Raw genomic sequence first — 55,392 nt, 5'->3', positions numbered from 1 at the left:
GTGGTCTGAAGTCGCAGATCTCGCCGAGCGGCCGGACGGGCCAAGGCGTGTTCGCGTTGCCTAGAGACACAGCAAGCTCCGGATGCTCTTGAGAGCCTGTGCAGCCTCAGCATCGAGTTCGCCAAGCTCGTCAAGAATAGTAGCGGGGCTGCGGTGCGTTTCCTGTTCGCCTCCGGACGGATTTCTCACCGTGAGGTCGAAGGTGGACTTGTCGAGGGTCTTTGTGTCGAGAACCCAGCTCTTCGCCGACTCGGCCTTCGTCTTCTCCAGGCGAAGGAAATCCACCAAATCGTCGTCATTGAGCGGGTTGGTCTTTCCAAGGTTCCGTCCCGCATCGAGCTGGTAGAACCAGATCTTTCGGGTCGGGGCACCTTTCTCGAAGAACAGAACGACCGTCTTAACTCCGGCGCCCTGAAAGGTTCCGGCGGGACAGTCGAGCACCGTATGCAAGTTGCACGTCTCCAACAGAAGTTTGCGGAGACCGACGGATGCGTTGTCGTTCCCGGATAGGAACGTGTTCTTGATGACGATGCCTGCTCTTCCGCCCGCCTTCAGCATCTTGATGAAGTGCTGAAGGAACAGGAACGCGGTCTCGCCTGAGCGAATCGCGAAGTTCTGCTGGACCTCCTTGCGCTCCTTACCGCCAAACGGCGGGTTCGCAAGGATCACGTCTACGCGGTCCTTCTCTTGGATGTCCGCCAAGTTCTCGGCGAGCGTATTCGTGTGCAGGATATTGGGCGCCTCGATGCCGTGCAGGATCATGTTCATGATCCCGATGACGTACGCGAGCGACTTCTTCTCCTTCCCGAAGAAGGTTTTCTCCTGAAGGGTCTTCAGGTCTTTCGTCGTGAGGCCTGGCTTTCCCTTCAAGTAGTCGAACGCCTCGCAAAGGAACCCCGCTGAGCCGCACGCCGGGTCGTAGATGCGCTCGCCGACCTTCGGCGCGACCACCTGGACCATCGCTCGGATGAGCGGCCGGGGCGTGTAGTACTCACCGCCGTTTCGGCCGGCGTTCCCCATGCGCTTGATCTTCTCCTCGTAGAGCATCGAGAGCTCGTGCTTCTCGGTCTGTGACCGGAAGCGCAGCTCGTCGATCTGATCGATGATCTCGCGGAGGTTGTAGCCGCTGCCGATCTTGTTGCGGATCTCCCCGAAGATCTCCCCGATCTTGTACTCGACCGTGTTCGGCCCCGACGCCTTCTGCTTGAAGCCGTGCAGGTACGGGAAGAGCTTCAGGTTCACGAAGTCGCGCAGATCGTCGCCGGTCTTCGCCTTGTTGTGGTCGATCTTGCCGTCCCGGTCTTTCGGCGCCGCCCACTCGCTCCAGCGGTACGGCTTGTCGAGGATGTAGCTGTACCGCTTGCCCTCCAGTTCCGCGACGGTGGCCCTCTCCTGCTCCAGTTCGTCCAGGTACTTCAGGAAGAGGAGCCAGGACGTCTGCTCCGTGTAGTCGAGCTCGGTGGTGCAGCCCGCCTCTTTCCAGAGAACGTCGTCGATGTTCTTGAAGGCCTGCTCGAACATGATGTCCCTTGCACGTTGAGAAGACGTTGCGGTTCCGGCAGGTGTTCGGCCGGAGGCGAGATCGGTTCATCGTACTCGACCACCGGGCGGGATCCACGCGCCCAGTGTTGACGAGCATCATGCGGCGCAGTGTCCGCGCCCCATCGCATACTGGCGCACGAGGTCACCGAGACCGTCATGCCCACTTACCTTCCGATCCCCCTCACCTACTGGCCGCGTACCGAGCAGGACCTCGCCACCGTCGGCGAGCGACTTGGAGGAAGCGCATCGCTCGCATCGCCACCGCCAAGGTCGTGCGGCATGTGAAGGGTGAGCCCGCGCCACGGGCCGTCCCTGAGTTCATCGAGTGGTGGTTGGAGTTCCCGGGGGAGTTCATCGTGCCGGGCGCGCCCCCGCCACCCGCGCCCCCTGACGACTGTACCCGCGAACTGCTCATGAAGGCGGCGAAGATCGCCGCCGGCGCCTGGGCGAAGGAGATCAAGACAGCGAAGGGGTGGGAGTCGGAACCGGCCCCTCTGCTCGCCCCTGCCGGCTCCACGCCGCCGCTCCCGTTCGTGCCCGCCTGGAAGGCCAAGGGGGCGAAGTGAACCGCCGCGTCGCCGCCTACGCCCGGTACTCGACGTCGGCGCAGAAGGCCACGTCCATCGAGGACCAGCTCCGGAACGTCCGCAAGCTCGTCGAGGCGGAGGGCGACGCGCTCCCGGACGAACTCGTGTTCGTGGACGAGGCGGTCTCGGGCGCCACCGAGGCCGGGCGCGACGGCTTCCGCCGGGTGCGCGAAACGATCTTCTGCCGCCCGCCCCCCGTATCCGCTCTGGTCGTAAACGACCTGTCGCGGTTGGGCCGCAACATGGCCGAGGCCCTCACGTTCCAGGAGGACTGCGACTACTACGGGATCGAGCTCATCACCGTGGACGGGCTGCGGAGCTCGAATCCGACCGCCAACCTCGGCTTCAAGCTGAAGAGCCTGATCGACGACGTCTACATCCAGGACCTCCGCCACAAGACGCTGCGCGGGCTTGAGGGCCAGGTCCACAGAGGCATGAGCGCAGGCGGCCGCACGTTCGGCTACCGCTCGGTGGCGGTGCCGGATGTCGCGGGCCGGGTCGACTCCAGCGGAAATCCGCTCATCGCCGGCAAGAAGCTCGTCATCTACGAGCCGGAGGCGGAGGTGGTCCGCCGCGCGTACCAGCTCCGACTCGACGGCCGCTCGCTCTCCGAGATCGTGGAGACGCTGGTGAAGGACAAGGCCCTTGCCCCAAATCCCGGGAAAAGGAAGGGGCGCCCGCGAGGATGGCGCCTCTCGTCGCTCCAGTACCTGTTGAAGAACCGCATCTACCGGGCGAGCTCATCTACAAGAAGGATCGGTACGTGAAGAACCGGCAGACCGGAAAGCGCGTCGCCAGGCGGCGGCCGGAGAGCGAGTGGATCGTGACACCGCGCCCCGACCTCGCCATCGTTCCGCGCGACGTGTTCGACCGCGTGCAGGCTCTATCTGCCGCGCGAGGCTCTAAGCTGAAGCGCGGCAGCGGCGGCCGGTACAAGGGCACCGAGCCGGGCCGCGTCTACTCGCCATACCTCCTGAGCGGCCTCCTGAAGTGCGGCATCTGCGGCGCGGCGATGGTTGTCTACGGCGGCAAGGTGAACCCGAACTCCGGCCGCGTATACCGGGGCTACCAGTGTCCGAGCCGGAAGCGGCGCGGGTCGAGCACCTGCACCAACACCACGACGATCTCACAGGAGAAGATCGAGACGGCGGTGATAGACGAGCTGAAGAAGAAGATCCTCTCGCCCGAGAACGTCACGTTCTACGAGTCCCAATTCCGGCAGGCGTTCTCGGAGGCGCGGGATCAGGACCTAGCGCCTCAGGCTAAGGAGATCGAGCGCCAGCTCGGCGAGGCCAAGAAGGCGGTGGAGAACCTCGTCGCCTACCTCAAGACGCAGGGCCACTCCGAGGCGGTCGCCCGCGAGCTGACGCAGGCGGAGGCGCGGGTCCGGGAGCTGGAGGCCGAGCTGGCGGGCCTCGCGCCCTGGGGCGGTGGGTGTTCCCGCCGCCGGGAAAGGCCATCCGGGACGGTCTGCTGCGGCTCTAGGCCACGCTCTACGCAGACCCGGTCGCCGCCCGCGAGATGCTCAGGGCGTCATCGGGGAGCTCACGCTCACGCCGAGGTCCAACGGCGTCGCCGTCGCCGGCACCCTCGCCCCCGCCGCCAACAGTGCTGGTGGGGCCCAGAAAGAAGAGAGCCGGTCACCCTGTTACGAGGTGACCGGCTCCATCTTCTTGCCGAACCTCTTGATCCCCTTGGGATCAGGTGGTCCGTCCGTGGTTGCGGGGGCAGGATTTGAACCTGCGACCTTCGGGTTATGAGCCCGACGAGCTACCTGGCTGCTCCACCCCGCGTCAGGTGGGAAAGTGTCGAAGCGAGGCGGGTTTCTACAGTCCGGGCCGGTTCCGGTCAAGACCTTTTCGCACCGCGCCGAAACGCGCCTGCGCGACGGCTCGGCGGCGGTCCTGGCGGCGGCCTCACCCTCCCCCGCGGCGCAGCAGCGCGCCGGGCACGAGGAACAGCGCGGCGAGCGCCACCATGGTCGCGCCGGTGGGGATCTCCCAGATCCACGACAGCACGTACCCGCCGCCTGCGGCCAGGATGCCGAGGCCGGCGGCGACGGCGAACGCGGGGCGGAACCCGACCTTGAGCAGCAGCGCCGCCGCGGCGGGCAGCGTCAGGAACGCGAACACGGGCAGCGCGCCGAGCGCCCGCGCGGTGACGGGGATGGCGAGCCCGATGGTCAGGAACAGCACGGCGTCCCAGAGCTTCACCTTCAACCCGAGCGCCTGGGCCGTCTCGGGGTCGAACGAGGCGAACGCGAGCTCCTTCGCGAACACGAGGTGCACGGCGGTACAGACGGCGGCCACCAGCACGATCACGGCCAGGTCGCTGGCGGGCACGGCCACGGCGTTGCCGAACACCATGCCGCCGAGGTCGTGCGCGGCGTGCACGAGCTGGCTCACCCCGAGCACGACCAGCGCGGACGCGGTCACCCAGGCGGCGCCGACGGTGGCCTCTGCGGGCAGCCGGCGGGGACGGAGCGCGCCGAGCACGAGGGCGCCGGCCACCGAGAACAGGATCGCCACGGCGAGCTGCTCGGTGGCGTGCTCGGTCTCGATGTGCACCCGCTCCTCGACGAGCAGCGTGAGCACGAGGCCGAGCGTGGACACCTGCGTCAGCGCGGCCGACACGAACACGGTGCGCCGGAGCACGACGTACACGCCGAGCGCGCCGAGCAGCGCGCCGGCAACCATCGACGCGGCGAGGGGCACCTCCCAGATCTCGCGCGCCGACAGGAACGTCTCGAGCGCGCTCACCGCCGCACCCCGCCGTTGATGGGGTACACGAGGCGCCGCCCGTCCAGCTCGCGCACCGCGACGGGCCGGCCATACAGCGCCCCGAGCCCCTCTGGCCGCAGCATCTCCTCCACCGGCCCGACGCGGAACAGCGTCTGGTCCTTGTCCACGAACGCGAGCGCGCGCGCGTAGTTCGCCACGGCCTCGAGCCGGTGCGACACCATCACGATCGCGATCCGCACGCCCTGGTGCAGATCGCGGAGCAGGTCCATGGTCGCGAGCTCGGCGGCGGGGTCCATGCCGTTGGTGGGCTCGTCCACCACCAGCAGCGTGGGCTCCGCGGCGAGCGCCCGCGCGATGAGCGTGCGCTGCCGCTGCCCGCCGGACAGCTCGCCGTAGGCGCTGCCGGCGAGCGCCTCGATGCCGACGAGCCCGAGCGCGGCCCGCACCGCCTCGTGGTCGGCGGGGCCGGGGCGGCGCCCGGGGCCGAGCGCGGGGACCCGGCCCATCAGCACCACCTCTCCCGCGGTGAACGGCCACACGGCATCGACGTGGTCGCGCTGGGGCACGTAGCCGACGCGCACGCCGGGCCGCAGCGTGCGCCGCCCGGCGAGCAGCGGCAGCGCGCCGAGCAGCGAGCGCACCAGCGTGGTCTTGCCGCCGCCGTTCGGGCCGACCACGGCCAGGAAGTCCCCGGCCTCGACCGCGAGGTCCACGCGCTCGAGGATGGCGCGACGGCCGTACCCGACGGTTGCGCCCTCGAGCGCGACGAGCGGGCCGGGGCTCAACGGAGCGCCCCCGCGACGCGCTCGACGAGCTCCTGGATCCACTGCTCGTAAGTCTTCACCCCGGGCTCGCCGCCCACGTCCCCGGGCACGCGCACCACCTTCGCGCCGGCGTGGCGCGCCACCACCTCGGCGGACTTCGTGTCGTAGTAGTTCTCCACCACGATCGCCTTCACCTGCTCGCGCTGCGCCCGTTGCACCAGCTCGGCGAGGTAGGCGGGCGGCGCGGGCACGCCGGGGCGCGGCTCGATCTCGCCGGCCGACACGATCCCGCTCCAGTCGAGGAAGTACGTGAGCGTGCGGTGCTGCGAGAAGATCTTCCGCCCCTTCACCGGCGCGAGCGCGGCCTGCCAGCGCGTCATGTCGGTCTGGAGCTTCGTCCGGAACGCGCCGAGCGCGCCCTGGTAGGCGGCGGCGCCGCCGGGATCGAGCTCGCCCAGCTTCGCGGCGATGGCGGTCGCGACCTGGAGCGCGCGGCGCGGGTCGGTGAGGAAGTGCGGGTTGCCGGCGGGGTGGAGGTCGCCGCGGCTGCGGTCCACCGGGCCGGTGGGCACGTCGAGGACCTGCACGGCCGAGGCGGCGGTGAGCCGGTGCGCGCCGCCTGGCTGGATGGCGCCGTTGCGCGACTGGTTCACGAGCGGCGGCAGCCAGCCGATCTCGAGGTCGAGCCCGACGTCCACGAGCAGGTCGGCGTTGCGGAGCTTCACCGCGAGCATCGGGTTCGCGTCCACGTAGTGCGGATCCTGCGACCCGCGCGAGAGGCTCTCCACCGACGCGCGGCCGGCGGAGACCTCGCGGACGAGCGCGGCGAGCCCCTCGGTGGTGGTGACGACGCGGGGGCCGGCGAGCGCGAGCGAGGGGACGAGGGCCAGGAGGACGGCGACGGGGCGGAAGGTCATGGCGATCTCCTCCTAGAACGGATGGGCGCCGTGCGCCCCGATGCCGAACTCGACGTGGAGCAGCGCCTCGAGGCCTCCTCCGCCGCCGGGGAGCCGATCCCAGCCGACCTGCAGACGCAGCCGCTGGAACTCCGACGGGAACCAGGTCACGAGGCCGCTGGCGCGCTGCTCGGTGCCGCTGGGCGCCTCGCCGGCGGACGGCGCGCGCTCGTAGCGGACGCCGTACCCCCACCACGCGCTCTGACGCCAGAACGCCTGCGTCCACCAGCCGGTCTCGGTGTCCCCGCCGTTCGCGTCGGCGGCGGCCCCGCGGAACTTCCGGGCGTAGACCTCGCCCTGCACCGCGAGGTAGGCGCGCCCGGCGGGCGGGCGGATGCGCAGGTACGCGTCGGCGCCGCCGAGGTCGCGGAACGCGCCGCCGGTGCCCTCCCCGCGGCGCGCCGCGGACAGGCCGAGGCCGAGCGTCGCCGTCTCGCCGAGCGGCAGGTAGTTGAGCAGCCGCGCCACGCCGGTCAGCTCCGAGGGCGCGTCCTCCACGAGCGTGGTGTTCTGCTCGGCGAGGCGCAGCTCCGAGAACCAGGGCAGCGGCGCGAGCCAGGCGACCTCCACGCCCGGTCCGCCCAGCGACTCCTCGCCGAGGAGCCGCTCCCGCGCGAGCGGCGCGTCCACGAACTCCCAGGCGTGCGGGTGCTGCAGGTTGAGCCGGCCGAACGGGCTGTAGATGCGGCCGGCGCGGACCTGAAGCCCGGCCGGGAGCGTGAGCGTGGTGACGTAGGCCTCCTCCACGCCGGCCCCGGCCTCGGTGAAGGACAGGAACACGTCGGCGCGGACGTAGGGATCGACCACCGCCTGCAGCCCGAGCTCGAGCTCCTCGAACGCGAACGCCGGCTTCTCGGCGGGGCTGAACGGGCCGCCGCGCGGCGAGCGCTTCTCGACGTCGTAGCCGTCGTACGCGAGCGAGGCCGAGCCGATGGCGCTCACGTCGGGCAGGAGCAGGAGCCGCGCGTACGGGCTCCCGCCGGTGGACGTCGCGGCCGCGCCGGACGGCGCCGGGACCGCCGGCTGCGGCGCGGGGGCGGGCGCGGGAGCGGCGCCCAGCTCCTTCGCGATCTCGGCCTCGAGCTGCTTGGGATCCTGCTGCGCGGGGGGACTGGACGGCGGCGAGGTCGCGCCGGACGACTGCGCGGATCCGGCGGCGGGAACGGCGGACACGGCGAGCACGCTCGCCACGATCAGTGAACGCATGAGACACCTCGGCGCGCGCCCGGCGCGCCATGTTACGCGGAATGGATCGAGCGCGCGCCACGAGGCGCGTGCCCATTGCGAAGCCGGCGGGGGCTACGCGTTCCGCGGAGGTGACTGCCCCGGGACGGCGCCGAGCGGGGCGCCCAGCACGGGTGCGAGGCCGCGCGCAGGCTCGACCACGTCCTCGAGGACGGGGCGCGGCGCGACGTCCGGGGTCTCGTCGTGCGCGACGTCGGCGCTCCGCACGGCGCACACCGCGCAGTGGTCGGCGCCGTGCGGCCCGGGCGCGTGCACGTGGTGCCCCCCGGCCGCGAAGACCAGGAACAGCGCCAGACCGGCGGCGAGGAGCGCGCGCATCCGGCTCCGAACTTGGTCGCCCGCTCCGGGCCTGTCAACCGAAAGTGCCAGCGCCCCGGTGGCGGCGCGCGGCGGGGGCTCACGGTCCGAGCGCACCCGACGCGCGCAAGGCCGCGATCTCCGGGGGCGAGAACCCGGCCTCGGCCAGCACCGCCTCCCCGTGCTCGCCCAGCCGGGGCGCGGGCCGGCGCGGCGCGGCCTCGCCGCGCAGCCGCACCGGCGACGCCACCGCGGGGAGCGCCCTGCCCTCCCACGGCGTGTCCACCTCGAGGAACGCGCCGCGCGCGGCGAGCTGCGGATCGGCGCGCGGCTCGTCGCCCTCCAGCACCGGCGCCACGCACGCGTCGTGCGCCGCGGCGAACGCGGCCCACTCGTCGCGCGTGCGCGCCGCGAAGATCGCCGCGAGCTCGGCGCGCGCCCCGGCGCCGCCCTCGTCCCACTGCCGCGAGGCCAGCTCCGGCCGGCCCACCGCCTCGCAGAACGCGGCGAAGAACCGGGGCTCGAGCGCGGCGAGCGCGACGAAGCGGTCGTCGCGGGTGCGGTACACGCCGTAGCAGGCGGCGCCGCCGTCGAGGAGCTCGCGGCCGCGCGCGAGCGGCGCGCCGCGGGCCCACGCCATCCCGAGCGGCATGGCGAGCAGCGCCAGCGCGCCCTCGGTCATCGACACGTCCACGTGGGCGCCCTCGCCGGTGGAGGCGCGCCGCACCAGCGCCGCCAGGATGCCGGCCACCGCCGGCCAGGCGCCGCCGGCCACGTCGGCGACCTGGACGCCCAGGGGTCGCGGCGCGTCGGGCGGGCCGTTCGCGGCGAGCACGCCGGAGACCGCGCAGTAGTCGAGGTCGTGGCCGGCGCGACCGGCGTACGGGCCGTCCTGCCCGTAGCCGGAGATCGAGCAGAGCACGAGCCGGGGGGCGCGAGCGCGCAGCGCCTCGTAGCCGACGCCCAGCCGGTCGAGCACGCCGGGCCGGAAGGACTCGACGACGGCGTCGGCGCGCGCGGCGAGCCGCAGGAACGCCTCGACGCCCTCGGCCCTGTGGAGGTCGATCGCGAGCGAGCGCTTGTTGCGGTTGAGCGCGTGGAACGCGCCGGACTGCTCGCCCGCGAGCGGCGGCATCCAGCGCAGCCAGTCGCCGCCCTGCGGGTCCTCCACCTTGACGACGTCGGCGCCGAGGTCCGCGAGCACCAGCGTCGCGTACGGCCCGGGCAGGAGCCGGGTGAGGTCGAGGATGCGGACGCCGGCGAGCGGGAGCGCCACGCCCGTGGCCCAGGATCAGACCAGGATCTGCTGCAGCTTCATGGCGAGGCCCATGTCGCCCTGGATCTTCAGCTTCCCGGACATGAACGCCATCTGCGGGTTGAGCTTGCCGTTCACGATGTTCAGGAAGTCCTGCTCGGTCGCGGCGACCGTGCACTTCGGGCTGGCGGGCGCGCCCTCGCTCACCTTCCCGCCCGGCGCGGTGCAGTCCACGCCCCAGGTGCCGCCGCCGGGACCGCTGATGTTGAACTGGTACACCGCCGCGATCCGGGTGACGACGTCCGGCTTCGCCTGGAGCTTCGCCGGGATGTGCTGCTCGAAGACTTCCTTCACGGTGGACACTGCCATGTCGGACCCTCGGAGCCGCTCGGCGGCCGCTGATTCCAGAATCAAGCCTGGGGAGAGCGCAACGTATTGGGCGGATCCGGGAGTGTCAAGCCGGCCCGGCCGCCGCTACGCGCGCCCGTGCGTCTGCACCGCGTCGTTCACCGCGGCGGTGAGCGCGTCGGGGTCCACCGGCTTGATGAGCACCGCGTCCACGTCGCGGCCGCGCGCCCGCGCGATGTCGTCGCGCTCCGCCCAGCCGGTGACGATGACCACCGGGACGGTGGGCGCGATGGCCTTCGCCGCCCGGGCCATCTCCAGCCCGCCCATGCCGGGCATCCCGACGTCGGTGACCACCACGTCGATGGAGTGCTCGGACAGGGTCTTCAGCCCCTCCTGCCCGCTCGCGGCGGACAGGACCAGGCACCCGGAGGCGGTGAGCACCTCCGCCATCAGCTCCCGGTTGTCGTCGTCGTCCTCGACGAGGAGGACCCGTACCCCGCTCTGCTCCATGATCCCCTCGCCGGGCGGCCGCGCGACCTGGCACCCCGGGGTCAGTTAAGCACTCGTCGCCTCGGGGCGCGACCGCCTCGTGGGGGCGACGGCTACTCGGCGTAGAAGGAGTCGAGCAGGGCCCGGTACTGCTGCGTGACGACCTTGCGCTTCACCTTCAGCGTCGGCGTCAGCTCGCCGGTCGCCTGGGTGAAGTCGCGGGGGAGGATCTCGAACTTCTTGATGGTGGCGTAGCTCGCCTGCCGGGCGTTCAGCGCGTCGATGGTCTGCTGGATGCGCGCCCGCAGCCGGGGATCGCGGTGCAGCCCCTCGCCCGCGGGCAGGCCGTGGTCGCCGGCCCACTTGCGCGCGTTCTCCTCGTTGAGCGTGATGAGCGCCGAGAGGAACTTGCGCTTGTCGCCGTGCACCATCACCTGCGAGACGAGCGGGTCGGTCTTCAGCTCGTTCTCCAGGTTCTGCGGCGCGACGTTCTTCCCGCCCGCGGTGACGATGATGTCCTTCTTGCGATCGGTGATCTTGAGGCAGCCGGCCTCGTCCACGAACCCGATGTCGCCGGTGGCGAGCCAGCCGTCCTTCAGCACCTCCGCGGTGGCGGCGGGGTTGTTGTAGTACTCCTTCATCACGCACGGCCCGCGCACCAGGATCTCGCCGTCCTCGGCGATGCGCACCTCCGTGCCGGGGACCGGCGGGCCCACCGTTCCGATGCGGTTCGCGCCGGGGCGGTTCACGAACGTGCCGGCGGAGGTCTCGGTGAGGCCGTAGCCCTCCAGGATCACGAAGCCGAGCTGGTCGAAGAAGTGCGCGATCTTCGGCGAGAGCGGCGCGCCGCCCGAGACGAACAGGCGCATCCGCCCGCCGAAGCGCTCGGAGAGCGTCGCGGAGAGCTTCGGGAACACCAGCTTCCGGCCGATGGTGAGCCCGAGCGAGGAGTAGTCCTTCCCCTGCTCCTTCGCGGCGGCGTACTTCTCGAACTCCTGCAGGGCGAGCTTGAACAGCTTGCCCTTCAGGCCGGGCGTGGCGAGCCCCTTCGAGATCACGGTGTTGTACGCCTTCTCGAAGATGCGCGGCACCGACGGCATCACGGTGGGCCGGACCTCGCCGGCGTTGTCCACGATCTTCTCGAGCGACTCGACGAACGCGCCGGTGGCGCCGGTGCTGAACCAGACCGCCTCGATCACCTTCGCGAACGAGTGGGCCATGGGCAGGAACATCAGGATGAGGTCGTCGGGGCGGACGACCTTCAGGCCCTCGACCGCGAGCGCCTCGTAGACCCAGTTGCCGTGCGTGAGCACGACGCCCTTGGGATTCCCGGTGGTGCCGGAGGTGTAGATGAAGCTGGCCGGGTCGTCGCGCCCGATGCGCGCGAGCCTCGCCGCGTGCGCGTCCGGGTTCGAGGCGCGCCAGGCGACCCCGGCCCGCTCCACGTCGGCGAGCGTCCGCTCGAACGCGTCGGCCGCCGGGCCCTGCGCGCGCACCAGCCCCTCCAGCGCCGGCAGCTTGGCCCGCACCTCGCGGATCTTCGCGACCTGCGCCGCGGAGTCGCAGAACACGAACCGCGCGCCGGAGTCGGCGAGGATGTACTGGCACTCGGCCGGCGTGTTCGACTGGTAGATCGTGACGGTGATCCCGCCGGCGCCGAGGATGCCCAGGTCGGCCAGGATCCACTCGAGGTTCGTGTCGCCGATGATGGCGACGCGGTCGCCGGCGCGGAGCCCCAGCGCGGCGAGGCCGTCGGCCACGTCGCGCGCGCGGCGGGCCATCTCGGCCCAGCTCACGTCGCGCCAGGCGCCCGCGGACTTGAACTTCACCGCGGTGGCGTCGCCGCGCCGGCGCGCCTGCGACTCGAACAGAGAGACGAGGTTCTGGGCGTCGGACGCCCCCTTCCTGAGCTCCGCCTCGGCGATCATCGCGTCCTCGCTTTCACTTGCGTTCCAGCATGCCCCGCGCGACCTGCTGCCACCGCCGCTCCTCGGGGGGGTCATAACGGCCCGGCTCCGACGCCAGCGCCTTCTCGAGCTGCTCCGTCGCCTCGCGCTTGTGCCCTTCCTTCCGGTAGAGGTCGGCCAGGTACACGCGCGCCCGCACGTTCTCCGGGTTCTGCGCCAGCGCCGCCTGGAGCGAGCGCTCGCTCTTCCTCGCGTCGTACTTGGGCCAGGGGAGCTTGAACCAGAAGCGCCCCCACGCCGTCTGGATCGAGCCGTGCTGGAACGCGGGGTCGATCTTCTCGGCGTGCGAGAGGCGGTCCTTGAACTTGCCCTCGATGCCCTGGGTCAGCGCCTTGAGGACGCCGATGCCGAGCGAGTAGTTGCCCATGCCGGCGGCGGCGAAGTGCCAGCCCTCGACGCGCGCCGGGTTCGCGCGGATGGCGCGCTCGCCGTACTCCCAGCCCTGCTTCCCGAGCCGGCTCTTCTCCGAGTCCTTCAGCGCCGGGTCGTCGGAGAGCCAGAAGTAGAGCCGCGCGAGGCGCCACAGCACCTCGTAGTCGTCGGGCGCGCGCCGCCCCGCCTCCTCGAGCGTGGTCCGGACCTCGTCGAGCGCGCCGGGCTCGTCGCGCCGCGCGTACGCGGCGTCGGAGCGCTCCAGCAGGTCGCCCACGGCTGCCCCCTGGGGAGCAGCCGTGGCGGCCAGGGCGGCGGCGGCGAGCAGGGCGCAGAGCATCCCGGAAGCATGCCGAGATGCGTCCCTCTTGGCTGCGCCCCTGGAGAGGTTCACGCTTCGTCACGACGCGCGCCGCCGTCCGCCCGGAGGCGGGGGCGGCGGGCGCGCGTGACGGAGCGTGGGGCGGCCCGTCACCCCGGACGGGGCGTGGGTCAGTACGAGTTCGCCTGGAGGTCGCCGCAGATGCAGGTGCCCGGCGCGGTGGGCGTGGGCTGCGTGAACGGCGCCGCAGGGTTGCCGCTCTCGCCCGCGTAGCAGGTCCACGCGTCGACGTCGCCGTTCGGCTTTCCGCCGAGCGCGCCGTAGCAGTCCGCGCGCGTCTGGCAGCCGCCCGCGGGGAGCCGGCCGAGGTAGTCCGCCGAGTAGGTCTCGCCGGGGTTCGCCTCGCAGTTCCGCGTGTCGTGGTTGATGTAGATGTTGCGCGTCGCGGCGGACGGCTTGCGCTGGTCGGCGGTGATCTGGTCGCGCGTGGCCGTGAACCACCAGTCGTAGCCCGCGGCGGCCGCCTCGGCGGCCGTCAGGGTCGAGGGCGCCGGCCCGCGGCAGGTCTTGCGCGTCTCGCCCTTCTGGTTGGCGATGCGCAGCAGCACGATGTCGCTGCCGGCCGGATCGGTGGGGAGCAGCAGGCCGGAGGGCGGCTTCACGATCTCGGCGATGCGGTCGAGGATCTGCGCGAAGTTCGGATCGCAGATCGATCCGGCCACCACGTCCGCGCCCTTGGCGCGGAGCTGCTGCGACGCCTGCAGCAGGCGCGAGCCGGGGGCCTGGCCGCCGCACACGTTGTTCGTGCAGGTCAGGTCGGTGCCGGTGCACGCGTAGTCGCAGCAGATGCCGGGGGCGCAGGACGCGTCCTGGCAGACGCTCTGCGACGTGGAGACGATGAAGCCGGCGCCGACCGGGCGGCCCAGGCCGGTGAGGTAGTCCACGATCTGCGCGACCGCGAACTGCTTGGGCGTGGGCGAGGACGCGTCGGCCACGCAGGAGTCGGAGCCCGGGCCGCCGGTCAGCACCACGCCGCCGGAGGGATCCTGCGGCGACGAGCAGTCGTCCTCGTCGCCCACGAAGACCGTCACGAGCTTGGAGTTGTCGTGCAGCCAGGACGCGGGCGCGGCGGCCACCACGTTCCCGCTCGCGTCGCGGCGGTCCACCTGGCCCCCGGAGACCGCCCGCTCCACCGCGAGGCGACCCGCCTCGAGCGCCTGCTCCTGGCCGGAGCCGCAGGTGCCCGCGATGACGTTGCCCTGCCAGGTGCCGGTGCGGTTGTTGGCGAACCAGTCCTTGAGCTGGGTCGCGGTGTAGCCCTGGCGGTTGCAGACCTTGCTGCCGTCGCTGCACGCGGGCAGGGCCGGATCGCGGATCGCGAGGCCGCTGCCGTCGAGCTGCGGGTACAGCTCCTTGTCGAAGTGGAGCACGCGGGGGCTGTCGCCCAGGCCCACGAAGGCACCGTGCGGATAGTACCCGCCGTCGGACGCGAGGCCGGGCGAGCAGCGCCCGTCGAAGCGGTAGTGGGTCTCGACCTTGCCGCAGCTGCTGCCCAGGGCGGAGCACCCGATGGGATCGACGGCGGGCGCCACCGCGTCGGCGCCGCAGCAGTAGCCCTCGCCGAGGAGCCCGGTGCAGGTGGTCTTGCAGGTCGTGCCGGCGATCCCGGCGCAGGCCGCGTCGCTGCTGCACGCCCGCGGCCCCTTCATCGGCCCGGTGGGCACGCCGCTCGGCGCCTCGCAGCACACCTGCTGGCCCGCGGCGCCGGGGCAATCGTTCCGGCAGGTCACGCCGGAGAGCGGCCCGTTGTAGAACACCGACGTGGTGGTGACCGCCACGTGGAAGTCGATGGGCTCGAGGCCCGCCGCGCGCCGGGACGTGTTCGTCTGGTCCAGGTTCTGGATGAACGCGGCGAAGTTCTGCGCGAGCTTCTCCTGCTCGCCCGCCATCGAGCCGGAGTCGTCCACCACGAACAGCACGTCCGCGGTCGAGATGCTCGAGAGCGTCACGCGCTCCGAGCCCGGCTGGATCAGGCAGTGGCCGACAGGGTTGAAGTTGTAGTCCTGGCACCCCGCCGCGAGCAGCAGCAGCGGAAGCACCGCGAGGACCCGGGACGCTCGCGCCATCGTTTGGCCTCCAGTTCGCGCGCGATGATAGCCGCGATCGTCCCTTGAGCAAACGACGCAGCAATCCCACGTTCACCGACCGTCGGCGGCACGCAGGAGCGCCCACCTGCGCCCACCACGGCGCGCGGCGGCGGTCATTCCCACTCGATGGTGGCGGGCGGCTTGGAGGAGATGTCGTAGACCACGCGGTTGATGCCGCGGACCTCGTTGATGATGCGCGACGACATCCGGGCCAGCAGCTCGTACGGGAGCCGCGCCCAGTCGCCGGTCATGCCGTCGGTGGACTCCACCGCGCGGATCGCGCAGGTGGACTCGTAGGTGCGCTCGTCGCCCATGACGCCGACGCTGCGGACCGGCAGGAGCACCGCGAACCCCTGCCAGAGCTTCTCGTACAGCCCGGCGGCGCGGACCTCCTCCTGCACGATCGTGTCGGCGCGGCGCAGCACCGCCAGCCGCTCCTCGGTGACCTCGCCGAGAACGCGGATGGCGAGCCCGGGGCCGGGGAACGGCTGCCGCCGGACGATCGCCTCGGGCAGGCCCAGCTCGAGGCCGAGCTGGCGCACCTCGTCCTTGAACAGCTCGCGGAGCGGCTCCACCAGCGAGAGGTTCATCTTCTCGGGCAGGCCGCCGACGTTGTGGTGGCTCTTGATGGTGGCGGACGGCCCCCGGAACGAGACCGACTCGATGACGTCCGGGTAGAGCGTGCCCTGCACCAGGAACTTCGCGCGGGCGCCGTGCGCCGCGAGCCGCTCCACCTCCTGCTCGAACACCGCGATGAACTCGTGCCCGATGATCTTGCGCTTCCGCTCGGGGTCGGTCACGCCCGCCAGCGCGCCGAGGAAGCGCCGCGACGCGTCCACCGTCACGAGCGGCAGGTGGAACATGGCGCCGAACACGTCCTCGACCTGCTGGCGCTCGCCGGCGCGGAGCACGCCGTTGTCCACGAAGATGCAGCGCAGCCGGTCGCCGATGGCCCGGTGCACCAGCAGCGCGGCCACCGCGGAGTCCACCCCGCCGGACAGCGCGCAGATGACGTGGCCGTCCTTCACCTGGGCGCGGATCTGCTCCACCGCCGCCTCGGCGTAGCCGCGCATGGACCAGGTGCCGGAGCAGCCGCACACGCCGTACGCGAAGTTGCGCAGCACGTCCTTGCCGCGCGGCGTGTGGACCACCTCGGGGTGGAACTGCACGCCGTAGAAGCGGCGGGCGCGATCCTCCACCGCGGCGTACGGGGCCGAGGCGGTGGCGGCGATGGGCTCGAAGCCGGGGGGCAGCGCCTCCACCCGGTCGCCGTGGCTCATCCACACGTCGAGCGTGGCGGGCAGGCCCTGGAACAGCGGCGAGGTCGCCTTCACCTCGATGGTGGCCGGCCCGAACTCGCGGTGCGCCGCCTGGTCCACCCGGCCGCCCAGCTCGGCGGCGAGGACCTGCAGGCCGTAGCAGATGCCCAGCACCGGCACGCCCAGCTCGAACACCACCCGGTCGCAGCGCGGGCTGCCCTCCGCGAGCACCGAGGCCGGGCCGCCGGAGAGCACCACGCCGCGGGGCCGGAACGCGCGGATCGCCTCCGCCTTCGCGGTGCACGGGTGGATCTCGCAGTAGACGCCCAGCTCGCGCAGCCGCCGCGCGATGAGCTGCGTGTACTGCGACCCGAAGTCGAGGATGAGGATCTTCTCTGAGTGGATGTCCATGTCGGCCCGGCCGCGCGCCGCCCGGCGGTGCGCGGGTGAGGAGGGAGGGTCAGTCGACCCGGTAGTTCGGCGCCTCCTGCGTGATGATCACGTCGTGGACGTGGCTCTCGCGCAGGCCGGAGGCGGAGATGCGCACGAAGCGCGGCCTGGTCCGCAGCTCGGCGATGGTCCGGCAGCCCACGTACCCCATGCCGCTGCGCAGGCCGCCCACCAGCTGGAACAGGTTCATCTCCACCGTGCCCTTGTACGGCACGCGGCCCTCGATGCCCTCGGGGACCAGCTTGTCCGCGTCGGAGACGTCGCCCTGGAAGTAGCGGTCCTTGGAGCCGAGCTTCATCGCGCCGATCGAGCCCATGCCGCGGTACGACTTGTAGCTGCGGCCCTGGTACAGGATGACCTCGCCGGGCGCCTCCTCGGTGCCGGCCAGCAGCGACCCGATCATCACCGACGACGCGCCGGCGGCGAGCGCCTTCACCATGTCGCCCGAGTACTTCACGCCGCCGTCGGAGATGACCGGCACGCCGTACTTCTCGGCGGCCCGGGCGCACTCGTCCACCGCGGTGATCTGCGGGACGCCCACGCCGGCGACCACGCGCGTGGTGCAGATGGAGCCGGGGCCGATGCCCACCTTCACCGCGTCCACGCCGGCCTTGCAGAGCGCCTCGGCGGCCTCGGCGGTGGCCACGTTGCCGGCGACCAGCTCGATGCCCTTGAAGCTCGCCTTGGTCGAGCGGACCGCGTCCACCACGCCCTTCGAGTGGCCGTGCGCGGTGTCGATCGCGATCACGTCCGCGCCGGCCTTGAGCAGCGCCTGGATGCGCGCCTCGCGGTCGGGGCCCACGCCCACCGCGGCGCCGCAGAGCAGCCGGCCCATGCGATCCTTCGCGGCGTTGGGGTGCTTCTGGATCTTCTCGATGTCCTTGATGGTGACGAGGCCGCGGAGCTCGTAGCGCTCGTTCACCACCAGCAGCTTCTCGATGCGGTGCCGGTGGAGCAGCTCCTTCGCCTGCTCGATGGTGACGCCCTCGTGCGCGGTGACGAGGTCCTTCGTCATCACCTGCTCCACCCGCTGCTCCAGGTTCTTCTCGAAGCGCAGGTCGCGGTTGGTGAGGATGCCGAGGAGGCGGCCGCCCTGCACCACCGGGATGCCGCTGATGCCGTTCTCGCGCATGAGCGCGACGGCCCGGTGCAGCGGCGCGTCCGGCTCCACGGTGATCGGCTCGGTGACCACCGCCGACTCGTACTTCTTCACCTTCACGACCTCGGCCGCCTGATCCTCGACGGTGAGGTTCTTGTGGATGAAGCCGAGCCCGCCGACCGCCGCCATGGCGATGGCCATGCGCGCCTCGGTGACGGTGTCCATCGCGGACGAGACGATGGGGATGTTGAGCTGGATGTTGCGGGTGAGGCGCGTGGACGTCTCGACCGACTTCGGGAGCACGTCCGACTCGGCCGGGAGCAGCAGGACGTCGTCGAACGTCAGCGCCAGGCGGAGGTCGTCGCGGTTGAGCATGCGGACGTATAGACGAGCGCGTCCGGGAGCGTCAAGCCAGCCGTTCCGGCGAGCCCAAGCTGCGGGGATCGCGGGGAGTTCCCCCGCAACCGCGATCTCGCGGCCGGCGCGGGTGGGCCGGGCGCGCACACGACGTCCCGCACGTGCGCGCGCTTGCCGGTCCGCCTGCCGCGAAGGGATAATCGGCGGCGGTGCCACCAGCAGACAAGCGCGGGAGCGAGCGGACGCCGGTCGGGCTGCTCGTGCGCCTCTCGTACGGCAGCGTGGACGAGTTCACCGAGCGCTTCGCGGTGAACATCTCGCGCGGCGGGATCTTCATCCGGACGCGCGAGCCGCGGCCGGTGGGGACCCTCCTCGCGTTCGATCTGCGGCTGCAGGGCGGCGAGACGGTGATCCGCGGGCGCGGGGTGGTCCGCTGGATCCGCGAGGAGCGGCCCGACGCGCACCCGCCCACCGCGCCGGGCATGGGCGTGCAGTTCACCTGGCTGGACGAGCGCTCGCAGGCGCTCGTCGAGCGGATGGCGGCGCGCAAGGAGCTGCGCGGCGCCGCGCCGGGCGTGGGTGCGCCGGCGCCCATCGCGCCGCGACCGGACCGCACCCCGGCCCCGACGCGCGCGCCGCTGCCCGCCTCGCCGACGCCGGCGCCGCCCCCTGCCCCCACGCCCGCGCCCGCCGCCACGCCGCCGGCGCTCCCTCGTGCGGGTGCGGCGACCCCGGCGCCCCCGCCGCGCGCGGATCCCGCGCCGGCGCTCGCCGACCTCTCGCGCCCGCACCGGGTCGAGCAGCTCGAGGCCGGCCCGGCCCGCGTCGCCACCGGCCTGCCCGACGAGCCGGTCCCCATCACCCGGCCGTCTCGCCACGTCATCGGCATCGACCTCGGCACCTCGAACTCGTGCGCCGCGGTGGTGCGGGACGGGCGCCCGTACGTGATCCCGTCGCGCGAGGGCTACAACACCGTCCCGTCGATCGTCGCCCTGAACGCGCGAAACCGCATCGTGGTCGGCCACCTGGCGCGCGCGCAGCTCCTCACCAACCCGCGCGCGACGGTGTGGGGCGCGAAGCGGCTGGTGGGCCGCGCCTTCGACTCGCCGGTGGTCCAGGAGATCAAGGGCAAGTTCGCGTACGAGATCGTGGCCGGGCCGGACGGGCTCGCGGCGGTGCGGCTCGGGCCCGAGACGCTCACGCTCGAGCAGGTCTCGGCGCTGGTGCTCGCGGAGGTGAAGGAGGTCGCGCAGAACCACCTCGGCGAGGAGGTGAACCGCGCCGTCATCACCGTGCCGGCCTACTACAACGAGCGGCAGCGCGCGGCCGTCCGCCACGCGGGCGCGCTCGCGGGGCTCAAGGTCGAGCGGATCCTGAACGAGCCCACCGCCGCCGCGCTGGCGTACGCGTTCGGGCGGCACCTCGACCAGCGCGTGCTGGTCTACGACCTCGGCGGCGGCACCTTCGACGCCTCGGTGCTGGAGCTGAACGACAACGTCTACGAGGTGGTCTCCACCGGCGGGGACACCTTCCTCGGCGGCGTGGACTTCGACAACCGCATCGTGGAGCGGATGCTCGCCGCCTGGCAGCGCGTGCACGGCGCGCCGTTCTCCGGCGATCGCGTGGCGCTCTCGCGGATGGTGGACGCGGCGGAGCGGGCCAAGTGCGCGCTCTCGGAGCGCACCGAGCACCGGGTGGACCTGCCGTTCCTGGCCATGGCGGACGGGCAGCCGCTCTCGCTCGAGGTGGCCATCTCGCGCGACGAGGTGGTGGAGCTGGTCGCGCCGCTGGTGGACCGGACGCTGGAGGTGTGCCGCGAGGTGCTCGCGGCCCGCTCGCTCTCCGCCACCGACATCGACGAGGTGATCCTGGTGGGCGGCCAGTCGCGCATGCCGCTCGTGCACCAGAAGGTCGGCGAGTTCTTCGGCCGGGCGCCGTCGCGCGCGGTCCACCCGGACGAGGCGGTGGCGGTGGGGGCGGCGCTGCTCGCGCACTCGCTCCAGGGGGCCGAGGGCGTGGTGCTCATCGACGTGCTGCCCATGTCCATCGGCATCGGGCTGCCCGGCGGCCGGGTGAAGACCATCATGGAGCGGAACACGCCGCTCCCGGCGCGCAAGCAGTACGGGCTCACCACCTCGCACGACGGCCAGACCGAGTTCGAGCTGGTGGTGCTCCAGGGCGAGGGCGCGAACGCCGACGACTGCGAGTACCTGGGCACGCTGCGCCTGGAGGGGCTGCCCCCGGGGCCGCGCGGGATGGTGAAGATCGCGGTGACGTTCGAGCTCGGCGCCGAGTGCCTGCTCACCGTCACCGCCCGCGAGCTCAACACCGGGCGCAAGGTGCAGGCGGTCATGTCGGCGCGGGAGGGCGCCGCGAGCGCCCGGCGCAGGCTGGAGCGCGAGGGCGCCCCGGCGGTCTCGACCGGCAGCTTCCCGGTCCCGTCCCCCGGGGCGGCGGGACCGTCCGGCGACCCCACCGCGACCGGCGCCGCGCGCGGGCTGGGCGGGCTGCTGCGCCGGCTGCTGGGCCGCAGCGAGGCGCGCTAGGCTCAGAGCGCCGCCCATTCGCGTAGAGCCCTGCTGCGGCGCACGCTGGCTGCCTGCGCCGGGCAGACTCGTCCCTGTGCTGCTCGACGTGCCTACGGGCACGCCTGCGCTGCTCGGTCCTCGTGTGCCCGGCTCGGCGACGCCATCGTGTGCCTCGCGACGGGCCCCACGCGAACGGGAGGCGCTATCAGTCCCGGTCGCCGTCGGGCGACGCGGGCACCGCCCGGCGCGTCTGGAGCCAGCGCAGGAACAGGCCGAGCAGGACCACCCCGACGCCGAGCAGGATGTAGTGGCTGAAGCGGGCGGCGAGGCGCGCGGCCTCCTCGATGTTCGACCCGAAGTAGAAGCCCAGGCACACCCAGAGCGGCGCCGAGACCAGCGCCGCGGCGCCGTCGAACAGCAGGAACTCCCAGTACGGCATGCCCGCGTGCCCGGCCGTGAAGTAGGTCGGCATGCGGATGCCCGGGAGGTACCGCGCCACCACCACGACCACGTTCCCCCGGCGGCGCATCAGCTTCTCGACCTTCTCGAGCTTCTCGGGCGTGATCATGCGGCGCAGCGGCCGGAAGTCCGCCACCTGGGCGCCGAACTTGCGGCCGGCCAGGAAGATGACCGAGTCGCCCGCCAGGATGCCCGCCAGCCCCACCGCCACCATGAACAGCAGCCCGTCGTCCCGGACCATCGCCGAGAACGAGGCCGCCTCGAGGTCGCTCGCGAGCCAGGCGAGCACGCCGCCCGTGACGAGGATCACGTCCTCGGGCATGGGCAGGCCGAAGCCGCACAGCACCAGCACGGCGAAGACGAACGCGTATCCGACGTGGAGGGAGTGCCCTCCGAGCAACTCGACCAGGCGTTCGAGCATCCGCGGTGCCTCGCGCTCCTTCCCGGGATCCCGGCTTACCGCATGTCCGCCCGGAGGTCACGCGGCACGTGCGCCCGTGCGCAGGCTTCCCGCCCGCCCGCGCGGGCGCGCGACGCGCACGTCCCGTGCACCCGGGTCACGGCGCGGAGGGTCTCGCCGCCGCCAGGCCGCGCAGCAGCTCGCGGCTCTCCGCCACCTTCGCCGAGAGGTCGGCGGCGATGGCGAGCGCCAGCTTCAGGCACGCCTGCGGCTTCTGCGGCTGCAGCCGCACGAAATCGCGCTGGGCCAGCTCCAGCACCTCGCAGGGCGTGGCCGCCACCGCCGACACCAGGCGCACGCTCTTGCCGAGCAGCGCCAGCGCGCCCAGGTGCTCGCCCGGCCCCAGCACGGCCAGCTCGCGCTCGCCCTCCGGCCCGCGCTGGGTGACGCGCACGGTGCCGGTCTTCAGGATGAACATCGACTCGCCCACCATGTTCTCGACGAACAGCGGGCTGCCGGCCGGGACGGCCTTCTCCGCGGCGACGCTCGCGAAGATGCGCAGGCCGGTCTCGGTGAAGTCGCGGAACAGGACCGAGCGCTGCAGCGCCTCGACCACCGTCATGGTACGCCCCCCTCGGCGCGGTAGCGCGCGGCGTACGACACGTAGTTCGCCGCGCTGGTCCGCAGGAAGGCGATCTCCTCCGGCGTGAGCGGGCGCTTCGGCTTCGCGGGCTGGCCCATGACCAGCGTGCCCGGCGGCACCACCGCGCCGGGCGGGACGAGCGCCCCGGCTCCGACCATGGCGTCGGGGCCCACCACCGCGCCGTCGAGCACGATCGCGCCGATGCCGATCAGGCAGCGGTCGTGCACGGTGCAGCCGTGCAGCACCGCGCGGTGGCCGATGGTGACGTCCTCGCCGATGACGGTCGGGTGCGTGCGCGTGGTGACGTGGATGACGGTCCCGTCCTGCACGTTGGTGCGGGCGCCGATCCGGACGGTGTTCACGTCCCCCCGCACCACCGTCCCGAACCAGAGCGAGGCCTCGGGGCCCACCTCCACGTCGCCGGTGACGACGCAGCCGGGCGCGGCGAAGACGCTGGGGTGCAGCCGGGGCCTCGCGCCCGCGTACGGCAGCAGGATGGGCATCGCGCCCGGATGCTAGCCCGCGCGCGACCGGCGCCGCAAGAACGCGGCGGCGAGCGCCGCGCCCCCAAGCGCGCCGGCGGTGTCGGCCGCCCAGTCGAACGCGTCGGGCTGCCGGTGCGGCACGTGCGCCTGGTGCCACTCGTCGCTCGCGCCGTACAGGCTGGCCAGCACCACCGCGGTCGCGAGCAGCCGGCGGCGCCCGCGCGCCAGGCGCGTGCCGGCCAGCGCCAGCGCGAGGAGCGCCCCGAGCACGGCGTAGGCGGACGCGTGGATCACCTTGTCGTGCGAGAAGACGCCCTTCGGCACGAACGGCAGCGGATCCGGGCGGGAGGAGAGCCAGTAGATGAACCCGGCGTACGCGGCGGCCCCCGCGGCCGCGAGCGCCCGCCAGCCCCTCCCCACGGGGGCGGCGACGGCCCCAGCCGCGGCCGGGAGGTCCGCGCTCACGCGAGCGTGCCCGAGAGCGAGCTGCCGCCGGCGCGCGTGATGCGCACCGCCACGCGCGCGCCCGCCGGCGCGGCCGCCTCGTCCGCCGCCAGGTGGACCACGCGGTTCTCCGGCGTCCGCCCCAGCCGCTCCCCCGGCTCGTCGGACGGGCCCTCCACCAGCACCTCGACCACCTTCCCGAGCTCGCCGGCCAGGATCTCCCCGGCGATGCGCCGCTGCGCCGCGAGCAACCGCTCGAGCCGCGCCACCGCGGCCTCGCGCGGCACGTCCCGCCACTCCGGCGCGCTGCCGAGCCGCACCGCCGCGACGGTGTGCGGCCGCGGGCTGAACACGAAGCTGAAGCTCTGCTCGAAGCGCGCGCGCTCCAGGAGCGCCAGCGACGCCTCGAAGTCGGCGTCGGTCTCGCCGGGGAACCCCACGATGAAGTCGGTGGTGATGGCGATGCCGGGCCGGGCGGCGCGCAGGCGGTCGAAGCGATCGAGGTACTCCGCCACCGAGTAGTCGCGGCGCATGCGGCGCAGCACGGCGTCGGAGCCGGACTGCACCGGCAGGTGGAAGTGCGGCATCACCTTCGGCTCGTCGCGGAACACCTCGACGAGCGCGTCGGACAGGTCGTGCGGGTGGCTGGTGGTGAAGCGGATGCGGTCGATCCCGGGCACGGCCGCCACGCGCCGGAGCAGGTCGGCGAACGTGCAGCCGCCGGTGTACGAGTTCACGTTCTGCCCGATGAGCGTCACCTCTCGCACGCCCACGCCGGCGAGCGCCGCGCACTCGGCCACCACGTCGGGGAACGGCCGCGACACCTCGCGCCCGCGGGTGTGCGGCACGATGCAGAACGCGCAGACGTTGTCGCAGCCCTTCATGGCGGTGACGAACGCGGTCACCCGGCCGCGGGCCGCCTCGGGGTCGGCGCGCGGGAACACGTACTCCTCCGAGTCCATCCAGCCGGTCTCGGCGAAGCGCTCGTCGCGGGCGCGCTCGACCATCTCCGGCAGCCGGCCGATGTTGTCCGGCCCGAACACGAAGTCCACGTACGGCACGCGCGCGAGCAGCCGGTCCTTCTCCTGCTGTGCGACGCACCCGGACACCGCGATGAGCGCGCCGCGCCGCGCCTTCACCTCGCGATAGCGCCCCAGCGCCGAGAGCAGCTTCTGCTCGGCCTTCTCGCGCACCGCGCAGGTGTTGAGCAGGATGAGGTCGGCCTCGTCCGCGCTGGCGGCGCGGGCGTAGGCGTGGCGCCCGAGCAGCTCGACCATCCGGTCGGAGTCGGACTCGTTCATCTGGCAGCCGAACGTGTGGACGTAGACCTTGCGCGGCGGCGCCGCCGGCGAGGGGGCGGGCCCGCCCGCGGCGGGGGCCGGCTTCCTGGAGAGGGGCACGAGATCGGACATCGGCGCGGAACCTATGGAACGGTGGGCGGGGAGTCAATCGCCGGCCGTCCCGGGACGGCCGGGCCGGCGCCGGCGGGTCAGCGGCCGGGCACCAGCGCGTCGGCGATCCCCTCCAGCTCGGCGAGCGTGGTCACCGGCGCGACGCGGTCGCAGTGGGCCGCGTAGAGCGGCAGCTCGCTGTCGCCGGTGCCCCACAGGTGCCGGGGCTCGGGGCACATCCACAGCACGCGGCGGGCCCGCCGGCGCAGCTCCTCCAGCACCCACGCCTCCGGGGGGTTGTAGTTGTTCCGGCCGTCGCCGATGACGAGGACGGTGGTGCGGCGGGTGACGGCGGGCAGCGCGGCGCGGTGGAAGGTGCGCAGCGCCCGGCCGTAGTTCGAGTTGGCGGCGAGGCTCACGGCGCGCGCGGCCACCGCCAGGTCCGCGGCGCGGGCCGGCTCGCGCTCGGCCCGGAGCTGCGCGGTCACCTCGGCGAGGTCGGCCACGAACACGAACGTGCGGACCCGGCTGAACAGCGACTGCATGGTGTAGAGGAACAGCAGCATCAGCCGGGTGACGTGGCGCACCGACTCCGACACGTCGCACAGGATGACCACGTCCGGCCGCTGCGGGCGCCGGCGCCGGAACACCACCTGCGCCGGGAAGCCGCCCAGCCCGAGGTTGCGCCGGAGCGTCCGCCGGACCGCCAGCACGCCGCGGCGGCGGCTCCGGTCGCGCCGCACCAGCCGGCTCTTCAGCCGCTCGGCGAGCCGCTTCACGGCGCGCTCGGTGCGCGCGACGTCCTCGCGCGAGAGCGGCGAGAGGCCGCCGCGCCCCTGCTCCGCGCGCCGGACGGTGCGGGCCCCGGCCTCCAGCTCCGCCCAGCGCCGGGCTGCGTCCTCGACGCGGCGGAGCGCATCCGCGACCCGCTCCGAGACGAGCTGCAGCTTCGCCACGTCCAGCCCGCGGGCCCGCAGCGCCTGCTCCAGCGCGGCCGCGTCGGCGGCGAGCGCCGCGCCGCCCGCGGCCGCGAGCAGGCGCCGGCCCTGGAAGCCGGTGGCGCCGGCGCTCGCCAGCGCGGCGAAGTCGAGCTGCTGCGCGGCCGAGCGGAGCAGCCGCGCCAGGAGCGCGGGATCCCCCTGGAGCGCGGCGAGGGCGAGCGGGCTCATCGCGGCGGACAGCTCGCCCAGCGTCCAGGCGACCATCTCCAGGTCGTCGGGCTCGAGCAGCCCTTGCTGCTCCAGCTCGGCGAGCAGCCCGCGCTCGGCGCCCGCCACCAGCCGCCCCATGCCGGAGAAGAGGAGCTCGAACAGCGCCTCGAACACCGGCACGTCCGCGGCGCGCTTCACCAGGGTGGCGCGCAGGGCCGCCTTGAACGCCGCCCGGTCCTCCACGCCCACGAGGGCGCCGGCGGCGACCGCGTCGGCCACCTCGGCGGGCGACACGCGCACGCCGTTCGCGCGCAGGAGCCGGGCGAGCTCCGAGACCAGGGCGTCCACCCGGCGAGTCTAACCGGGCCGGCCCGTCGGCGCGGCGGGACGGCGGGGCCCGGCTGCGCGCGCCGCGGGGGCGGTGTATGACGGGAGGTCATGGGCCCCCTGGTCGTCCCGGTCTTCCTGGCGCTGTTCGCCGTGCAGGTGGCGGTGGAGACCGGGCTCCTCGCGCTGAACCTCCGCCACGCCCGCCGGGCGCAGGGCGTGCCGGCGCCGCTCGCGGGGCAGCTGAGCGAGGAGATCGCGGCGCGGAGCCGGGCGTACACGCTCGCGAACGGACGGCTGGCGCTCGCCGACGGGCTCTTCTCCGCCGCGGCCACGCTCGTGGTGCTGTTCTCCGGCGTGCTGCCCTGGCTCGACCGCGCCGTCTCGGCGCGCCTGGCGGGGCCGCACCGGTTCGTCGCCTACCTGACGATCCTGGCGCTGGGCGGCGCCGCGCTCGCGCTCCCCTTCTCCGCCTGGCGCACGTTCGTGACCGAGGCCCGCTTCGGCTTCAACCGGACCACCCTGGGGACCTGGCTCGGCGACCGCGCCCGCGGGCTCGCGCTCCAGGCGCTGCTCGGCGTCCCCATCCTGTACGCGGTCTACGGCTTCATGCGCTTCGCGGGCGCGCAGTGGTGGCTGTGGCTGTTCGCGTTCCTGGTGGTCGTCCAGGTGGTCCTGCTCTGGGCCTGGCCGACGTTCATCGCGCCGCTGTTCAACCGGTTCCAGCCGCTGCCGGACGGGCCGCTCCGCGAGCGCCTCGACGCGCTCTCGCGCGACGCGGGCTTCGCGAACCGCGGGCTGTTCGTGATGGACGCGTCGCGCCGCTCCGGCCACTCGAACGCGTACTTCACCGGGATCTTCCGGCCTCGCATCGTGCTGTTCGACACGCTGGTGGCGAGCATGAGCGTGGACGAGGCCGCCAGCGTGCTGGCGCACGAGATCGGCCACTACCGCCGCCACCACGTGCACCGCGGCCTGGCGCTGTCGCTCGCCGGGACGCTGGGGATGCTGTTCGTCCTCTCGCGGATCGTGCCGTGGCCGCCGCTCTACACCGCGTTCGGCTTCGACGGCCCCTCGCTCCACGCGGCCGTCGCGCTGCTCTCGCTGTGCGGCGGCGCGTTCGTGTTCTGGCTCGCGCCGCTCGCGGCGCAGATGTCCCGCCGCCACGAGTACGAGGCGGACCGCTACGCGATCGCGCTGGCGCGGGCGCCGGACGCGCTCGCGAGCGCGCTGGTGCGGCTGAACGGCGAGAACCTCTCCAACCTGCACCCGCACCCCTGGTACAGCGCCTGGCACTACAGCCACCCGACCCTGGTCGAGCGGCTCGAGGCCATCCGCTCCCAGCCCGCCCCGGCCCGCTGAGGCGCCGCCCCGCGCCCACCGGGCGATCACCGCCAGCTCCCGGACCGCCGCCCGCCTCCCGGAGGGTCGGGCGGGAGCCGCTGCGCGCCCGCGGTAGCGCGGCCGCGGGGCAGCGGTGTTTCGCGCTCGACGGCGGCCGCAGGCGCGGTCGCCCCGGAGCGAGACATGACGAACGCACTGTTCCACCTGTTCACCCGCGCCGGCGCGGAGTGGGTGATGTTCCTGCTCGCCGCGCTCTCCGTGGCGTCGGTGACGCTGATCCTCGAGCGGCTCGCCTGGTTCGCGCGGCGCCGCGCGCCGGTCCCGGGGCTGCTGCCGCTGCTGCGCGCGGGGCGCCTGGAGGAGGCGCGGCTCCGGGTCGGACGGCTGCGGGGGCTCGAGGCCGAGGTGGCGCGCGCCGCCCTCGACGCCGCCGAGGGCGGCCCGGCGTCGGTGCACGAGGCGGTCGCGTGCGCGATCGCCGAGGCGCGGCCCGGCTACGAGCGCGCGCTGTCGTTCCTCGGGACGCTCGGGAACAACGCCCCCTTCCTCGGGCTGTTCGGCACCGTGATCGGCGTCATCCAGGCGTTCTCCGACCTGGCGGTGGGCGGGCCGCGCGGCGCGGGCGCCGCGGCGGTGATGGCCGGCATCTCGGAGGCCCTGGTCGCGACCGCCGCGGGCATCCTGGTGGCGATCCCGGCGGTGGTCGCGTTCAACGGCTACCAGCGCTGGCTGAAAGCGCTGGTGCAGCGCGCGGAGGCGATCGAGCACGCGCTCGCCGCCCACCTGGAGCGCGACGAGGTCCGCCAGGCCGCGCTGGCGCGGGCGCGCCCGCCCGTCACCGCCGCCTGACCCGGGAGCCCGCCATGGCCGCGCACTCCAACGACCCCGACGACGCGATCACCGGCATCAACGTGACGCCGCTGGTGGACGTCACGCTGGTGCTGCTGGTGGTCTTCATGGTCACCGCCACGTACGTGGTGAAGGACGGCATCGACGTGGACCTGCCCCGCGCCGCGAGCGGCGGCGAGTCCACCGGCCCCACGCTCGCGTTCACGCTCGACCGCGGCGGCCACCTGTTCCTCGACGGCGCGCCGGTGGAGCGCGACGCGGCGCGGGCGGCGGTGCGCGCCGCGCTCGCCCGGAGCCCGGAGGCGCGCGCGGTCATCGGCGCCGACCGCGCGGCCTCGCACGGCGCGGTGGTGTCGCTCATCGACCTGGTGAAGACCGAGGGGCTCACCCGCTTCGCCATCCAGATCGAGCGCGAGGACGCGGGAGCGGCGCGGTGACCGCGGGGCAAGCGCCCGGGCTCCGCGGCCCGCTCGCCGGCGCCGCCGCGGCCTCGCTCCTGCTGCACGCGGCGATCCTCGCCGCGGCGCTGCGCCTCCCGCCGAGGCCTCGCGAGCGGCCCGCGCCGGTGGTGGTGGACCTCGAGGCCGCGCCGCCGCCGGCCCCGCCGCCCGCCCCGGAGCCGCCGCCCGCCGCGCCGCCTCCGCCGCGCCGGGTCGCCGCCGCGGCGCTCCCGCCGCCGCGGCCCATCCCGGCGCCGCCCGCGCCCGCGCCGCCGCCGCCCCCGGACGCGCCCGCCCCCTCGCCCGCGCCGGCCCGCGCGCCGCGCGTGGGCATCTCGCTCTCGTCCACCGCCACCGCGGGCGGCTTCGCGGTGGGCACCGGCGACACGCTCGCGGGCCGCCCTCGGGAGGTCGCCGACGCGCCGGAGCCGGCCCGGCCGCTCCCCGCCGCGCCGCGGCCCTCGGCGCAGCCGCGGCTCGTGGCGCGACCGGAGGTGCCTTACCCGCCCGACGCCCGCCGCGCCGGGCTGGAGGGCCGGGTGGTGCTGCTCCTGCGCGTCGATCGGGAGGGCCGCGTGGCCGCGGCGCGCGTGCTCTCCGAGCCGGGCGGCGGGCTCGGCGCGGCGGCCCGCGCGGCCGCGCTCGGCTTCCGCTTCCAGCCGGCGCTGCTCGAGGGCGAGCCGGTCGAGACCGAGATCCGCTTCACCTACACCTTCGTCCTGGAGTGACCCCATGATCCGCCTCCTCACGCTCGCCGCCGCGCTCCTCGCGGCGGCGCCTCCCCTCGCTCGCGCCGGCGAGGGCGTGGGCGCCCTGACCCGCGCACCGGAGCTCCTCGAGGCGGTCGAGCCGGACTACCCGGAGGCCGCCCGGGCCGCCGGCGTCACCGGCGTGGTCGCGCTCGAGCTGGAGCTCTCCGATGCGGGCGAGGTGGTCTCGGCCGAGGTGACCGGGTCCGCCGACCACGGGCTCGACGAGGCGGCGCTCGCCGCCGCGCGCCGCCTCCGCTTCACGCCCGCCGAGATCGACGGGAAGCCTGCGGCGGTGCGCATCGCCTACCGCTTCGAGTTCCGGCTCGCCGCGCCCGAGGACGCCCCCGCGCCGCCCGAGCTTCGCGGGCGGGTGCTGGAGCGCGGCACCCGCCTGCCGGTGGCCGGCGCGCTGGTGCGGGCCGAGCCGGCCGCCGGCGAGGGGCGCTCGACCTACACCGACCGTGACGGACGCTTCGCGCTCGCCGGGGTCCCGGCCGGCCCGGTGGCGGTCACCGTCGAGGACGGCGCGCACCGGCCGCTCCGCTCGATGGAGGAGGTCCGCGCGGGCGAGGCGCTGGAGGCGACGTACTGGGTGGCGCGGGCGGCCGGCCCGGGCGAATACGAGGCGGTGGTGGTCGGGGAGCGGGAGGCGCGCGAGGTCTCGCGGGTGGCGCTCTCCGCCGGCGAGGTGCGCCGCGTCCCCGGCGCGTCCGGCGACGCGGTGAAGGTGCTGCAGAACCTGCCCGGCGTGGCGCGGCCGCCCGGCCCCTCCGGCCAGCTCGTGGTCCGCGGCGGCAATCCGCGCGACACCCGCGTCTACGTGGACGGCCAGCGGGTGCCGCAGGTGTTCCACTTCGGCGGCCTGACCAGCGTCTACGCCTCGGACCTGCTCCAGGACGTGGAGTTCGAGCCGGGCAACTTCGGCGTGCGCACCGGGCGCGCGATCGGCGGCCGGGTGAACCTCGTCACCCGCGATCCGGGCGAGCACAGCCACGCGCTCGCCGACGTGAACCTGTACCACGCCACCGCGCTCGTCGAGGGGACGACGGCGGCCGGGGTGGGCGTGGCGCTCGCCGCGCGGCGCTCCTACGCCGACGCGATCCTGACCCGCGCCGCCGAGCAGTCCGACGACGGCCCCGGGATGCGCGTGGCGCCGCGCTACTACGACCTGCAGGCCAAGGCGGCCTGGCACCCCGGCCCGGACGACACGGTCCGCCTCGACGTGTTCGGATCGGACGATCGGATGGTCCTCACCGGCGTGGCGCGGGAGGAGCTCCGCGACGTGGCGCTGCTCGAGTACGGGACCCGCTTCTCGGTCGCCACGCTGCGCTGGGCGCACCGCGCCAGCGAGGCGACGCGGGTCGAGGTCTCGGCGGGCGGCGACTGGCAGGACGCGACCATCCGGGCCGGCGACGCGTACCAGGAGCGGTCCCGGGTCTTCACCGGCAGCGTGCGCAGCGAGGTCCGCCACGCCGCGGCGCCGTGGCTCGACCTCGCCGCCGGCGTGGACGGCGGCTGGGCGCCGTCGGCGCGCGTCGAGGTGACCGCCCCGCCCTTCCCGCCGCCGGGCCAGGTGCCCTCGCCGCAGGAACCGCCGAGGCGATACCGCGCGCGGATCGAGGGCGCCGAGGGCGGCGCGTTCCTGGAGGCGACCTGGAAGCCGGCGGCGGGCGTGGCGATCGTCCCGGGGATCCGCGCCGACGCGCAGCGGCTGCTGGGCACGCGCACCTGGGCGGACCCGCGCGTCGCGGCCCGCTGGCAGCTCCGTGCCTCGACCGCGCTCACCGCGGCCGCCGGCCTCTACCACCAGTCGCCGCCGCTCGCCTACCTCACCGAGGAGTGGGGCAACCCGGCGCTCCGGCCGGAGGGCGCCTGGCAGTACTCGGCCGGCGTGGAGCAGCGCCTCCTCCCGCGCCTCACCGTGGGCGTGCAGCTCTTCGCGAAGCGCCTGTTCGACCTGGCGCTCCCGTCGGACGCCACGGTGGTCCGCGACGGCGTCGAGGTGCCGGAGCGCTTCTCCAGCCGCGGCACCGGGCGCGCGCGCGGCGCGGAGCTGCTGCTCCGCTGGGAGCCCGGGGCCCGCTTCACGGGCTGGCTCGCCACGTCGTGGTCGCGCACGCGGCGCGGGCAGGCGGTGGGCGGGGAGCGGCTCGAGGACGAGGGCGACGCCTACGACCAGCCGCTCAACCTCGTGGCGGTGGGGAGCTGGGAGCTCCCGGAGCTGTGGGACGGCCTGTCCGCCGGCTTCCGCCTGCGCGCGGGCAGCGGCAATCCCTACGAGCCCGTCCGCGCCGCCGTGTACGACGCCGACGCGGACGCGTACCGCCCGCTCGAGACCGGGCGCCGGTCGGCGCGGATGCCGGCGTTCTTCCAGCTCGACGTCCGCGCCGACAAGAAGTGGACCTACCGCACCTGGACGTTCGCCGCCTACCTCGAGATCCAGAACGCGACCGCACGGGAGAACGCCGAGGCGGTCGCCTGGAACCACGACTACACGCGCCGGGGCTGGGTGACCGGCCTCCCCTTCTTCCCCGCGTTCGGCCTGCGCGCCGAGTACTGACGGAGCCCGCCATGCGCCACCTCCTGCCGCTCCCGCTCGCCCTCCTCCTCGCCGCGTTCGTCTCCGGGTGCGCCCCGGACTTTCCGCCGGCCTCCGAGGTCTCCGGCCTCCGGGTGCTCGCGATCCGCGCCGAGCCGCCCGAGATCGCCCCCGCCGGCGACGGGAGCGCCCCGGCCCGCGCCGCGCTCGACGCGCTGGTCGCGCACCCGCTCCAGGCGGCCGATCCCTCCCGCCGCGCGACGGTGATCCACCTCGCGTGCACGCCCGTGCCCGGCGCACCGGACGCGTCCGGGTGCGCCCGCCTCGAGGCGCTGACCGACCCGGCCGCCCTCCTCTCGGGCGCCGACCTCGCCGAGGCCTGCGCGGCGCCGGGGCGGGGCCGCGCCGGCGCGCTCACCTTCGCGGGCGCGGCCGCTTGCGGCCCGCTGGGCTGCGAGGCGGCGGTGGTGCGGCGCGACCCGGCCGATCCGGGCTCCGAGGTGACGCTGCCCGAGCCCGCCTACGAGCTGCCGCCGGAGCTCTCCTTCTCGGCGCTCCCCGCCGGCGCGGCGGAGCGGGTGCTCGGGCTGGAGGTGACGGTGATCGCGCTCGCGCTCGACGCGGCGCCCGCGGAGCTCGCGCCGGCGTCCGCGGCGCCGGACGCGTGCGCGGCGCTGGCCGAGGTGGCCGCGCGCCTGCTGGCCGAGTGGGACCTCCGCGGACACGTGATCGCGCTGAAGCGCGTGCGGGTGCGCGGCCCGGAGGCGCTCTCCCCGCCCAACGCGAACCCGGTGATCTCGGCGGTCCGCCTGGGCGGCGCCGCGCTGCCGCCGCCGGGCGCGCCGCCCGCCGCGATCGCGGGCGGCGATCAGGACCTGCTCCCCGCCCTCCCCGGCGACCCCGCGGCGCTGCTCGAGGAGTACGTGTACGCCGACTCGGACGGTCGGCCCATCGAGACCCGGCGCGAGACCTGGGCGTTCTCCTGGTTCGGGACCGCCGGCGAGATCGACCGGCTCGTCACGCACGGCGCGGGCGAGGCCGACCGGTACGCACCGGCGCCCGCAGGACCGGCGCTGGTCTGGTCGGTGGTGCGGGACCTGCGCGGCGGCACCGCCTGGAGCGCGGGCGCGCTGGTGACCGGCCCTTGACCCGCGCCGCCGCCCCCGCGCGCTACTCGTCGAAGCGGATGGGCATCACCACCCAGAGCCGGGTGGGCTTGCCCGCCGCGTCGGCGCCGGGTGCGAAGCGGCAGCCGCGCACCGCGGTCCAGATGGCGTCGGCGACGCGGCGGTCGGGCAGGTCCCCCATCACCTGGAACAGCCCCACCGTCCCGTCCTTCGCCACCGCGAAGCGGACCGTCACCGGCCCGCTCACCCGCTCCCGCGCGTCGCGCGGAAGCCGGATGGCGTCCTGCACGCAGCGCGCGACCTCGAGGTGCGGCTTCCGGAAGCCCTCCGCCGCGTAGCGCGGCGCGTCCTCCACCGGCGTCGCGCCCGCGGGCGGCGGCGGGAGCGGCACGTCGGTCCAGGCGCCGCGCCCGGCGTCCGCGTGATCGAGCGAGACCAGCGTGGCCGGGCCGACCGAGCCTCCGCCGCGCGCCGGGGCCGGGTCGGCAGCGCGCTCGGCGGCGCGCGCGGTGGACGGCCGCGGTGCGGGCGACGGCGCCGGCTGCTCGCGGGCGGCGCGGGGGCGCGGCGCGGGCGGCTCGGCCGGCACCCTGGACGGCGCGGCGGCCGGGGCCAGCGTGCGGGCGGCGACCACGGGCGCGGGCGCCGGCGCGACGGCGAGCGCGGCGGGATCGGCGGACGCCGGGGCGGGCGGCGGGCGCAGGCGCCGTCGCGGCCGCCGGCGCGGTGGCGATGGCGGTGGCGGCGTCCGGGGCCGGCGCGGCGCGCTCCAGCTTCCGCGCCTGCCAGACGAACGCGAACACCGCGCCGAGGCACAGCACCGCGACGGCGCCCAGCACCGGCGCGGCGCCGCGGCGAGGGGTGACGCGCGCGAAGGCGGGGCCGGCGGCCGGGCCGCGGTAGCGGGCGCGCTCCGCGACGGCCGGCGCGGCGGCGGCCGGCGCCTGCGGCTCCGGCTCGCCGCCCAGGTCGAGATCCTCGAAGCTGGCCTCGGCCCCGTCCGCCGGCCCCGGAGCGTCGTCGAAGCCGAGCGCCTGCGCGAGCGGCACGGCGGGCGTCGACGCCGGCGCGGGGGTCGGCGCGGGCGCGGCGGCCGGGAGCGGCGGCGGCGACCCCGGCGCGCGCCCGGTGGCGGCGGCAGGCGAGGTCGGATACCCGCACGTGCAGCGCGGCGCGCCCCCGGGCACCTCGCCGCCGCAGCGTGCGCACGTCACGACACGTGAATCCATCGCTCCCCCCGTCGCACCGGACCGATGGTCTGGCTTGTAGCAGCCGCCCCGGCCCGCCCCAAGTCGCGCGGGCGGGGTCCACGCGACGGGCGGTGCGACCCGGGCGCACCTCGGGTGACGATCGGCGACGAGGGCGGGCGGCGCCTACACCGCGCCGTACAGCCGCGCCAGCGAGGGCGCCAGCCACTCGACGAGCGCGTCGCGCTTCACCTTCAGCGTCGGCGTGACGAGCGCGGGGTGCTCGTGCGGCGCGCCCGGGATCACCAGCAGGCGCTTGGGCTTCTCGAACTCGCTGAACGCGGCCAGCGCGGCGCGGGCGCGCGGGAGCAGCTCCTCGGCCGCGTCCTTGCCGGCGGCGGCGAGGCGGGCCAGCTCCTCCCTGGCCACGAACACGGCCGCGGCCACGAACGGACGTCCCTCGCCGAGCAGCACCGCGCCCTGGAACGGCTCGGCGGCCGCGATGGCCTGCTCCACCGGCTCGGGCGACACCTTCTTGCCGGTGGAGAGCACCATGAGGTTCTTCTTCCGGCCGTCGATCCGGAGCGCGCCGTCCGGCTCCTCGCACCCGACGTCGCCGGTGCGGAAGAAGCCGTCGTCCGTGTAGGCATCCTCGGCGTCCTCGGGCTCGAGGTAGCCGGTGAACAGGAGCGGGCCGCGCACCTGCAGCTCGCCGTCGGGGGCGAAGCGCAGGTCGTGCTCGGGCGTCGGGTACCCGGCGCTCCCGGCACGGCGCGGGCCCGAGAACAGGTTGGACGAGATGAGCCCGGCCGTCTCGCTCATGCCGTAGAGCTCGACCATGGGGATGCCGAGCGCCTCGTAGAACCGGAACAGCGCCGGCGCCGCGGGGGCGCCGCCGGCGAACAGGCCGCGGATGCGGCCGCCGAGCCTGGCCCGCACGGCGCGCCCCACCAGCCGGTCGGCGAGGCGCGCCAGGGCGCGATCGGGGAGACGCCGCGAGCCGTCCACCCGCACCCGCGCCGCCGCCTCCAGCGCGCGCCGGGCGAGCGCGCGCGCCGGCCCCGGCAGCGCGTCCACCCGCGCCAGCACGCCGGCGCGGATCCGCTCGTACACGAGCGGCACCGAGAACAGGTAGGTCGGGTGGAGCTCCAGCGCGCGCTCGATGTCCTCGCGCCGGGCGGTCATCGCGAGCGCGTGCCCCTGGGCCAGCGCCAGCGTGAACTGGGCGTGCCCGGCCACGTGGGCGAACGGCAGGAAGTGCACGCCGAGGTCGTCCTCGGTGGTGCCGACCGGCAGCGTCCCGCCCTCGACCGCGTGCACCATCGCGCGCTGCGGCAGCCGGACGCCCTTGGGCCGGCCGGTGGTGCCGCTCGTGAAGAGCAGCAGGAACGGGTCCTCCTCGCCCACCGCGGCGGCGAGCGCGGCGTGCTCCGCGCCGTCGAGGCCGGGCGCGCCCGGCCCGGTCGCGTCGGCCAGGGTCATGGCCGAGAGGCCGGCGACGAGCGACGCCGCGGCGAGCGGCTCGCCGGAGAGGACCACCCGCAGGCCGGCGGCGGACAGCTCGCCGGCGACGGGCGCGAGCTTCTCCCAGCCCTGCGCGCCCGAGACGACCACCACCCGCGGCCGCACCCGCCGCGCGATCCCCTGGGCCGCCTCGGCCGAGAGGCTGGCGAAGATCGCGGCCGGCTCGGCGCGGAGGAGCTGCGCCCCGAGCGCCACCATCTGCCACTCCGGCGAGTTGTCGGCGAGCAGCAGGATGCGCGTCCCCGGGCCGACGCCGTGCGCGCGCAGGAACGCGGCCGCGCGGCCCACGCCGGCGCGGAACCCGGCGAACGTCACGGCCCGCGGCGCCGCGCCGGGCGTGGCCGGGTCGAAGAACCGGATGAACGGCTTGTCCGGGAGCCGCGCCGCCGTGTGCTCGAGCATGGCAGGCAGCGTGCGGGCGGGGTAACGGTGCAGGGGGAGTCGCGTGGGCATGGGGCTGGCCGGTGGCCGGTGGGAGCGTGCCCTCGGCGTGTCACCACGGTGTCACGGCGGCGACGGTGGGTGCGCGCGGCCCCCCGCCGCAAGCCCACCCGGCGCGCGCTACCGCTCGAGCAGCGCCACCCCCTCCACGTGGTGCGTCTGCGGGAACATGTCCACCGGGACCACCGCCGCGACGCGATAGCCGGCCTCCACGCAGGCGCGCAGGTCGCGCGCGAACGTGGCCGGGTCGCAGGAGACGTAGACGGCCCGCGGAACGCCCAGGTCGCGGAGCGCGGGCCCGATCCCCCGCGCCCCCTCGCGCGGCGGGTCGAGCAGCGCCGCGCCGAAGCGCCGCGCCCCGGGGCCGGCCTCGCGGCCGAAGGCGCGCGCCAGCGCCAGCGCGTCGCCCGCGAAGAAGCGCACGTTCCGCCCGCCCAGGTCGGCGCGGGCCAGGTCGAGCGCCGGCCCCTGCACCTCCACCGCGGAGACGCTCCGGGCCCGCTCCGAGAGCGGCCCGGTGAAGTTCCCCGCGCCGCAGTGCAGCTCGAGGACCTCCTCGCCCGCGGGCGCGAGCAGCTCGAGCGCGGTCTCCACCAGCCGCGCGTTCGCGCCGCGGTTCGCCTGCTGGAACACGTCCGGCCGCGAGCGCTGCGTCCCCGCCTCCGGCCGACCGGGCGCGCGCGCTTGCCGCAGCACCGGGTCGCCGGCGGTCACCGGCTGCCCGCCCTCGGCCTGGAGCACGAGGCCCTGGAGCGACGGCACCGCGCGGAGGAGCGCCTCGGCGCGGGCGCGCACCGGCGCGGTCACCTCCGGCAGGAGCAGCCACGCCGCGCCCCGCTCCGCGGCGTCCGACCACTCCAGCGCCACCTCGCGCGGCGAGAGCTTCGCCGCGGCGAGCGCCGGCCCGACCGCCTCGCGCAGCGCGTCGAGCCCGGGCGACAGCAGGTGGCACTCGCGCAGCCGGACCGGCTCGTGGGAGCGCCGGCGGAAGAACACCAGCCGGCCGGCGGCGCGGTCGTGGTGGAACTTGGCGCGGGCGCGGTAGCGCAGGGGCGAGGGCGAGGGGACGATGGGCCGCGCCGGGTAGCTGCCCGGCTCGAGCTTGCCGATCCGCCGCAGCGCCTCGTGCAGCGACCGCTCCTTCGCGGCGAGCTGCGCCGGGTACGCGACGTGGAGCCACTCGCAGCCGCCGCAGGCGGCGTCCGGCGACGGGCCCGGGCCGAAGTGGCGGCACGGCGCGGCCACCCGGGCCTCGCCGGGCGCGGTGAGCTCGACCAGCGCGCCGTGCGCGGTGGCCGCCCCGGGGCGCGGCGGCGGGACGTCGGCGAGCACCCGGTCGCCGGGCGCGGTCCAGGGCACGAACACGGTCAGCTCGCCGTGGCGGCCCACGCCCTCGCCGCCGGGGGCGAGCGCCTCGATGGTCAGCGGGATGCGCACGCGCCGGGGATAACACGCCCCGGCGCGAACTTCAGCCGGCGGGCGCCGGCCGGGCTCAGAGCGCGTGAATCAATCCCCGGACCGAGCCAGGCGGTCGAGACGCGAGCAGCGCGAGGCGCGACGACCGAGCATGCCCGTCGGCATGTGAGGGAGGAGCAACGACGCGATGCGACGCGGATCGGCCGCCGCGGCGACGGGAGGGGATTGGCTCACGTGCTCTCAGCTCTCGTCGAGATCGCGGCGCAGCCGCGAGACGAACGCCTCCAGCTCGCGCCGCCGCGGCTCGTCCACGCCGGTGAACTCGATGCCCATGCCCGGCACGACGTTCACGGGGTTGCCGAACGGGCTGACGCGGGTGACGCGGCCTTCCAGGTGGTACGGGAAGGACGCGCCCGGGAGCTGTATGAGGATCTTCACCGCCGTGCCGACCGGCAGCGGGCTGCGCGTGTTGATGAACAGCCCGCCCTGGCTGATGTCGGTGGCCCAGTCGCTGAGGAAGGCGCCCACCGTCCGGTAGGCCACGGGGATCTCGTGGTGGAGGCGCGCGGAGCGCCGCTTCGTCCCGGACGGCGTCATCCGCGAAAACTGTATCAGGGGCTCACGGCCGGGCCAAGAACGAGGCGGATCGTGAGCCCGCGGGCGCCACCCAGCCGCGCGGCCGCGCTCCCCTCGCGGATGGCCAGCTCCACCCGGCCCCCGCTCCCCACCAGCGCGACCAGCTCGCCCGGTGCCCCCTCCCCGAACGTCCGGACCCAGCGCGCCGGCTGGTCGCCCGCGAACGCGGCGCCCACCGCCGCGCCGCCCAGGTCGGCCGCGCGGATCGAGGTGACCAAGTTGCCGAACCGGTCGGCCGCCAGCGCCACCCCGCGCAGCTCGCCGCCGGCCACCTCGGCCGCCGGCCACTCCAGCCGCACCGGATCCGCCACCTCCCGGCCGAGCGCGGCGGGCGTCCCGCCGCGGGCGAGGTAGATGGCCGCCGGGGCGAACAGGTCGCGGCCGTGGAACGTGGCGGTGCGCGGCGCCGCCAGGACGCCGCCCGTCGCGAGCGCCCAGGCGCGCGCCCCCTGGCCGAGGAAGGGCGTGAGCAGCCCGTTGTCCGGCCCGAGCAGCCGTCGCCCCTCGGGATCCACGACGCACAGCGCCCGGCGGGCGGTGCCGACCCCCGGGTCCACCACGGCGAGGTGGACCGCCTCCCGGGGGAACCAGGGCAGGCAGGCCTCGAGCATGAGCGCGCCGGCGAGGACGTCGAACGCGGGCACCTCGTGGGACACGTCCACCAGGCGGGCGTCCGGGAACGCGACGAGCAGCACCGCCTTCATCTGCGCCGGGAACCCCGAGCCGGCGCCGAAGTCGGTGGTGAGCGTGAACAGCGGACCGGCCACGGGTGCCCTCCCCGCCCCGCGCCCGAGGCGGCGGCGCTCAGAGCGCGTGAGTCAATCCCCGGACCGAGCCGGGCGGTCGAGACGCGAGCAGCGCGAGGCGCGACGACCGAGCATGCCCGTCGGCATGTGAGGGAGGAGCAACGACGCGATGCGACGCGGATCGGCCGCCGCGGCGACGGGAGGGGATTGGCTCACGTGCTCTCATGCCTGCATGGACCGCAGGTCGGGCGCCACGATGAGCTTCGGCTCGGTGAGCGCCTGCACCGACTCGACGGTCTCGCCCGGCGCGAGCTCGCGCAGGATCAGGCCGTCCTGGCTCACGTCCAGCCAGGCGCGGTCGGTGCAGATCGACGAGACGCAGCGCAGGCCGGTGATGGGCAGCGTGCACTGGCGGAGGATCTTCGGCTTCCCGTCCTTGGTGGCGTGCTCCATCATCACCACCACCCGCTTCGCCCCGGCGACGAGGTCCATCCCGCCGCCCATCCCCTTCACCATCTTGCCCGGCACGAGCCAGTTGGCGAGGTCGCCGCGCTCCGACACCTCGAGCGCGCCGAGGATGGCGAGGTCGATGTGGCCGCCCCGGATCATCGCGAACGACTCGGCGGAGGAGAAGAAGGCCGCGCCCTTCACCACCGTCACGGTCTCCTTCCCGGCGTTGATGAGGTCCGGGTCCAGCTCGTCCTCGCGCGGGTACGGGCCCACGCCCAGGATGCCGTTCTCCGACTGCAGCACCACCTCGACGCCCGGCGGCACGAAGTTGGAGACGAGCGTGGGCATCCCGATGCCGAGGTTCACGTAGAAGCCGTCGCGCAGCTCGCGGGCGACGCGCGCGGCGATCTGCTCTCGGTTGAGCGGCATCGTTCCGATCCTCCCTACGCCGTCGCCGGACGGATCGTCCGCCGCTCGATCCACTTCTCGTACCGCTCCCCGCGGACCACCCGCCTCACGTAGATGCTGGGCGTGTGGATCCGGTCCGGGTCGAGCGCGCCCGGCTCGACCACCTCCTCCGCCTCCGCGACCGTGACCGCCGCCGCGGCGGCCATCATCGGCTGGAAGTTGCGGGTGGTCTTCCGGTACACGAGGTTGCCCCAGGTGTCGGCCTTCCAGGCCTTCAGGAACGCGAAGTCGGCCTTGAGCGGCAGCTCCAGCAGGTACTCGCGGCCGGAGAGCAGCCGCGTCTCCTTGCCCTCCGCCACCTGCGTGCCGACGCCGGTGGCGGTGTAGAAGCCGCCGATGCCGGCGCCGCCGGCGCGGATGCGCTCGGCGAGCGTGCCCTGCGGCACCAGCTCCACCTCCAGCTCGCCGGAGAGGAACTGCCGCTCGAACTCCTTGTTCTCGCCCACGTACGACGCGACGATCTTGCGGATCTGCCGCGCCTTCAGCAGCACGCCCAGCCCGAGCTCGGTCGTGCCGCAGTTGTTCGAGACGAGCACCAGGTCGCGCACGCCCTTGCGGTGGAGCGCGAGGATCAGGTTCTCCGGGTTCCCGCACAGGCCGAACCCGCCCACCATGATGGTGGCCCCGTCCTTCACGTCCGCGACCGCGGCGTCGGCCGACTCGACCAGCTTGTTCATCCGCCCTCCTACCGCTCCACCACGAGCGCGACGGCCTCGCCGCCGCCGATGCAGAGCGACGCCAGGCCGCGCCGGCGATCGAGGTCCTTCATGGCCTGGAGCAGCGTCACCAGGATGCGCGCGCCGGAGGCGCCGATGGGGTGGCCCAGCACCACCGCGCCGCCGCGCACGTTCACCTTGCGCGGGTCGAGGCCGAGCAGCGCGTTGTTGGCGATCGACACCACCGCGAACGCCTCGTTGATCTCCCAGAGGTCCACGTCCGAGACCTGGAGCCGCGCCTTCGCCAGCGTGGTCCGGATCGCGTCGGCCGGGGCGATGGTGAACTCCACCGGCGCCCGCGCGGCGCCGCCCCAGGCGCGCAGGCGCCCGAGCACCGGCAGCCCGTCGCGCGCGGCGCGCTCGGCGCTCGCGAGCACCAGCGCGGCCGCCCCGTCGTTGATGGACGAGGAGGTGCCGGCGGTGACGGTGCCGTCCTTCTTGAACGACGGCCGGAGCGTCGGGATCTTCTCCGGCCGCGCGCCCTTCGGGCCGTCGTCCTCGGCCACGACCGTCTTCTCGCCCTTCTTGCCCTCGATCTCCACCGGGACGATCTCGGCCTTGAACGCCCCCGCCTTCCACGCCTCGACCGCGCGGCGGGTGGACTCGATCGCGTACTCGTCCTGCGCGGCGCGGGGGATCCCCTGCGTGGCGGCGCAGTGCTCGGCGCACATGCCCATGTGCTGCTGCCCGTACACGTCCCAGAGGCCGTCGTGGATCATCCCGTCCACCAGCTCCACGTTGCCCATCCGCGCGCCGGTCCGCGCGGACCGATCGTAGTACGGCACGTTGGACATCGACTCCATCCCGCCCGCCACCACCACGTCGGCGTCGCCGAGGGCGATGGCCTGCGCGGCGGAGATCACCGCCTTCAGGCCGGAGCCGCACACCTTGTTGAGCGTCCAGGCGGGGGTCTTCTCCGGGAGGCCCGCGTAGATCGCCGCCTGCCGGGCCGGCGCCTGCCCCTCGCCCGCCTGGAGGACGTTGCCCATCACGACCTCGTCCACGGTCGAGGGCTCGACCCCGGCGCGCGCGAGCGCGGCGCGGATCGCGACCGCGCCGAGGCGCGGGGCGGTGACCGAGGCGAGCGAGCCGAGGAACGAGCCGATGGGCGTGCGCGCCGCCCCGACGATGACCACTTCGCGTCCGGTCATGGTGACCTCTGGGTGAGGGACCCGCCCAAGGGACCTCGGGCGGCGCCCCGAAGATAGGAAGGCGTTTCCCCGCTCGTCAACCAATCGTCGGAGCCCGTCGCCGGCGCCGCGCCCCGTCCGGTTCGTTGCGGCGGTGGGCGGGATCTGCGTCGGCCAGCGCGCCCCGCGGCGCCTCCGCGCGCCTCCGCGCGCCTCCCCCGCGCCGCCCGCCGCCTTGCCCCCGCGGCGGGCCCGCCGCTACGCTCCAGGCCATGACGCCATCACCCACCGTCACACCGATCCTGGTGGTCCACGGCGGCGCGGGGCAGCCCAGCCCCGACCGCGCGACCGACGCGCCGCGGCTCGAGGGGCTCCGCCGCGCCTGCGCGGCCGGCTGGCAGGTCCTCTCCCGGGGCGACGCCGCGCTCGACGCGGTCGAGGCCGCGGTGCGGGCGCTGGAGGACGACCCGCTGTTCAACGCGGGCCGGGGCGCCGCGCTCACCGCCGACGGGACCGTCGAGCTCGACGCCTCGATCATGGACGGCGCCACGCTCCGCTGCGGCGCGGTGGCGGCGGTGCGCGACGTGGCGAACCCGGTCTCGCTCGCCCGGGCGGTGATGGAGCGCTCGCCGCACGTGCTGCTCGCCGGCGAGGGCGCGTCGTCGTTCGCCCGCGAGGTGGGCATCCCGCCCTGCGACCCCGCGGCGCTCGTCACGCCCGCGCAGCGGGCCCGCTTCGAGGCGGAGCGCGACGCGGCGCGGTCGAGGCCGGGGCACGGCACGGTCGGCGCCGCCGCGCGCGACGCGCGGGGCCACCTCGCCGCCGCCACGTCCACCGGCGGGATGATGCTGAAGCGCGCCGGCCGCGTGGGCGACACGCCCATCATCGGGGCCGGCACCTACGCGGACGACGCCTCGGCGGCGGTCTCCTGCACCGGCCACGGCGAGCGCGTCATCCAGGTGACCCTGGCGCGGTACGCGGCCGACCGGGTGGCCGCGGGCGCCGCGCCGGCGGACGCCGCCCGCGAGGCGGTGCGGATGCTCGCCGCGCGCGTGCAGGGCGAGGGCGGCCTGATCCTGGTCGGCCCGGCGGGCGACCCGGCGTTCGCGTTCTGCACCGAGGCCATGAGCCGGGCCTGGATCGGGCGGGATGGGGTGGTGCACGCGGCCCTGTAGCCGCGCGGGCCCAGCTCACCCGCGGGTGATGCGCCCGGAGCCGGCCACGGCGGCCTGCTCCACCCGGCCCTCGCCCCACCAGCGCACGTCGCCGGAGCCGGCGACGGACGCGCGGAGCGCGCCGCCGGCCAGCGTCAGCTCGGCGTCACCCGAGCCGGAGATCTGCACCGCCGCGTCGTGGGCCGCGAGCCGGCGGCCCAGGATCTCGCCCGAGCCCTTCACCGCCGCCTCCAGCCGATCGGCGCGCCCGTCCAGCTCCGCGGAGCCGGAGCCGGCGAGCTCCACCCGGAGCTTCCCGGCGGTGCCGGTCCAGCGCAGGTGGCCGGAGCCGCTCAGGGAGAGCACCTGGTCGCCGCGCGCGCCGTCCACCGAGGCGTTGCCGGAGCCGGCGAGCGCGAGCCGATCGAGCGCCGGAACGGTGACCTCGACGCGCGGCCCGCGGTACGAGCGGAGGTCGCGCTCGTTGCGGATGGTGAGCGTGCCACCCCGGACCTCGGTGACGATCTCGGGCTGCAGGTTCTCGTCGGCCACGACCACGACCGACTGGGCCGGCCCGACCTTCACCTCGAGGTCGAGCGAGCCGGCGAGCTGGATCGCCTGGAAGGCCGGGACCTCCCGGCGCTGGTGCACCACGTGCCCGTCGCCGTCCACGGCGGCGGCGGAGAGCGGGACGGTCAGGGCGGCGAGGGCGGCGGCGACGGCGAGGCGCATGCGGAGTCCTCCGACGGCAGGTGCGAGGCGCGGGAGAGCGCGACGTCGCCGCCGCGCTCCCCGCACCGGGTCCTCTCTCCCCAGAGCGGACCCTGGCCCATACGCAGGCCGCGCGCGCCTATTTCACCCTTCCGTCCTGGGCCCTCCGGGGAGGCGGGCGGCGGCGTCCATGAACGGCTTCACGATGTCGAGCGGGAGCGGGAACACGATGGTCGAGTTCTTCTCGGCGGAGATCTCGACCAGCGTCTGGAGGTAGCGGAGCTGCAGCGCGCCGGGCGAGCGGGCGATGACGTCGGCCGCCTGGCCCAGCTTCTCGGCGGCCTGGTACTCGCCCTCGGCCGCGATGACCTTCGACCGCCGCTCGCGCTCCGCCTCGGCCTGCTTGGCCATGGCGCGGCGCATCTCGTCGGGGAGGTCCACCTGCTTCACCTCCACCGCGGTCACCTTCACGCCCCAGGGCTCGGTGTGGCGGTCGATGATCTCCTGGAGCTGCCGGTTGATCTTGTCGCGCTGGCTGAGCAGGTCGTCGAGCTCCACCTGGCCGAGCACCGAGCGCAGCGTGGTCTGCGCGAACTGGCTGGTGGCGAACAGGAAGTCGGTGACCTGGAGGAACGCCCGGTCGGCCTGGAGCACGCGGAAGTAGATGACCGCGTTCACCTTCACCGACACGTTGTCGCGCGTGATCACGTCCTGCGGCGGCACCTGCTCGGCCGTGATGCGCATGTCGATGATGATCATCCGGTCGATGAACGGGACGATCCACTTCAGGCCGGCGGTGCGGATCCCGGCGAAGCGCCCCAGCCGCAGCACCACGCCCTGCTCGTACTCGTTCACGATCCGGACGCCGGACAGGAACCAGATGACCACCAGCGCGACCGGGACGGCGACTCCGAGGAGCGGCATGCTTTCCTCCCTGCGCGGCGTCACCCCGGGTGAGCGGCGCGCGTGCGCTCCGTTCTAGCCCTTCCCGGGCGCGGCGGCCACCACCGTGACCGTCAGCCCCTCCACGGCCACCACCCGCACCGCGGCGCCGCTCGGGATGGGCGCGGCGCTGCGGGCCTGCCAGTACTCACCGTGAACGAACGCCTCGCCCGCGACCGGGCCGATCTCGGAGAGCGCCTCGCCGGCCGCGCCCACCAGCCCGGGCGCGCCCAGGCGCAAGGGCGCGCGCCGCACCCGCGCGATGTTCCAGGCCATGAACGCGAGCAGCACGGCCAGGGCCGCGGGCGTGGGCCAGATCACCCAGGGTGACAGCCGCAGCGCGCCGGGGTCGAACCAGTCGCCCGGCGCGGAGGTGTTCACGAAGAACAGCGTCCCGAGCACCAGGCACGCCGCGCCGGCCAGCCCCGCCAGCCCGTGCGCGGTGACGTACGCCTCCGCCACCAGCAGCCCGACGCCGGCGAGGAGCAGGATCACCGCCCCCACGTTCACCGGGATGACCCGCATGGCGAGGAACGCGAGGAACAGGCAGAAGCCGCCCGCCGCGCCCGGGAAGATCATGCCGGGGTGGTAGAACTCGACCGCGATCCCGAGCATCCCCACCAGCATCAGGATCGCCATGACGTTCGGGTCGGCGAGGAACCCGAGCAGCCGCTGCCGCACCGTCGGCTCGTACGGCTCGATCGCCGCGCCGGCCACCCGGAGCGCACGCGCCGCGGTCCCCTGCCCCACCTTCCGCCCCTCGGCCTTCGCGAGCACCTCGGAGAGGTCGGCCGCGACCAGGTCGGCCACCTTCAGCCGGAGCGCCTCCTCGGCCGTGACCGACACGCTCTCGCGCACCGCCTTCTCGGCCCAGTCGGCGTTCCGGCCGCGGGCGGCCGCGACGCTGCGGGCGAAGGCGGCGGTGTCGTTCTCCACCTTCTTCGCCATGTCCTTCCCGGCCTCCTCGGCCACGTCGCGGCCCGCGCCGGTGACCGGGTGCGCCGCGCCGATGTTGGAGGTCGGGTGCATCGCGGCCACGTCCGCGGCGAGCGTGAGGAACACGCCCGCCGAGCCGGCCCGCGCGCCGGCCGGGCCGACCCACACGATCACCGGCACCTCGGTGGCGAGCATGGCCTGGACGATCTCGCGCGTCGCGTCGAGCTGGCCGCCGGGCGTGTCGAGCGTCACCACCAGCGCCGCGAACGCGCCGGTGCGGGCGCGCGCCAGGGCGGCCTCGAGGTACTCGACGGTGCCGCCGGTGATGGGCCCCTTCACCGTCGCGGAGAGCACCCGCGCCGGCGCGGCGGCCGGGGACGCGGGAGCCGAGGCGGCCCCGGTGGCGCGCGCGGCGGCGCCGGCGGCGAGGAGCGCGGCGCACAGCAGCGGCAGCGCCGCGCGGGCGCGGCGGGGAACGGCGGATCTCGCGGCGCGGGCGATCTCGCCGAGGCGCATGCTCACCTCCCGGGCGGCGGCTGGCCCAGCTCCTTCATGACGAGCTGCAGGTCCTCCCATGCCTTCTTCTTCTCCTCGGGGCTGCGCAGGAGATAGGCGGGGTGGAACGTCGGCATGAGGCGGATGCCCTCGTACTCGCGCCAGCGGCCCCGGAGCCGGGTGATGGGGGTCGTGTCCCGCAGGAGGGTCTGGGCCGCGAACTTGCCCAGCGCCACGACCACGCGCGGCCGGATGGCGGCGAGCTGGGCGCGCAGGAACGGCTCGCAGGCCTCGATCTCGTCCGGCTCCGGGTTGCGGTTCCCGGGCGGGCGGCACTTCACCACGTTCGCGATGTACACCTGCTCGCGCTGGTACCCCATCGCCTGGATCATCTTCGTGAGGAGCTGGCCGGCCTTGCCGACGAACGGCTCGCCCTCGCGATCCTCGTCCGCGCCCGGCCCCTCGCCCACGAACACCAGCTCGGCCTGCGGGTTCCCCACCCCGAACACGAGCGTGGTGCGGCCGCCGGCGAGCTTGCAGCGGCGGCAGTCGCCGAGCGCGTCGCGGACCTGGACCAGCGCCGCGCTCCCGCAGCCCTTCTCCCCGATGCGGTGGGCGCCGGCGACCGGGGCGGGCGCCACCGGCGCAGGCGTGCGGGCGGGCGCCTCCCGGGGTGCCGCGGGTGGGGCCTGCTGACCAGGAGGAGGGGGGGACGCCGGGGCCCGGCCGGCCGGGGCGCCGCGCTCGGCCGCAGGCCCGGCCTGCCGGGCATGCGCGGCCGGCGCCGGCGGTTCCACCGCCAGCACCGGGACGGGAACCTCGCGCACGCCCGCGGCCTCCAGCCAGCGCAGGTGCCGCGCCAGCTCCGCCGCGACGTCCGACACCGCCTCCCCTGAACGCGCTTCGCCCACCTGACCCCTCGAAAAAACAGGTACCGCGCGTTGCGACCGCGGCCGCGCGAAACCTAGAATCGAACCCCGATGAAGCTGCTCCGCCTGCTCCTCCCCGCCACCCTCGCCGCCGCCGCCGTCGCCATCCTCGCCTGGCCCTCCGACGCCCAGGCGTGGGGGCCGCTGGCGCACCTGAACTTCTCGGCGCAGGCCCTCGCGAACCTCGGGGTGGCGCAGCCCTCGCTGCGCATGGTCCTGCAGGACTTCGGCAACGAGTTCCTCTACGGCTCCCTCGCGGCGGACATCGTGGTGGGCAAGAACATGGCCCGCTACCTGTACCACTGTCACAACTGGCGCGTGGGCTTCAACGTGTTCAAGCAGGCGAAGCCCGGGGCCGAGCAGGCGTTCGCGCTCGGCTTCCTCGCGCACCTCTCCGCCGACACCGTCGCGCACAACTACTTCGTGCCGTTCAAGACGGTCGCCTCGTTCCACAAGACGAACACCCGCCACGCCTACTGGGAGCTGCGCTACGACCAGCGCATGGACCGCGACCTGTCGCGGCTGGCGCGCCAGGTGTCCACCCGCGCCATCCGCGGCCACGACGACTTCCTGGCGCGCACGCTGACCGGCGCGTCGGTGATCCCGTTCGGTGTCTCGCGGCAGCTGTTCCGCTCGCTGCTGGTGAGCGCGCGGATGGGCCGCTTCCACCACGTCTCTCGGCTGGCGCTCGCGCGCGAGCGCAACCTGGTGCTCGAGCCCGACCTGGTCACCGAGACGAACGAGCTCGCGGTGCAGGCCATCCTGGGGCTGCTCGCCGAGGGCGAGCGCAGCCAGGCCGCGCGGGCCGACGCCACCGGCGCCCGCAACATCCGACTCGCGACCGACCTCCGCAAGCAGCTCAAGGAGCGGACCGCGCGCCACCGGATCCCGTTCCGCGACGCGGCCGACATCGCCGAGGAGACGCGCCTCAGCTTCCGGCGCGGCATCAACGGCAAGCTGATCCTGCCGCCGTCGATCGCGAAGCTGGCGGCGTAACGCGGGTCAGCGCCGCGGCCGGCGCGCGTCGAGCACGGGCAGGATCCAGTCCAGGATCGCCTCGGCGACCTTGTCCTTCGTCCCCTCGATCTCGGCCAGCTCGGCGGCCGAGACGAGCGCCACGCGGTTGGTGTCGCCGCCGAAGCCGGCGCCCGGGGCACCGACCTTGTTCGCCACCACCAGGTCGCAGCGCTTGCCCTTCAGCTTCTCGCGGGCGCGCGCGATGACCTCCTCGGTCTCCGCCGCGAACCCCACCAGCACCGGCGCGCCGGGCTTGCCGGCGTGGCGCGCGCCCAGCCCGGCCAGGATGTCCGGCGTGCGGGCGAGCACCAGCGTCTCCTCGCCGGGCTTCTTCTTGAGCTTGTGCGCGGCCGGCGCGGCGGGCCGGTAGTCCGACACGGCGGCCGCGCCCACGAACAGGTCCATGTCCGCCTGGGCCGACTCGACCGCGCGCGCCATCTCCTCGGCGGTCTCGACGCGCACCACCTCGACGCCGGACGGGTCCTCGAGCGCGGTCGGGCCCGACACGAGCGTCACCTGCGCGCCACGCCGGGCCGCCACCCGGGCCACCGCATAGCCCATCTTCCCCGACGACGGGTTGGAGACGAAGCGGACCGGGTCGATGGGCTCGCGGGTCGGGCCGGCGGTCACCAGCACCTTGCGCCCGGCCAGGTCCTGGCGTCCCAGCAGCCGCGCGGCGGCGAGCGCGATCTCCTGCGGCTCGGCGAGCCGGCCCTCGCCCACGTCCCCGTCGGCGAGCAGCCCCGCCGCCGGGCCGACCACGTGCATCCCGCGCGCCCGCAGCGCCGCCAGGTTCTCCTGCGTCGCGACGTTGCGCCACATCCGCGTGTTCATGGCGGGGGCGAGCAGCACCGGGCAGGTGGCGGCGAGCACCGCGGTGGTGACGGCGTCGTCGGCCATGCCGGCGCGGATCCGCGCGATCAGGTCGGCGGTGGCGGGCGCGACCACCACCAGGTCGGCCACGCGCGCCATCTCGAGGTGGCCGTAGGTGAGGTCCGCCGCCGGCTCGAAGAGGTCGGTGAGCACGGGCGCGCCGGACAGCGCCTGGAACGTGAGCGGGGCGACGAAGCGGGTCGCGGCCGGGGTCATGGCGACGCGCACCTTGCCGTTGCCCTTCACGATCAGTCTCGTGAGGTCGCAGGCCTTGTACGCGGCGATGCCGCCGCCCACGCACACCACCACCGTCCGGTTGCGGAAGTCCATGCGCGCATCTTACCCGCGTTCCGGCGCAGACGAGGGCGCGCGCGGCGGCCGGCGCGGCTATCATCCGCCCGAGTGGATCCCTCCCGTCCCGGCCCGTCGCAGGGCGACGCGCCCCCGCCCTCGCCGCCCCTTCCCTCCCCGGCGCCCGCGCCGGAGGCGGGCGAGCCCGCCGTTCCCGCGGCCGCGCCGTTCCGCAAGAGCGGCCTCGCGTTCTTCGCGGTGCTCCTGCTCCTGTACGGCCCGGGCATCCTGGCCCAGCAGCTCCACCCGGCGGCGGGCCTGGCCTGGAGCGAGATCTTCGTGTTCCTGCTGCCCGCGTTCGCGGCCGCGCTCGGCTCGAACCTGCGGCCGGTGCCGTACCTCGGCCTGGCGCGCCCGGCGGGCGTCCCCCTGGCGCTCGCGGCGCTGGCCGGCGCGGCGGGGTTCCTGGTGGCGAACGCGCTCATGTTCGCGTGGGTGGAGGTGCTCCCCCCGCGCGTCACCGAGCTGTTCGACGTGGGCCGGCTGTTCGAGACGCCGGGGGCGCAGCGGTACGCCATCGCCGCCGCGGCGGCGCTGCTCGCGCCCGTCTGCGAGGAGGTCGCGTTCCGCGGCTACCTGCAGCGGACCGTCGCCCTCCGCCGCGGCCCGGCGGCCGGCCTCGCGGCGGGCACGATCTTCTTCGCGCTCCTGCACCTCGACCCGGTGCGGCTCCCCGCGCTCCTGCTGCAGGGGCTCCTGTTCGGCTGGCTCGCGCTGCGCAGCGGCAACACCTGGAACGCGGTCGCCGCGCACGCGATGAACAACGCGCTCGCGGCGGGGGCCGCGCTCGCCTCCGCCGGCTCGGGCGCGGACGAGGCCGCCGCCGCGCCCGCCACCGGGCAGATGGTCGCCACGCTCGTGGCCGGGGGCGTGGCGCTGGCGCTCCTGCTGCGCGCGTTCCGGAACGCCACCCCCCCGCCGCCGCCCGCCGCGGCCGCGCTGGAGCGGCGCGACCCGGCGCAGCCGTCCCTCCGCTTCCGGCTGGCGCGTCTGCCGCAGGGCGTATGGGCGAGCGCCTCGCTGGCCATGGCGCTGCTCGCGGCGCTCGCGCTCGTGGTCGCGCTGGGCGGCGGGCGCACCCCTGCGCCGCCGGTGCCCCCCGGTCCGGCCCCGACCGTGCCCGCGCCCTGAGGGGCACGTGAACCCGTCCCCTCCCGTCGCCGCGGCGGCCGATCCGCGTCGCATCGCGTCGTTGCTCCTCCCTCACATGCCGACGGGCATGCTCGGTCGTCGCGCCTCGCGCTGCTCGCGTCTCGACCGCCTGGCTCGGTCCGGGGATGGATTCACGCGCCCTGAGGGCGCGCGGTGCGGTCCCGGCCGCCTCGGGCGGTTATCTTCCTCTCCACGACCTCCCATGGAGCCCCGCGTGAACCGGACCCTCCTCGTCACCGCCAGCCTCGCCGCGCTGCTCACCGCCGTTCCCGCCCGGGGGGAGCGCGGCCCCTCCACCCCGACCGAGCGCCGCAAGGCGGTCGACGTGACCCGCCGGCTCGAGCGCGAGCCGCTCGCGCGCCGGGCCGCGACCGACCGCCGCTGGCTGCTGCAGTGGATCGTGGAGATCCCGGACATCCAGGTGCGCGGCTGCTCGGGCCCCCTCGACCCGCTCGCCGAGGACGACGGCAGCCGCTTCGGGAAGATCCTCTTCGTGCAGTCGATGTTCGGCATGGCAGCGTTCCAGATCGAGCACCCCCGCAGCGCGGACGACTGGCTGGCGGTGCAGACGGCGGGCGTGGAGAGCGTGCTCCGCGCCTACCGGTCGCTGCTGCGCGCGCGCCCGCAGGCCCGCTGGGACGAGCTCGACGCGCTGCTCGCGGCGCAGCGGCGCGGCCGCCTCCCGGCGCTGCTCGAGCAGGCGATGGAGGGCTGCGACGAGCCCGCCGGCCCTGCGCCGGGCGACGCGATCTGAGCGGCCGCTGCGCCCGGGGATCGCGCGAGGTCCCCGCGGGCCGCGGCCGGCGGCGCGCGGCAGCGGCCCAATCTGACGCACCCGGATCACGAATCGTGAATGTACGCGGCGGCCGCACCGCGGCGCTAGGCCGCGCGGCTCCCTCCGGGCGTTGACGCGCGGCGGCGCCGGTCGCAGGCTCCCGTCGTGGCGCGCGAGCCGCGCCGCACGCGGGAGTTCGGCATGAAGGTCGTCTGCTCGTACTGCCACCGGCTGCTGCGGGAGTCGCCCGGCGAGGCCATCGGCGTGAGCCACGGCATGTGCCCGGAGTGCGACGCGTACTTCGCGAAGCTGTGGGGCGGGCTGAAGCTGGGCGAGTACCTCGACCTGCTGCCGGTGCCGGTCATGGTGGTGGACGGCGGCGGGCGCGTGGTGGCCGCGAGCGAGCGGCTGGCGGACGTGCTGCACCGGCCGCGCGCCGAGCTGCGCGGCCTGCGCTGCGGCGAGGCGATGGCCTGCTCCCGCTCGCGCCTCCCCGGCGGCTGCGGCAAGGCGGAGCACTGCCGCGAGTGCACCATCCGCCGCACCGTGGACGAGGTGCACGAGACCGGCCACTCCGTCGCCGGCGCGCGCGCGTGGGTGAAGACCGACGCCGGGCGCGTGCCGGTGACCATCTCGGCGCGGCCGGCGCAGGGCTTCGTGGAGGTGACGCTGGACGAGCCCGAGGCGCTCGCCGGCGCGCTCGGCGGGCAAGCCCCGCCGTCGCGCCGGTAGCTACCCCGCCCGGCGCAGCACCATGCACTTCAGGTAGCGGCCCTCGCGGAACTGCAGCGAGACCGGGTGATCCGGCGGCTGCCGCGTCTCGGCCACCAGCGCGAGGTCCACCCGCGCCTTGTAGGCCGCCTCCTTGACCGCGTCGGCGAACTGCTCCGCCGAGACGCGGGCCGAGCAGCTCGCGGTGACGAGGAGCCCGCCCGGCGCGAGCACGGCGAGCGCGGCCCGGTTCAGCGAGGCGTAGCCGGCCAGCGCGCCCTCCACCGCCTTCTGCGACTTCGCGAACGCGGGCGGATCGCACACCACCAGGTCGAAGCGGCGCCCCTCGCGCTTGTAGCGGGCGAGCAGCTCGAAGCAGTCCTCGGCGGCGAACGCGTGGTCGGCCGCGTCGAGGCCGTTCGCGTGGAAGTTCTCGCGCGCGAGCGCGATGGCGTCGCGGTCCACGTCCACCGTGACCACGTGCCCGGCGCCGCCGAGCGCCGCCGCCACCGAGAAGCCGCCGGTGTAGCCGAACAGGTTGAGCGCCTCGGCCCGCCCGCGGGCCAGGTCGCGCACCATGCGCCGGTTCTCGCGCTGGTCGAGGAAGTGGCCGGTCTTCTGCCCGCGGCGCACGTCCACCAGCACCTTCATCCCGTGCTCGTCGATCGCGATCCGCTCCGGCGGCTCCGCGCCCCACAGCACGCGCCCGCTCCCGCCGCCCTCGCCCTCGTCCTGGTCGTCGCGCGGGATCTCGTCGCGGCCGAACACGCCGGCCACGCCCTCCTGCTCGGCGTGGAGCGCCTCGACGATCTCGGCGCGGTGCGGGGTGAGGCCGGCGGAGTACAGCTTCAGCACCACGTGGCGATCGTAGCGATCGGCGACGACGCCCGGCAGCGCGTCGCCCTCGCCGTGCACCACCCGGTAGCCGGTGGTGTCGCGCACCAGCTCCTTCCGCAGCGCCACCGCCCGCGCCACGCGCCGGCGCCAGAACGCGGCGTCGATGGCCTCGGCCGGCTCGCGGGTGAGGATGCGGACCGAGATGGCGGAGTGCGGATCGTAGTAGCCGCGGGCCACGAAGCGGCCGTCCTCGGTGACGTCCACGATCGTGCCCGCCGGCAGCCGCGCCGGCGCGCGCTCCACCGCCTTGCGGAACACCCAGGGGTGCCCGGCGCGCAGGTGGCGCGCCAGGTCCTTGCGCAGCGGCAGCTCGGCCTCCGCCTTCATCTCGCCTCCGTGCGGCGGCGCCGGGCCGGCGAGGCCGGCGCTCGGCGCGCCCCGCGCTCGCTCCGCGCGCGGGAGAAGTTGCCCACCACCAGCCCCGGCCGCGCCCGCTTCAGCGCGCGCACCAGCGCCGGGATGCCCAGCGCCTCGCCGGGCGCGCCGCGGTCGCGGGCGATGGCCATGTACACGTCCGGATCGATGGCGAGCGGCCGGGTCTGCACCTGGTCCACGCCGGTGTCCGCCACCAGCCGGCAGAGCCGCTCCGCCTCGCCCCCGCGGTCGGTGACGCCGGGGAAGGTGAGCAGGTTCAGCGCCACGTAGGCGCCGCCCGCCTTCGCGGCGCGCACGCCGCGCACCACGTCCTCGAGCCCGTAGCCGGTGGGCCGGTAGTAGGCGGCGTACAGGTCGGGCGAGGCGCTGTTCAGCGAGATGCGCACCGACTCCAGCCCGGCCGCGACCAGCCGCGCCAGCGCCTCGGGCAGCGAGCCGTTGGTGTTCGCGTGCAGCGTGCCGCGCCGGGTCCGCGCGCGGATCAGCCGGATGGCCTTCTCGATCTCCTTCCAGCGCAGCAGCGGCTCGCCCTCGCAGCCCTGGCCGAAGGAGACCATCACCCGGCCGGTGGCGCGCTCCAGGTGGCGCACCGCCACGTCGGCCATCTCCGCGGCGGTGGGCGGCCGCGCGATCCGCTCGTGCGAGGAGGGCGGCATCCCCTCGTCCTGCTCGGACAGGCAGCCCACGCAGGCGGCGTTGCACGCGGCCGACGACGGGATCGCGCCCTCGTCGCGGGCGTAGAACGTGTTCTGCGCCGTGAAGCAGCGCCACTCCAGCGCGCACCGCGCCAGCTGGCGGTAGATCGGGTTCCCGGTCGAGACCAGCCGCTCGACCTTCGCGGGCAGGTCCGGCGTCGAGTGGCGCGACGGGTCCCAGTGCGACCGCCGATCGGTGTGGAGCGCCCACACCACCGGCCCGTCCTCGCCCAGCCCCGCCGCGGTGTAGGCCCACTGCGGGAGCGTGGGCGCCTCGTCCAGCGTGGCGAGCGGCGGCCGCGCCGCGGCCGGGAGCAGCGTACGGGTGTAGCCCGGCGGGAGCGTGGCCCCGACGGCGTGCGGCACGACGCGGCGGCGCCCGAGCTTCACCTCCTGAAGCACCACCTGCGCGCCGGTCTCCGGGTCCACGCCGACCGGCCGCCGCCCCGGGAGCAGGCAGAGCGTCGCGCCCTCCGGCAGCGGGAGCGGGCGCTCCGCGGGCCGCAGCACCGCGTCGCCGCTGCGCGCGGCCGCGAGCAGCGTGGGGTGGTCGTAGACCGTGCCCCGGTCGTCGGCGAAGAGGAGTCTCGGCATGGGCGTCGTCGCGATTCACCCGCGCGGGCGCGGCGGCGGGCCGAGGGTCTTACCACGCCGGCGCGCGCCGCGCCGGGGCCGCGGGGACCCCCTGCCGGCTCCCGCGCCCGGGGCTTTTCGCCCCGACCGCCGGGATGCTAGGAATCCCGAGTCCTTTCCGCGCGCTCGCCCTCCCCCCCTCCGGTCCTGCGATCGGACGGACGGCGCGCGGGAATCTCCCCGGGCGATGGGCCGTTTCCCAGGTCGAGTGGCCTGATTCGGAAGCGGGTGTGCGTCGTCCGGGATTAGAAGAGATCAAGCCCGAAATGTTCGACCTCCGACAGAACGACCTGACCCGCGACGAGTTCCAGGAGCTCGCGCTCAAGCACATCGACCCCCTCTACTCGGCGGCGCTGCGGCTCACCAAGAACGACCGCGACGCCGAGGATCTCGTCCAGGACACGTTCCTGCGCGCCTACCGCTTCTTCGACAAGTTCGAGCGCGGCACGAACATCAAGGCGTGGCTGTTCAAGATCCTGACCAACACCTTCATCAACCGGTATCGACGGTCGGTGAAGGAGCGCAACATCGTCGAGGGGTCGGAGCGCGACGCCGTTCACGAGCGGTTCGTGTCGCGCGAGGCGGCCGAGTACGCGGCCAACCCGGAGCAGTACTTCTTCGACCGGCTCCTCTCCGACGACGTCCTGAAGGCGGTGGACTCGCTGCCCATCGACTTCCGGATGGTCGTGATCCTCGCGGACCTGCAGGAGTTCTCGTACAAGGAGATCGCCGAGATCCTCGACGTCCCGGTCGGCACGGTGATGAGCCGGCTGTACCGTGGACGCCGGCTGTTGCAGAAGGCGCTGGCGAGCTACGCCGTGGTCTCCGGGGTGATCCAGCTCCCCGAGTCCGAGGACGGCGAGAGCATCGACCTCGAGACGTACCGGCGCCGCCGCGGCAAGTCGGCCTAGGATCCCGGCCAGAGGGCCTCGAATGCGGATCGACTCCACGCTCAT

General features: G+C 74.8%; 53 protein-coding genes and 1 tRNA gene (2 of these 54 only partly in view). 17 read left to right on the top strand and 37 right to left on the bottom strand.

The annotated features are described in order from the left end of the window. On the bottom strand, nt 1-70 hold the 5' end (the start) of the coding sequence (locus ANAEK_RS22610; protein WP_083779836.1) for a restriction endonuclease subunit S. 1,118 nt of this gene lie to the left of the window's left edge; 70 of the gene's 1,188 nt are visible here — the first part of the coding sequence; it begins with the start codon at nt 68-70; its stop codon lies beyond the left edge, outside the window. Continuing rightward, complete coding sequence (locus ANAEK_RS07700; RefSeq protein WP_012525584.1) at nt 61-1,521, bottom strand: N-6 DNA methylase; 1,461 nt, start codon at nt 1,519-1,521, stop codon at nt 61-63. The genes ANAEK_RS22610 and ANAEK_RS07700 overlap by 10 nt, the downstream gene beginning before the upstream one ends. 434 nt (nt 1,522-1,955) lie before the next feature. On the opposite strand from ANAEK_RS07700, the gene ANAEK_RS22980 reads away from it, so the two are divergent. Genes ANAEK_RS22980 through ANAEK_RS22760 form a run of 3 tightly spaced genes read left to right on the top strand, consistent with a single transcriptional unit; the run spans nt 1,956 to nt 3,867 of the window. Beyond that, nucleotides 1,956-2,108, top strand: coding sequence for a hypothetical protein (locus ANAEK_RS22980; RefSeq protein ID WP_157376686.1), 153 nt, complete (start codon nt 1,956-1,958; stop codon nt 2,106-2,108). Beyond that, nucleotides 2,105-2,896 (top strand): recombinase family protein, encoded by a 792-nt coding sequence (locus ANAEK_RS07690; RefSeq protein WP_041454045.1) that lies wholly within the window; start codon nt 2,105-2,107, stop codon nt 2,894-2,896. Before ANAEK_RS22980 ends, ANAEK_RS07690 begins: the two co-directional genes overlap by 4 nt. Further along, nucleotides 2,893-3,867 (top strand): recombinase zinc beta ribbon domain-containing protein, encoded by a 975-nt coding sequence (locus ANAEK_RS22760; protein WP_198137463.1) that lies wholly within the window; start codon nt 2,893-2,895, stop codon nt 3,865-3,867. The genes ANAEK_RS07690 and ANAEK_RS22760 overlap by 4 nt, the downstream gene beginning before the upstream one ends. On the opposite strand, the gene ANAEK_RS07685 is transcribed toward ANAEK_RS22760, so the two are convergent. The 14 genes from ANAEK_RS07685 to guaB form a co-directional block, all read right to left on the bottom strand. Next, nucleotides 3,846-3,922, bottom strand: a tRNA-Met gene (locus ANAEK_RS07685). The genes ANAEK_RS22760 and ANAEK_RS07685 overlap by 22 nt on opposite strands. Before the next feature lie 123 nt (nt 3,923-4,045). Further along, nucleotides 4,046-4,888, bottom strand: a complete 843-nt coding sequence (locus ANAEK_RS07680; RefSeq protein WP_012525582.1) for a metal ABC transporter permease — start codon at nt 4,886-4,888, stop codon at nt 4,046-4,048. Continuing rightward, on the bottom strand, nt 4,885-5,655 hold the full coding sequence (locus tag ANAEK_RS07675; protein WP_012525581.1) for a metal ABC transporter ATP-binding protein: 771 nt from the start codon (nt 5,653-5,655) through the stop codon (nt 4,885-4,887). Before ANAEK_RS07675 ends, ANAEK_RS07680 begins: the two co-directional genes overlap by 4 nt. Further along, on the bottom strand, nt 5,652-6,551 hold the full coding sequence (locus ANAEK_RS07670; RefSeq protein ID WP_012525580.1) for a metal ABC transporter substrate-binding protein: 900 nt from the start codon (nt 6,549-6,551) through the stop codon (nt 5,652-5,654). Before ANAEK_RS07670 ends, ANAEK_RS07675 begins: the two co-directional genes overlap by 4 nt. 12 nt (nt 6,552-6,563) lie before the next feature. Beyond that, on the bottom strand, nt 6,564-7,796 hold the full coding sequence (locus ANAEK_RS07665) for a hypothetical protein (protein ID WP_012525579.1): 1,233 nt from the start codon (nt 7,794-7,796) through the stop codon (nt 6,564-6,566). A gap of 93 nt (nt 7,797-7,889) precedes the next feature. Further along, entirely contained in the window at nt 7,890-8,153 is a 264-nt protein-coding gene (locus ANAEK_RS07660) for a hypothetical protein (RefSeq protein WP_012525578.1), read from the bottom strand. 79 nt (nt 8,154-8,232) lie between these two features. Beyond that, complete coding sequence (locus tag ANAEK_RS07655) at nt 8,233-9,408, bottom strand: CaiB/BaiF CoA-transferase family protein (RefSeq protein WP_012525577.1); 1,176 nt, start codon at nt 9,406-9,408, stop codon at nt 8,233-8,235. A gap of 15 nt (nt 9,409-9,423) precedes the next feature. Beyond that, the gene (locus tag ANAEK_RS07650) at nt 9,424-9,756 is read right to left on the bottom strand and encodes an SCP2 sterol-binding domain-containing protein (protein WP_012525576.1); all 333 of its coding nucleotides are present in this window, start codon (nt 9,754-9,756) and stop codon (nt 9,424-9,426) included. A gap of 105 nt (nt 9,757-9,861) precedes the next feature. Next, nucleotides 9,862-10,245 carry a response regulator gene (locus tag ANAEK_RS07645; RefSeq protein WP_012525575.1) on the bottom strand — a complete coding sequence of 128 codons (384 nt, stop codon included), beginning with the start codon at nt 10,243-10,245 and terminating at the stop codon, nt 9,862-9,864. 92 nt (nt 10,246-10,337) lie between these two features. Further along, nucleotides 10,338-12,152, bottom strand: a complete 1,815-nt coding sequence (locus ANAEK_RS07640) for a long-chain fatty acid--CoA ligase (RefSeq protein ID WP_012525574.1) — start codon at nt 12,150-12,152, stop codon at nt 10,338-10,340. A gap of 13 nt (nt 12,153-12,165) precedes the next feature. Further along, on the bottom strand, nt 12,166-12,903 hold the full coding sequence (locus ANAEK_RS07635) for a lipopolysaccharide assembly protein LapB (protein WP_012525573.1): 738 nt from the start codon (nt 12,901-12,903) through the stop codon (nt 12,166-12,168). A 152-nt stretch (nt 12,904-13,055) separates the two neighbouring features. Continuing rightward, a complete protein-coding gene (locus ANAEK_RS07630) occupies nt 13,056-15,011 on the bottom strand; it encodes a hypothetical protein (RefSeq protein WP_012525572.1) in 1,956 nt (651 codons plus the stop codon). A 134-nt stretch (nt 15,012-15,145) separates the two neighbouring features. Beyond that, the gene (gene guaA, locus ANAEK_RS07625) at nt 15,146-16,702 is read right to left on the bottom strand and encodes a glutamine-hydrolyzing GMP synthase (RefSeq protein ID WP_012525571.1); all 1,557 of its coding nucleotides are present in this window, start codon (nt 16,700-16,702) and stop codon (nt 15,146-15,148) included. 49 nt (nt 16,703-16,751) lie between these two features. Then, nucleotides 16,752-18,215, bottom strand: a complete 1,464-nt coding sequence (guaB, locus tag ANAEK_RS07620; protein ID WP_012525570.1) for an IMP dehydrogenase — start codon at nt 18,213-18,215, stop codon at nt 16,752-16,754. Between the two features lie 191 nt (nt 18,216-18,406). Between guaB and ANAEK_RS07615 the strand changes: the two genes are divergently transcribed. Further along, nucleotides 18,407-20,743: a TIGR02266 family protein gene (locus tag ANAEK_RS07615; protein WP_012525569.1), complete on the top strand. Its 2,337-nt coding sequence runs from the start codon at nt 18,407-18,409 to the stop codon at nt 20,741-20,743. 187 nt (nt 20,744-20,930) lie between these two features. Here ANAEK_RS07615 and ANAEK_RS07610 read toward each other — a convergent pair whose 3' ends face one another. The 6 genes from ANAEK_RS07610 to ANAEK_RS07585 form a co-directional block, all read right to left on the bottom strand. After that, nucleotides 20,931-21,605: a DedA family protein gene (locus ANAEK_RS07610; protein WP_012525568.1), complete on the bottom strand. Its 675-nt coding sequence runs from the start codon at nt 21,603-21,605 to the stop codon at nt 20,931-20,933. Nucleotides 21,606-21,741: 136 nt separating this feature from the next. After that, nucleotides 21,742-22,206: a cyclic nucleotide-binding domain-containing protein gene (locus tag ANAEK_RS07605; protein WP_012525567.1), complete on the bottom strand. Its 465-nt coding sequence runs from the start codon at nt 22,204-22,206 to the stop codon at nt 21,742-21,744. Next, nucleotides 22,203-22,730, bottom strand: a complete 528-nt coding sequence (locus ANAEK_RS07600) for a gamma carbonic anhydrase family protein (protein ID WP_012525566.1) — start codon at nt 22,728-22,730, stop codon at nt 22,203-22,205. The genes ANAEK_RS07605 and ANAEK_RS07600 overlap by 4 nt, the downstream gene beginning before the upstream one ends. Before the next feature lie 12 nt (nt 22,731-22,742). Further along, on the bottom strand, nt 22,743-23,177 hold the full coding sequence (locus ANAEK_RS07595) for a VanZ family protein (protein WP_012525565.1): 435 nt from the start codon (nt 23,175-23,177) through the stop codon (nt 22,743-22,745). Continuing rightward, a complete protein-coding gene (gene miaB, locus ANAEK_RS07590; RefSeq protein WP_012525564.1) occupies nt 23,174-24,568 on the bottom strand; it encodes a tRNA (N6-isopentenyl adenosine(37)-C2)-methylthiotransferase MiaB in 1,395 nt (464 codons plus the stop codon). The genes ANAEK_RS07595 and miaB overlap by 4 nt, the downstream gene beginning before the upstream one ends. Before the next feature lie 77 nt (nt 24,569-24,645). Further along, nucleotides 24,646-26,046 (bottom strand): VWA domain-containing protein, encoded by a 1,401-nt coding sequence (locus ANAEK_RS07585; protein WP_012525563.1) that lies wholly within the window; start codon nt 26,044-26,046, stop codon nt 24,646-24,648. A 90-nt stretch (nt 26,047-26,136) separates the two neighbouring features. Between ANAEK_RS07585 and ANAEK_RS07580 the strand changes: the two genes are divergently transcribed. The 6 genes from ANAEK_RS07580 (at nt 26,137) to ANAEK_RS07555 (ending at nt 33,097) form a co-directional block, all read left to right on the top strand. Beyond that, nucleotides 26,137-27,387 (top strand): M48 family metallopeptidase, encoded by a 1,251-nt coding sequence (locus ANAEK_RS07580; protein ID WP_012525562.1) that lies wholly within the window; start codon nt 26,137-26,139, stop codon nt 27,385-27,387. Nucleotides 27,388-27,552: 165 nt separating this feature from the next. After that, entirely contained in the window at nt 27,553-28,218 is a 666-nt protein-coding gene (locus ANAEK_RS07575) for a MotA/TolQ/ExbB proton channel family protein (protein ID WP_012525561.1), read from the top strand. A gap of 14 nt (nt 28,219-28,232) precedes the next feature. Then, on the top strand, nt 28,233-28,655 hold the full coding sequence (locus tag ANAEK_RS07570; protein ID WP_012525560.1) for a biopolymer transporter ExbD: 423 nt from the start codon (nt 28,233-28,235) through the stop codon (nt 28,653-28,655). Continuing rightward, a complete protein-coding gene (locus ANAEK_RS23600) occupies nt 28,652-29,386 on the top strand; it encodes an energy transducer TonB (RefSeq protein WP_012525559.1) in 735 nt (244 codons plus the stop codon). The genes ANAEK_RS07570 and ANAEK_RS23600 overlap by 4 nt, the downstream gene beginning before the upstream one ends. 4 nt (nt 29,387-29,390) lie before the next feature. Beyond that, nucleotides 29,391-31,970, top strand: a complete 2,580-nt coding sequence (locus ANAEK_RS07560; RefSeq protein ID WP_012525558.1) for a TonB-dependent receptor domain-containing protein — start codon at nt 29,391-29,393, stop codon at nt 31,968-31,970. Between the two features lie 11 nt (nt 31,971-31,981). Then, entirely contained in the window at nt 31,982-33,097 is a 1,116-nt protein-coding gene (locus tag ANAEK_RS07555) for a hypothetical protein (protein WP_012525557.1), read from the top strand. A gap of 22 nt (nt 33,098-33,119) precedes the next feature. Here ANAEK_RS07555 and ANAEK_RS23285 read toward each other — a convergent pair whose 3' ends face one another. From ANAEK_RS23285 to ANAEK_RS07515, 8 genes are all read right to left on the bottom strand, one after another. Then, entirely contained in the window at nt 33,120-33,710 is a 591-nt protein-coding gene (locus tag ANAEK_RS23285; protein WP_049778370.1) for a TonB family protein, read from the bottom strand. A gap of 739 nt (nt 33,711-34,449) precedes the next feature. After that, nucleotides 34,450-36,189, bottom strand: coding sequence for an AMP-binding protein (locus ANAEK_RS07545; RefSeq protein ID WP_232288396.1), 1,740 nt, complete (start codon nt 36,187-36,189; stop codon nt 34,450-34,452). Nucleotides 36,190-36,348: 159 nt separating this feature from the next. Then, nucleotides 36,349-37,665, bottom strand: a complete 1,317-nt coding sequence (locus tag ANAEK_RS07540) for a class I SAM-dependent RNA methyltransferase (protein WP_012525555.1) — start codon at nt 37,663-37,665, stop codon at nt 36,349-36,351. A 219-nt stretch (nt 37,666-37,884) separates the two neighbouring features. Then, nucleotides 37,885-38,241: a TIGR02266 family protein gene (locus ANAEK_RS07535; RefSeq protein WP_012525554.1), complete on the bottom strand. Its 357-nt coding sequence runs from the start codon at nt 38,239-38,241 to the stop codon at nt 37,885-37,887. A gap of 14 nt (nt 38,242-38,255) precedes the next feature. Continuing rightward, on the bottom strand, nt 38,256-39,047 hold the full coding sequence (locus tag ANAEK_RS07530; RefSeq protein WP_012525553.1) for an S-adenosyl-l-methionine hydroxide adenosyltransferase family protein: 792 nt from the start codon (nt 39,045-39,047) through the stop codon (nt 38,256-38,258). A 201-nt stretch (nt 39,048-39,248) separates the two neighbouring features. Next, entirely contained in the window at nt 39,249-39,905 is a 657-nt protein-coding gene (locus ANAEK_RS07525) for a 3-oxoacid CoA-transferase subunit B (RefSeq protein WP_012525552.1), read from the bottom strand. A 14-nt stretch (nt 39,906-39,919) separates the two neighbouring features. Continuing rightward, nucleotides 39,920-40,621, bottom strand: a complete 702-nt coding sequence (locus tag ANAEK_RS07520) for a CoA transferase subunit A (protein ID WP_012525551.1) — start codon at nt 40,619-40,621, stop codon at nt 39,920-39,922. 8 nt (nt 40,622-40,629) lie between these two features. Next, nucleotides 40,630-41,811 carry an acetyl-CoA C-acetyltransferase gene (locus ANAEK_RS07515; RefSeq protein ID WP_012525550.1) on the bottom strand — a complete coding sequence of 394 codons (1,182 nt, stop codon included), beginning with the start codon at nt 41,809-41,811 and terminating at the stop codon, nt 40,630-40,632. Between the two features lie 251 nt (nt 41,812-42,062). Between ANAEK_RS07515 and ANAEK_RS07510 the strand changes: the two genes are divergently transcribed. Continuing rightward, entirely contained in the window at nt 42,063-42,965 is a 903-nt protein-coding gene (locus tag ANAEK_RS07510) for an isoaspartyl peptidase/L-asparaginase family protein (protein WP_012525549.1), read from the top strand. A gap of 15 nt (nt 42,966-42,980) precedes the next feature. Here ANAEK_RS07510 and ANAEK_RS07505 read toward each other — a convergent pair whose 3' ends face one another. The 4 genes from ANAEK_RS07505 to ANAEK_RS07490 form a co-directional block, all read right to left on the bottom strand. Then, nucleotides 42,981-43,676 carry a head GIN domain-containing protein gene (locus ANAEK_RS07505; RefSeq protein ID WP_012525548.1) on the bottom strand — a complete coding sequence of 232 codons (696 nt, stop codon included), beginning with the start codon at nt 43,674-43,676 and terminating at the stop codon, nt 42,981-42,983. Between the two features lie 123 nt (nt 43,677-43,799). Beyond that, nucleotides 43,800-44,579 (bottom strand): slipin family protein, encoded by a 780-nt coding sequence (locus ANAEK_RS07500; RefSeq protein ID WP_012525547.1) that lies wholly within the window; start codon nt 44,577-44,579, stop codon nt 43,800-43,802. A gap of 54 nt (nt 44,580-44,633) precedes the next feature. Then, nucleotides 44,634-46,049: a nodulation protein NfeD gene (locus tag ANAEK_RS07495; protein WP_012525546.1), complete on the bottom strand. Its 1,416-nt coding sequence runs from the start codon at nt 46,047-46,049 to the stop codon at nt 44,634-44,636. A gap of 2 nt (nt 46,050-46,051) precedes the next feature. Continuing rightward, nucleotides 46,052-46,669: a uracil-DNA glycosylase family protein gene (locus ANAEK_RS07490; RefSeq protein ID WP_012632865.1), complete on the bottom strand. Its 618-nt coding sequence runs from the start codon at nt 46,667-46,669 to the stop codon at nt 46,052-46,054. 339 nt (nt 46,670-47,008) lie between these two features. Here ANAEK_RS07490 and ANAEK_RS07485 point away from each other — a divergent pair, with 339 nt between their 5' ends. Next, nucleotides 47,009-47,953, top strand: coding sequence for a zinc dependent phospholipase C family protein (locus tag ANAEK_RS07485; RefSeq protein ID WP_012525544.1), 945 nt, complete (start codon nt 47,009-47,011; stop codon nt 47,951-47,953). 6 nt (nt 47,954-47,959) lie between these two features. On the opposite strand, the gene coaBC is transcribed toward ANAEK_RS07485, so the two are convergent. Continuing rightward, on the bottom strand, nt 47,960-49,177 hold the full coding sequence (coaBC, locus tag ANAEK_RS07480; RefSeq protein WP_012525543.1) for a bifunctional phosphopantothenoylcysteine decarboxylase/phosphopantothenate--cysteine ligase CoaBC: 1,218 nt from the start codon (nt 49,175-49,177) through the stop codon (nt 47,960-47,962). Between the two features lie 72 nt (nt 49,178-49,249). On the opposite strand from coaBC, the gene ANAEK_RS07475 reads away from it, so the two are divergent. The 3 genes from ANAEK_RS07475 to ANAEK_RS07465 all read left to right on the top strand — a co-directional run bounded on the left by ANAEK_RS07475 (nt 49,250) and on the right by ANAEK_RS07465 (nt 51,857). Beyond that, the gene (locus ANAEK_RS07475; protein WP_012525542.1) at nt 49,250-50,329 is read left to right on the top strand and encodes a CPBP family intramembrane glutamic endopeptidase; all 1,080 of its coding nucleotides are present in this window, start codon (nt 49,250-49,252) and stop codon (nt 50,327-50,329) included. A gap of 235 nt (nt 50,330-50,564) precedes the next feature. Then, complete coding sequence (locus tag ANAEK_RS07470; RefSeq protein WP_232288395.1) at nt 50,565-51,104, top strand: hypothetical protein; 540 nt, start codon at nt 50,565-50,567, stop codon at nt 51,102-51,104. Nucleotides 51,105-51,326: 222 nt separating this feature from the next. Beyond that, on the top strand, nt 51,327-51,857 hold the full coding sequence (locus ANAEK_RS07465) for a PAS domain-containing protein (protein ID WP_012525540.1): 531 nt from the start codon (nt 51,327-51,329) through the stop codon (nt 51,855-51,857). On the opposite strand, the gene ANAEK_RS07460 is transcribed toward ANAEK_RS07465, so the two are convergent. Further along, on the bottom strand, nt 51,858-53,060 hold the full coding sequence (locus ANAEK_RS07460; protein ID WP_012525539.1) for a class I SAM-dependent rRNA methyltransferase: 1,203 nt from the start codon (nt 53,058-53,060) through the stop codon (nt 51,858-51,860). Continuing rightward, nucleotides 53,057-54,397, bottom strand: a complete 1,341-nt coding sequence (locus tag ANAEK_RS07455) for a radical SAM protein (RefSeq protein ID WP_012525538.1) — start codon at nt 54,395-54,397, stop codon at nt 53,057-53,059. The genes ANAEK_RS07460 and ANAEK_RS07455 overlap by 4 nt, the downstream gene beginning before the upstream one ends. 305 nt (nt 54,398-54,702) lie before the next feature. On the opposite strand from ANAEK_RS07455, the gene ANAEK_RS07450 reads away from it, so the two are divergent. Together ANAEK_RS07450 and ANAEK_RS07445 are read left to right on the top strand one after the other, a co-directional pair. Continuing rightward, nucleotides 54,703-55,347 (top strand): sigma-70 family RNA polymerase sigma factor, encoded by a 645-nt coding sequence (locus tag ANAEK_RS07450; protein ID WP_012525537.1) that lies wholly within the window; start codon nt 54,703-54,705, stop codon nt 55,345-55,347. A gap of 22 nt (nt 55,348-55,369) precedes the next feature. Next, a protein-coding gene (locus tag ANAEK_RS07445; protein ID WP_012525536.1) for an anti-sigma factor crosses the window boundary here: on the top strand, nt 55,370-55,392 show its beginning. It continues 793 nt past the right edge of the window; the window shows 23 of its 816 coding nt (coding positions 1-23); its start codon is at nt 55,370-55,372; its stop codon lies beyond the right edge, outside the window.

It is taken from the genome of Anaeromyxobacter sp. K (assembly GCF_000020805.1).
In the GTDB taxonomy this organism is placed as follows: domain Bacteria; phylum Myxococcota; class Myxococcia; order Myxococcales; family Anaeromyxobacteraceae; genus Anaeromyxobacter; species Anaeromyxobacter dehalogenans.
The sequence above is the reverse complement of the archived record's forward strand: the minus strand, read 5'-3'. Positions and strand labels throughout refer to the sequence as shown.

Excerpts from the sequence above, each read along its gene's own strand:
- ANAEK_RS07660 (WP_012525578.1), bottom strand. The coding sequence starts at position 8,153 with ATGCGCGCGCTCCTCGCCGCCGGTCTGGCGCTGTTCCTGGTCTTCGCG.
- ANAEK_RS07465 (WP_012525540.1), top strand. The coding sequence starts at position 51,327 with ATGAAGGTCGTCTGCTCGTACTGCCACCGGCTGCTGCGGGAGTCGCCC.
- ANAEK_RS07455 (WP_012525538.1), bottom strand. The coding sequence starts at position 54,397 with ATGCCGAGACTCCTCTTCGCCGACGACCGGGGCACGGTCTACGACCAC.
- coaBC (WP_012525543.1), bottom strand. The coding sequence starts at position 49,177 with ATGGACTTCCGCAACCGGACGGTGGTGGTGTGCGTGGGCGGCGGCATC.
- ANAEK_RS07510 (WP_012525549.1), top strand. The coding sequence starts at position 42,063 with ATGACGCCATCACCCACCGTCACACCGATCCTGGTGGTCCACGGCGGC.
- ANAEK_RS07450 (WP_012525537.1), top strand. The coding sequence starts at position 54,703 with ATGTTCGACCTCCGACAGAACGACCTGACCCGCGACGAGTTCCAGGAG.
- ANAEK_RS22980 (WP_157376686.1), top strand. The coding sequence starts at position 1,956 with ATGAAGGCGGCGAAGATCGCCGCCGGCGCCTGGGCGAAGGAGATCAAG.
- ANAEK_RS07580 (WP_012525562.1), top strand. The coding sequence starts at position 26,137 with ATGGGCCCCCTGGTCGTCCCGGTCTTCCTGGCGCTGTTCGCCGTGCAG.
- ANAEK_RS07555 (WP_012525557.1), top strand. The coding sequence starts at position 31,982 with ATGCGCCACCTCCTGCCGCTCCCGCTCGCCCTCCTCCTCGCCGCGTTC.
- ANAEK_RS07665 (WP_012525579.1), bottom strand. The coding sequence starts at position 7,796 with ATGCGTTCACTGATCGTGGCGAGCGTGCTCGCCGTGTCCGCCGTTCCC.
- ANAEK_RS07460 (WP_012525539.1), bottom strand. The coding sequence starts at position 53,060 with ATGAAGGCGGAGGCCGAGCTGCCGCTGCGCAAGGACCTGGCGCGCCAC.
- ANAEK_RS07645 (WP_012525575.1), bottom strand. The coding sequence starts at position 10,245 with ATGGAGCAGAGCGGGGTACGGGTCCTCCTCGTCGAGGACGACGACGAC.
- ANAEK_RS07485 (WP_012525544.1), top strand. The coding sequence starts at position 47,009 with ATGAAGCTGCTCCGCCTGCTCCTCCCCGCCACCCTCGCCGCCGCCGCC.
- ANAEK_RS07575 (WP_012525561.1), top strand. The coding sequence starts at position 27,553 with ATGACGAACGCACTGTTCCACCTGTTCACCCGCGCCGGCGCGGAGTGG.
- ANAEK_RS07545 (WP_232288396.1), bottom strand. The coding sequence starts at position 36,189 with ATGCTCGAGCACACGGCGGCGCGGCTCCCGGACAAGCCGTTCATCCGG.
- ANAEK_RS07495 (WP_012525546.1), bottom strand. The coding sequence starts at position 46,049 with ATGCGCCTCGGCGAGATCGCCCGCGCCGCGAGATCCGCCGTTCCCCGC.
- ANAEK_RS07630 (WP_012525572.1), bottom strand. The coding sequence starts at position 15,011 with ATGGCGCGAGCGTCCCGGGTCCTCGCGGTGCTTCCGCTGCTGCTGCTC.
- guaA (WP_012525571.1), bottom strand. The coding sequence starts at position 16,702 with ATGGACATCCACTCAGAGAAGATCCTCATCCTCGACTTCGGGTCGCAG.
- ANAEK_RS07515 (WP_012525550.1), bottom strand. The coding sequence starts at position 41,811 with ATGACCGGACGCGAAGTGGTCATCGTCGGGGCGGCGCGCACGCCCATC.
- ANAEK_RS07610 (WP_012525568.1), bottom strand. The coding sequence starts at position 21,605 with ATGCTCGAACGCCTGGTCGAGTTGCTCGGAGGGCACTCCCTCCACGTC.
- miaB (WP_012525564.1), bottom strand. The coding sequence starts at position 24,568 with ATGTCCGATCTCGTGCCCCTCTCCAGGAAGCCGGCCCCCGCCGCGGGC.
- ANAEK_RS07650 (WP_012525576.1), bottom strand. The coding sequence starts at position 9,756 with ATGGCAGTGTCCACCGTGAAGGAAGTCTTCGAGCAGCACATCCCGGCG.
- ANAEK_RS07520 (WP_012525551.1), bottom strand. The coding sequence starts at position 40,621 with ATGAACAAGCTGGTCGAGTCGGCCGACGCCGCGGTCGCGGACGTGAAG.
- ANAEK_RS07670 (WP_012525580.1), bottom strand. The coding sequence starts at position 6,551 with ATGACCTTCCGCCCCGTCGCCGTCCTCCTGGCCCTCGTCCCCTCGCTC.
- guaB (WP_012525570.1), bottom strand. The coding sequence starts at position 18,215 with ATGCTCAACCGCGACGACCTCCGCCTGGCGCTGACGTTCGACGACGTC.
- ANAEK_RS07640 (WP_012525574.1), bottom strand. The coding sequence starts at position 12,152 with ATGATCGCCGAGGCGGAGCTCAGGAAGGGGGCGTCCGACGCCCAGAAC.
- ANAEK_RS07535 (WP_012525554.1), bottom strand. The coding sequence starts at position 38,241 with ATGACGCCGTCCGGGACGAAGCGGCGCTCCGCGCGCCTCCACCACGAG.
- ANAEK_RS07635 (WP_012525573.1), bottom strand. The coding sequence starts at position 12,903 with ATGCTCTGCGCCCTGCTCGCCGCCGCCGCCCTGGCCGCCACGGCTGCT.
- ANAEK_RS07500 (WP_012525547.1), bottom strand. The coding sequence starts at position 44,579 with ATGCCGCTCCTCGGAGTCGCCGTCCCGGTCGCGCTGGTGGTCATCTGG.
- ANAEK_RS07560 (WP_012525558.1), top strand. The coding sequence starts at position 29,391 with ATGATCCGCCTCCTCACGCTCGCCGCCGCGCTCCTCGCGGCGGCGCCT.
- ANAEK_RS07570 (WP_012525560.1), top strand. The coding sequence starts at position 28,233 with ATGGCCGCGCACTCCAACGACCCCGACGACGCGATCACCGGCATCAAC.
- ANAEK_RS07505 (WP_012525548.1), bottom strand. The coding sequence starts at position 43,676 with ATGCGCCTCGCCGTCGCCGCCGCCCTCGCCGCCCTGACCGTCCCGCTC.
- ANAEK_RS07605 (WP_012525567.1), bottom strand. The coding sequence starts at position 22,206 with ATGACGGTGGTCGAGGCGCTGCAGCGCTCGGTCCTGTTCCGCGACTTC.
- ANAEK_RS07600 (WP_012525566.1), bottom strand. The coding sequence starts at position 22,730 with ATGCCCATCCTGCTGCCGTACGCGGGCGCGAGGCCCCGGCTGCACCCC.
- ANAEK_RS07525 (WP_012525552.1), bottom strand. The coding sequence starts at position 39,905 with ATGCCGCTCAACCGAGAGCAGATCGCCGCGCGCGTCGCCCGCGAGCTG.
- ANAEK_RS07700 (WP_012525584.1), bottom strand. The coding sequence starts at position 1,521 with ATGTTCGAGCAGGCCTTCAAGAACATCGACGACGTTCTCTGGAAAGAG.